A 40,662-nucleotide genomic window follows, 5' to 3' on the forward strand; every position below is an offset into this window, starting at 1 on the left:
GAGTGTCCCCACCCCGCGGTCGGGGGCATCCATCTACGCCACGGCGGCTTCCGCGACATCGGCGAATGGTGTCGGCGAGCGCAGGCAAGTCCCAGGGAAGTCCGAGGGACGCCCTGGGTGCATCCACCGCACCCAGGGACGCCCTTGTCGCACCCCAGACCAGCGCACCCCAGGCGTCCCACAGCACCTCCGGCAACCCACGGCCCCAGAATCCTTAGCGAGAAAGCCCCAATGTGGCATTGGGTGCGCTCAACGCACCGAACGCCACATTGGGGCGCTCGAACGCGGGACTACCGACCGGCCACTCGGGCGTCGAACTCGGCCAGCCAGGCCCGGAAATCCTCTGGCCCGTACAGAAATCCCTGATCAGGGGTGGCGGAGTCGGCGGCGCTCAGCGCGTCGATGGTGTCCCACACCGCCTCGTCCTGGACGTCTCCGGCCTCCTCGGCGAGCCAGGGACGGGCCCACTGGGCGGCTTCGTCGCGGGCGATTGTTCCTTCGGTCAGGCCGGTGAGGAGTTTCCTGATTTCGTCACGAATGGATTCGGACACCTGTGCGATCCTAGGGCAGGCGAGTCCGGTTGTCTCGCCTCTGGCCAGGGGCGAGCGACAAGGCCCGGTCTCGTGTAGACAGTCCACTTGCCTTCCGGCGTGCGCGAGGTGAGCAGCTGAGAGCCTGGGTGTCACATGTCCTGGCACATCCGGCTCGGCGGCCTAGGCTGGATTCGTGACCGACAGCCCGTTAGCCGGATTCCTGCGCGCTCGTCGTGCGCAGGTGCGCCCCGCCGAACTCGGCCTGGCCTCTTCCGGGGCCCGCCGGGTTCCGGGCTTGCGGCGCGAGGAAGTCGCGGCGGCCGCCGGGATCAACGTGGACTATTTCGCGCGGCTCGAACAGGGCCGTGAGCGCAACCCCTCGGTCCAGGTCGTCGAAGCCCTGGCACGCGCGCTTCTCCTCGACGAGGAGGCTCGTATCCACCTGCACCGCCTGGCGGGCACGGTGGCTCCGGGCGGCCCAGCCCGGACGAAGCCGCTCTCCCCGGAGTTGGTGGCCCTGCTGGAGCACGGGGTGTCCGGACCCGCTCTCGTACTCGATTCGCGGATGGACGTGCTGGCTTCCAATGTGCTCGCCCGCGCCTTGTACTCCTCCTTCGGCAGGCTGGACAACCTCGCGCTCATGGTCTTCCTCGACCCCGCGGCGCGCGAGTTCCACCAGCCGTGGGAGCGTGCCGCCCACGCCGCGGTGGCGAATCTGCGCCGGGCGTGCGTGGCCGAGGCCGGGCACGACCGGTTGGTGGAGCTGGTCGCGATCCTCACCCGGGACAGCCGGGAGTTCGCCGGCCTGTGGAGCAGCAGGCAGGTGCGAGGCACCACCGGTGGCGCGGAACGGTTCCGGCACCCGGAGGTCGGCGTCCTCAGCCTGTACCGCCACGGTTTCGACGTCCGCGACCACCCCGGCCTGCAGCTGATCGTCCACCACGCGGAGCCGGGAAGCTCCGACGCGGAAGCACTTTCGCTGCTGGGAGCTCTGCACGCCACCCAGGAGTCATCGGGTCACCATTCCGTCTGAAGACCGCGCACCCGCGACGGTCGCGTACTCGGTGTCCCAGCGGTGAATCGAAGAGACCACCTGTGTCCTCGCCGACAAGAAGGAGAAAAGTGATGTCCGTACCGGTGACGCCGTCGGCCCGAAACGTCTTCGTCCCGCATGCCTTCCCCGAAAAACAGGTCGACCTCGGCGAGGTCGTCCTCAACTACGCCGAGGCCGGCGAGCCCGGCAAGCCCGCGCTGCTTCTGCTGCCGGAGCAGACCGGGTCGTGGTGGAGCTACGAGGCCGCCATGGGCCTGCTCGCGGAGCACTTCCACGTGTTCGCGGTCGACCTGCGCGGTCAGGGGCGCAGCACCTGGACTCCCGGGCGCTACAGCCTCGACAACTTCGGCAACGACCTGGTGCGGTTCATCGCGCTCGCCATCCGGCGGCCGGTCGTCGTGGCGGGCTGCTCCTCGGGCGGGGTGCTCGCCGCCTGGCTCTCGGCCTACGCGCTGCCAGGGCAGATCCGGGGTGCGCTCTGCGAGGACGCGCCGTTGTTCGCCGCCGAACTCGCCCCCGCGCACGGGCCCGGTATCCGCCAGGGCGCGGGCCCGATTTTCCGGCTGTACCGCGACTATCTCGGTGACCAGTGGTCGGTGGGCGATTGGGCAGGCTTGGTCGCGGCCGCCCAGGCATCGACCGCCACGATGCTGAGCTCGGTGAAGCTGCCCGAGGAGCCGCCGCAGAACCTGAAGGAGTACGACCCGGAGTGGGCCCGCGTGTTCTTCGAGGGCACGGTCGGGCTCCACTGCCCCCACGACCGGATGCTGTCGCAGGTGAAGGCACCGGTGCTGCTCACCCAGCACGCGCACATGACCGATCCGGAGACAGGCGAAGCGATTGGTGCCCTATCGGACCTGCAGGCCGAACGGGCACAGGCGATCATCCGCGCGGCGGGCGTCCCCGTGGACTACCAGTCCTTCCCCGAAGCGGCGCACGTCATGCACGCCACCGAACCGGCTCGCTACGCCGCGGTCCTGACGGCATGGGCCACCAAACTGCCCGCGGCCTGAGGTCACAGGCAGGTCTTGAGTGCGGCGAGCAGAGTGGACGCGCGTTCGTCGACGTCTTCGGCCAGGAGTTCGTTGGTGGTGAAGGAAAAGCCGAGCCCGTCCGAGGGCCACGCGCCGTGGCGCCCGCCGCCCGCTCCGGAGTGGCCGAAGGCGACGTCGACGGGGCCGTACGTCCCGATCGGATCCGCCAGCTCGTAGCCGAGGCCGAATCGCAGCGGCCGGTCGTTGACCGCGTCCAGGCCTTCCGACCACGTCCGCGTCGCCGAGGCCAGCACCGGGGCGGGCACCAGGCCGGAGCCGAGCCGGTCGTACAGCCGCGCCATCGCGGCCGCGGTCCCGGTCGCGCCGCCCGCGGCCAGCTCCGCGCGCCGGTATTCCGCTGTGTTGAAGGATTCGCCGGAGTCGAGCAGGCCCCGGTACATCCGTTCGACGATCGCGCGGCGGGCCGGGTCGTGCAGGAACGTGCTGATCCGGTAGCCGGGCGCTCGCGCGACGACGGCCAGCCGGTGGTCTTCGGACTCCGGCGTGCCGAGGTGGACGTCGATGTCGCCGAGCAGTTCGGGAATGAGCGCGCCGACGTTCCGGCCGGTGACCCGGCGGATCAACTCGGTGGTGAGATAGCCGTAGGTCAGCGCGTGATAGGCGACGCGGGTGCCCGGTGTCCACAAAGGACGTTGCCGGGCGAGCGCGTCGGCGTTGCCCGCGTTGTCGAGCGTCGGCAGGTCCGCCTCGACGTAGGGGAGCCCGACGGTGTGGGAGAGCACGTGCGAGACGCGGACGTCGTCCTTGCCGTTCTGCGCGAACTCGGGCCAGTACGTCGCGACTCGCTCGTCCGGATCGAGCAGTCCGCGCGCGGCGAGTATCGCGGCCACGGTGGCCACGACGCCCTTGGTGCCGGAGAACAACACCACGAGCGTGTCCCGCGTCCAAGCCACGCCGGGGCGCGCCGAACCGCCCCACAGTTCGGCGAGCACCTCGCCGTCGCGGACGACGCTGAACGCCGCTCCGCCCGACGTCCCGGCCAGGATGTCGCCGAACGCCTCGCGCACCGCCTCGAAGCCTGGGCGGATCTCGCCCTGTACGGGGTTCACAGCCGCGGGGTGTTCGTCAGGAGTTCACGCGTGTATGGGTGCGATGGCCGCGTCAGCACCGTGTCGACGTCGCCCAGTTCGACGATCTCGCCGCCGCGCAGCACCGCGATCCGGTCGGCGACTTCGCGTGCCAACGCGATGTTGTGGGTCACGAACAGCATCGCCATCCCGAGTTCCCGCCGCAGTTCGCCCAGCAGCTCGACGATCGTCGCCTGCACGGACACGTCGAGCGCCGAGGTCACCTCGTCGCACACCAGCACGTCCGGGGTGGTCACCAGCGCCCGCGCGATGGCCGCGCGCTGGCGTTCGCCGCCGCTGAGCTGGTCCGGCAGCCGATTCGCGACCGCGTGGCCGAGCCGGACCCGGTCCAGCATCTCGGCGACGCGTTCACGGCGTTGCGCGCGGGACAACGTCGTCAGCCGGGTCAACGGGACTTCGATCGACTTCGCGACGCTGCGGCGTGGGTTGAGCGAGGAGAACGGGCTCTGGAACACGTACTGGATGCGGCGGCGCTCGTCGTCGCTGCGTTGCCGTGTCGAACCGGCGAGGGCGACGCCGTCGAGTGCCACCGTGCCGGTGAACTGCGGGATCAGCCCGGCAATGCATTGGGACAGCGTGGTTTTCCCCGACCCCGATTCGCCGAGCAGCATCAGGCACTCGCCGCGCGACACCGAGATGTCGACGCCGCGAAGTACCCGGTGCTGTCCATAAGAGACGGTCACGCCCTTCGCGGCGAGCGCCGCTTTTCCAGCGGGTGTCGCGTCGCCACCCGGCGCGTCGAGGTCCGGAACGGCGTCGATCAGCCGTCGGGTGTAGGGGTGTTCCGGTCGGCGGAGGATCTGCTCCGCCGAGCCGGTCTCGACGAGGTCGCCGCGGTACATCACCGCGACGCGGTCGGCGATTTCGGCGACCACGGCGAGGTCATGGGTGATGTAGAGCGCTGCGACGCCGTGCTGGGTGGTGAGTTCGCGGACGGTCGAGAGCACGAGGGTCTGCGTCATCACGTCGAGGCCGGTGGTCGGCTCGTCCAGCACCACGACGCTGGGGCGGCAGGCGAACGCCATCGCGATGCCGACCCGCTGTTGCTGTCCGCCGGAGAGCTGATGCGGATACCGGCGGCGGTAGTTCTGGTCCGAGGGGAGTCCGACCTCGGTGAGCACTTCGCCGATGCGGTCGTCGATCGAACCTGGGAATCCGTGTGTCTCCAGGACTTCGGCGATCTGCGTGCCGACGCGCAGCGCGGGGTTGAGGGACAGTGCCGGATCTTGCGGGATGTAGGCGACCGCGCTGCCACGCAGCTTCCGCTGTTCCTGAGGCGTCGACGCGAGGACGTCGATGGGCTCGTCGTCGCGATGGCGGAGCAGGACCTTGCCGCCGGTGGACACGAGTCCGCGCCGGAAGTGCCCCAGTGCGGCGAGCCCCGCCGTCGTCTTGCCCGAACCGGATTCGCCGACCAATGCCAGCACCTCGCCGGGGGCGATCGCGTACGAGACGTCGTCGAGAATTCCTTGTCCGGTATGGGTTTCCACCGAAAGCCCGGACACTTCCAGCGCGTGGGTCATGAGCGGGTCTCCCGGGTGCGTCCGGCCGCGGCCGAGGCGAGCGAATCGGCGAGCAGGTTGGTGCCGACGGCGAGCAGCGCGATCGCCAGCACCGGCAGGACCACGCCCCAGGGCTGGACGATCAGCGCGATGCGGTTCTCGTTGATCATCAGGCCCCAGTCCGCCGTCGGCGGCTGGATGCCGAGGCCGAGGAACGACAGCGACGCGATGTATCCGATCGAATATGTCAGCCGCAGCCCGACCTCCACCATCAGCGGGCCGGTGATGTTCGGCAGGATCTCGCGCAGCAGGATCCGCCCACGCGGCACCGCGTACATCTCGGCGGCGCGGATGTAGTCGTGGCCGCGCACGGCGACGGTGGCCTGGCGGGCGACCCGTGCGGTGCGTGGCGCGTGGGTCAGGCCGATGATCAGCACCAGGAGCCAGCCCTTCGGGCCGATCACCGCGATCGCGAGCAGGGCGATGACCAGTTGCGGGAACGACAGCAGGACGTCGTTGCCGCGCATGAGCAGGCTGTCGGGCAGCCCGCCGCGATAGCCCGCGACCATACCGAGTAGCGCGCCCAGCACGATCCCGAGTGCTGTCGCCAGTACGGCGTAGAGCAGCAACGTCGTGCCACCGGCGAGGAAACGGCTGAGGACGTCGCGGCCGAGCCCGTCCGTTCCGGCGATTCCGACGGGCTTGAACGGCTTACCCGCGAACTCGGTCGGTTCGTGCCCGGTGACGAGCGGGCCGAGCCATGGCCCGAGGACGGCGACGAGCACCACCAGCGCGGTGAGGATCGCGCCGATCTTGGCCTGGGGGAACGTCCATGCCGTCCGGAACAGCCCCGAGGGCCGTGTCGGCGGATCCTCTTCGGTGACGGCGCGGGGGATTTCGACGGCGGTCATCGGCCTGCCTCCGTGCGCAGCTTGGGGTTGGCGAGGATGCCGACGACGTCGGCGAGCAGGTTCACCACGATGTACACCGCGGCGATGAGGAGGGTGACCGCCTGCACGACGGCGACGTCCCGTTTGGCCACCGCGTCGATCAGCGCCTGGCCGATTCCCGGGTAGCGGAACAGGAATTCGACCACGACGACGCCACCGGCCAGCCAGGCCAGCTGGATCGCGACGACCTGGGCGACCGGTCCGATGGCGTGCGGGAAGGCGTGCCGCAGCAGCACGACTCGCTCCGGGACGCCCTTGAGCCGTGCCATCTCGACGTAACCGCTGTCGAGCACTTCGTTCATCGTCGCCCGCATCATGCGGGTGATGTAGGGCGTCACCACGAGCACCAGCGTCGCCACCGGCAGGACGAGTTGCTCCGGATGCCGCCAGACGGCTTCGCCGGGTGTGGCGAGGGTGACGGAGGGGAAGAGCTTGAACACCGTGGTGGAGAACAACAGGATCAACGCGACGCCGATGACGAACTCGGGCAGTGCGGCGATCACCAGGCTGACCCCGGAGATCGTCTGGTCGGTCGCACGGCCGCGGCGCACCGAACTCCACGTGCCGAGCGCGAGCCCGATCGGGACGGCCAGAACCGCTGCGAGAATCAGCAGTACCAGCGTGGCCGAAATCCGGTCACCGAGCAGCGCGGTCACCGGGCCCTGCGTGGACGTCGAGGTGCCGAGGTCGCCGGTGAAAAGACCGCCGAGCCAATCGAGATAGCGCTTCCAGACCGGGTCGTCGAGATGCAGCTGGTGTTGCAGAGCGGCGATCCGCTCGGGTGTGGCCTGCTGGCCGAGAATCGCGCGGGCGGGGTCGCCGGGTAGCAGCAGTGTCGCGACGAACACCAGCAGCGAGACGAGCCACAACACGACGACGCTCACCAGGAGCCTGCGGAGGATCAGCTTGCTCACGCTGTTTCCTTCCCGATCCAGGCCTGCCGGAACTGGTAGCCACCCAGCGAAATCCCGGTCCGATCCGGGACGATGCCGGAGACGTAGAACTGATGCGCGTCGACGCGGTTTTCGAAGGCCCACACGATCAGGCCACCGCGTTCGTATTCGATCTTCTGTGCCTGTTTGAGTAGCCTCGTCCGTTCCGCGGTGTCCATGGTCTTGCTCGCCTGGCTGATCAGCTCGGCGAATTCGGGGTCGTGCCAGTGCGTTTCGTTGTACGGCGACTTCGGCAGCGAGCCGTTGGCGACCTGCGGGAGGTAGTTCCGCGTGTACCAGAAGTCCTGCGCGAAATCCCAGGACAGGTAGTTGTCGCCGTAGAACGTGGTGGTGTCGATTTTCCGGATCCGGACGGTGATCCCGGCCTGCTTCGCCTGCTGCTGGAACACCTGTGCGGCCTCGACGGCACCGGCCTGGATCGGTGCCGTGACGAGTTCGATGTCGAGATTCCGGTGTCCTGCCTCGGCGAGCAGTTTTCGCGCGGTCTCGATGTCCTGCTTGCGTTGCGGAAGTTCGCCGGCGTATCCGGGATCGAACGGCGCGTAGAGGTCGTTGCCGAGCTTTCCTTGTCCACTGAGGACTTGATTGATCATCTGTTCGCGGTCGACCACGAGACGCAGCGCCTGGCGTACGCGGACGTCGTCGAACGGCGGCCGGTCGACTCGCATGGTGAACGGGAGCCAGCTGCCGGTTTCCGCGGTGAGCACGCGGATTCGCGGATCGCTGCGCAGGACGTCGACGAGTGCCACCGGTACCTGGTCGATCGCGTCCACTTGGGACGAAAGCAGCGCGTTGATCCGTGCGTCGTCGTCGGTGAAGTTGATGAGCACCAGTTCGTCCACATAGGGCTCGCCCGGACGCCAGTAGTGTTCGTTGCGGGTGAAGGTACTTTGCAGGCCGGGCGTGAACTGGGCCAGTTTGAACGGGCCGGTGCCGATCGGTCTTTTCAGGTCGAAATCCGCCGGGACGATCCCGAGCGAGTACTGGCCGAGCAGGTCGTCGAAGCCCGCATTCGGTGCGCTGAGCCGGAATTCGACGGTCCTGTCGCCGGTCGGGACCACTTCGGCGAGCATCGACAACGACGTCGCGCCGCTCTTCGGCGCCTTGGGGTCGGTGATCCGCTTGAACGTCGCGACGACGTCGGCCGGAGTGACCGGGCGGCCGTCATGGAAACGGACGCCGTCGCGCAGCACCGCCGTCCAGATCCGGCCGTCCGCTGACGCGGTGACGGACTCGGCGATGACCGGCTGGAGCCGGTAATCGTGGTCGCGGATCAGCAGCGGGTCGTAGAGGTTGATGACCCGCGCGATGTCCGGGTTGGTCGCCGGGCTGTGCGGATCGAGGGTGTCGGCGGCACCGCCGCCGGTGACGCCGACGCGCAGCGTGCCGCCTCGGCGGGGCGGCCCGGTGGGGGCCGACGCGGCGAAGGTGGTGCCGCAGCCGGCCAGCAGGAGCGCGGCTCCGCCGAGAGCGGCTCCGCCGAGGGTGGCGGACAGGAACCGGCGCCGGGACAGGGGATTCGGCCTACATCGCTCTTCCATGGTGGGGACTTCCGGTGGCGGGGGCGGTGTGTTCGGGATCAGGCGATGGCGCGCCCCGCGTAGTCCGGGACCTTCGTAGCGCGGTACTGCTCGAGCCGTTCGACGACCGGGTCGGGGAACGGCGAGGCTCTGCTGCCGGTGACGTGCACGGCGAGGATCTCCTCGGTGGCGACCAGCGCGCCGCCGACCCGCATCTCGTGGCAGATCCGTGTCTTGCGGGCGCCGATGTCGAGGACGGACGTGGTGACGTCCAATTCGGACTCCGGCCCGACCTCGGCGAGATAGCGGATGTGGGCTTCCACTGTGTACAGCGAGGAGTCCGTCTCGGCGCGGTATCTCTCGTCGATCCCGACGACGTCCATCAGGTTGGTGGTCGCGTCGCCGAACACCAGCACGTAATACGGCTCGGACAAGTGTCCGTTGTAGTCGATCCACTCCGGACGGACAGTGTCGCGATAGGACAGTTCAGCCATCGCGGCTCTCCTTGACGGCACGCTGGACGGCGATGATCGCGCGGTCGCGCTCGGCGACGAGATCGGCGATCGACCGCCCGTCGGCTTCGTCGAGACAGCCGTCGACCATCGCGTCGCGCAGTTCGGGCGTCAGTTCGGGTGCGTCGAGACGGGTCCACGGCGATTTCAGCGACGGTCCGAAGTGGTCGAGCATGTGGGCCATCCCGCCCTCGCCACCGGCGAGGTGGAACGTCAGACACGGTCCCTGCGCGGGCCAGCGAAGCCCGGGGCCGTCGGTGATGGCGGTGTCGATCTGCTCGACCGTCGCCTCGCCGTTCGCGACCATGTGCAGCGCCTCGCGCCACAGCGCCTCCTGGAGGCGGTTGGCGATGAACCCCGGCACCTCGCGGTCCATGGTGATCACGGTTTTCCCGACCCGGCGGTAGAACTCGGACGCCTGCTCGACGGCCCAGGAAGCTGTCAGCGACCCACCCACGACCTCGACGAGCGGGATGAGATAGGGCGGGTTGAACGGATGCCCGACCACCAGGCGTTCCGGTGTCGCGGCGGCGACCTGCATTTCCGTCATCCCGTAGCCCGAGGTCGAGGAGGCGATGACGACGTCGGCCGGGGTCACGGCGTCGATGTCGGCGAGGAGTTTCTGTTTGAGCGCAAGGTCTTCCGGCGCGCTCTCCTGGACGAAGCCCGCTCCGTCGACGGCTTCGGCCAGGGTGGGTGTCACCGTGAGGTTGTCGCGGCTCGCGCCGTCGGCGAGGCCGAGCTGGGTGAGGGCGGGCCAGGCGGCGTCGACCAGCCGGGTGAGCTTGGCCGCCGCGTCCGGTGCCGGATCCCAGGCGCGGACCCGGAATCCCCGGGCGAGGAAGTGCGCGACCCAGCCGCCGCCGATGACCCCTGCGCCGACGCACGCGACAGTGTCCACAGTAGACGTATCAGACACGGGCGCGCTCCTTGAGTCCGAGGATTTCCCTGGCCCGCGCGGGGCTCACGACTGTCGCGCCGAGGTCCTGCACGATCCCGACGGCCCGTTCGACGAGCTGCCCGTTGGACGCCTTGACGCCCTTGGCGAGGTACAGATTGTCCTCCAGTCCGACGCGGACGTGCCCGCCGAGCAGGACCGACTGCGCCACCCATGGCATCTGGTCGCGGCCGATCGCGAACGACGCCCATTGCGCGCCGTCGGGCAGCATCCGCACCATCGCCTGCAACAGACCGGGGTCGGCGGGAGCGCCATACGGGATTCCCATGCACAGCTGGAACAACGGCGGCGCGTCGATCAGGCCCTCTTCGACCATTTTGGACGCAAACCACAGATGTCCGGTGTCGAAGATCTCCAGTTCGGGTTTCACGCCGAGTTCCTGGATGCGTTTCGCCCCGGCGCGGAGCATGTCCGGAGTGGACACATACAGCTGGCTGCCCTCGCCGAAATTGAGCGATCCGCAGTCGAGCGTGCAGATGTCCGGCAGCAGTTCCTCGACGTGCGGCAGGCGATCCATCGCGTTGACCAGATCGGTGCCGTCGACCGGTTTGAGCGGGTCCTCCTGGTCGATGACCAGGTCGCCGCCCATGCCCGCGGTCAGGTTGACCACGACGTCCACATCGGACTCTTTGACCAGCCGCACCGCTTCCCGGTACAGCGCGACGTCGCGCGAGGGCGCCCCGGTGTCGACGTCGCGGACGTGGATGTGCACCACCGCGGCACCGGCGTTGGCCGCTTCGACGGCGCTCGCGGCGATCTGCGCGGGCGTGACCGGGACATGCGGGCTCCGGCCGACGGTGTCTCCCGCGCCGGTCAGGGCGCAGGTGACGATCACCTCGTGGTTCACGGTCAAGCTCCTCCGACGATCGTGGCGGCGATGAAGTCGTTGAGATGACGGCGCATGGTGGCGACGGTGCTGCCGGGGCGTCCGGTCAGCACTTGTATGCCGAGGCCGTCGATCAGGGCGGTGAGCCGGGTCGTCGCGTCGTCCGGGTCGACGTCGCGGAACACGCCCTGCTCCTGGCCGGTCCGGATGGTCATCGCGATCGTCCGGAGCCAGCGGTCGTAGGAATCGGTGTAGAGGGAACGGAGTGCGGGGTCGAGCGAGACCTCGTTCCACACCTGCAGCCACACCGACCATTCGGCGCGCAGGACGCCGTCGGCGGGCAGTTGCAGTTCGACGAGCCGGAGCAGCCGCTCGTGGGCGTCGTCGATGGTGTGCAGCTCGGCGACCTGGCGGTCGAAGGCGAGCTTGACGTTGCGCCGGAGCGCCTCGTTGAGGACCTCGGTCTTGCTGGGGAAGTGGTAGTGGATGGTGGCGGTGCTGGTGCCGCAGGCCTTGGCGATGTCGGCGATCCGGACGCGGTGGTAGCCGCGTTCGGCGATCAGCTGCCAGGCGGTTTCGAGGATGCGGCGGCGGGGTTCGGACCGGGTGAGGTGTTCGGGGTCGCTCGCGGAGCCGGCGGCGGGCGAGGGGACCGCGGTGACGGTCTTCGCGTCGTCGCTGCCGTTGAGCAGCCAGTTGACCGTGACGCCGCAGTACTCGGCGACGCGGACCAGTTCGTGCGGCGAGAACCGGCGGGTGCCGGTCAGCGCCTTGGACAGCTTCGTCTCGTCGAGCCCGATGGCGGCGGCGAACTCCCGCTGGGCTCCCGGCATGGACCTGACCAGCTCGCGAACCCTGGCTCGCAACTCGTCCGTCTCGTCCATGCCAGGAGACGGTAACCTGGGGTTGCGATAATCGCAAGGAATCGCCCGAAAGGAGACGTCTGAACACGGATTTTGTTGAGAGACAACGATCTTGCGGCTGAAAACTGACTGACAGATCAGTCGACTCGCAAGACAGGGCGGACCGCCGGCCTTCGCGGTCCGTCGCGCTGATCGTCGCGGTCCGTGTCCTGGCATGCTGGGTCGGTCACGCTCGATCTTTGGCCAGGATGGTGGATGTTCGTGGAGAATCGCCGGATCGGTGATCGGTACCGGTTGCTCGAGCCGATCGGTGGCGGAGCCATGGGCACCGTCTGGCGGGCGAAGGACGAGACGCTCGGCCGGACCGTTGCGATCAAGGAGCTGGTGCTCCCCGACGACCACGACGAGAAGCGCACCGACGAGGCGAAGCAGCGGGCCATGCGGGAGGCGCGGATCGCCGCGCGGCTGACGCACCCGCACGCCATCACCGTGTTCGCCGTCCTCGACGAGGAAGATCGGCCCTGGCTGATCATGGAGCACCTGACGTCGACCAGCCTCGCGCAGAAGCTCGAGGACGGACCGCTCTCCGTGGACGACGCTGTCAACGTCGGCGCGCAGGTCAGCTCGGCGCTGGCCGCGGCGCACCGCGCCGGGATCGTGCACCGGGACGTGAAGCCGGGCAACATCCTGGTCGGCCCGGACGGCACCGCGAAGATCAGCGACTTCGGCATCTCGCGCGCGGCGGGCGACGTCAAGCTCACCGCGACCGGGGACATCCTCGGCACGCCGGCGTTCCTCTCGCCCGAGGTCGCGCGGGGCGAGGACGCGAGCTTCGCCTCCGACGTCTTCTCGTTCGGCGCCACGCTCTACGCGGCCGTCGAGGGCACCCCGCCCTACGGCGAATCGGACAACCAGATCGCGCTGCTCTACCGCGCGTCCAGCGGCGACATCGTGCCGCCCACGAAGACCGAACGGCTCACCCCGCTGCTGCTGCGGATGCTGGCGACCGATCCGGCCGAGCGGCCGTCGATGGGCGAGGTCGAGCGCGAGCTGAAGGCGCTGGTCGCGGTCCCCGCCGCGACGCTGCCCGCCGGTCCTCCCGTGGCCGACGCCGCCGAGCCCACCGTCCCCGTGGCTCCCGCGCCCCCGTCGCGGAACCGCCGTGGGCTGATTGCCGTCGGCGCCGGAGCGTTGCTGCTCATTGTCGCCGTCATCGTCGTGATCCTCGTGACTCGGCACAAATCAGCCCCGGAGACCACCGCCGCGCCGCCGCCCCTCACGTCGCAGTCGCCGACCCCGGCCACGACGCCTTCGGCGGCTCCGCCGCCGCCCACGACACCGTCGTCCTCCACACCGACGCCATCGACGTCGTCGTCCTCCTCCGCGCCGCCGCCAGCCGCGGAGACTCCGGCTCAGGCGGTCGCGGCCTACTACGGGCTGCTGCCCGGGAACCTCGAAGCGGGGTACGCGCGGCTGACCCAGAGATTCAAGGACGCGCGAAGTAAAACCTTCGCCGCGTACGCACAGTGGTGGAGCCAGTTCCAATCCGTCACCGCGTCCAACATCACGGTGAACGGCTCGACCGTGACCGTCGACGTCAGCTACGTCTACAAGTCGGGCGGGAACACACAGGAACGCGACACGCTCACGCTCGTTCAGAAGGACGGGATGTGGATGCTGGACTCGCAGGGCTGATTCCTCACCGCCGTTGAACCGGCGGGCCCGCCGAGCCGTATCCCCCAGTGGCAGCGGCAGGAGGAGGCAGTGGTGCTCAACTCCGTATCGACGGCTGGGAGATCGCCGGACCCGGTGGTCTTCGTGCTGCCCGGCGCCGAGGGGGACCCCGGTCGCTACAACCGGCGGCTGTGCCAGTACCTGCCCGCCGCGGGCCTGCCGGTGCTGGAACTGCCGATAGCCTCGGCGACCCGGCTGTCCCGCTCGTTGTCCGCCCTGCCCGATGGCACGGTCGTGCTGCTGGACGGCCAGATCGCCAGCGCCGTCCCCGAGGTCGTCGTCCCGCATTCGCGCCGTCTGCGGCTGGTCGTCCTGGTGCACTCGCCGCTGGCCGACGGTGCTGGTCCGGACCACTCGCGGGCGCTGGAACTCGACGCGTCCGAACGGGAAACCCTGCGCATGGTCAGCACCGTGGTGGCCACCGGTCCCGGCCTGGCGCACCATCTGATCGACCGCCACGACCTCGACCCGGCCCGTGTCCACGTCGCCCGCCCCGGCACCGATCGCGCGCCGCTCGCGGTCGGCACCGACGGCGTGTCGCACCTGGTGTGCGTGTCGCCATTGGTGGAGGGCAATGGTCAGGACGTGCTGGCGCGGGCGCTCAATTCCGTGCGTGACCTGCGTCTGACCTGTGACTTCGTCGGTTCGCCGGGGGACGATCCGGCGTTCGTGTCCGCGCTCCGGCGGTCCCTCGACCACCGCTCCCGGCTGCTCTCCCCGCCCGGCCTCGCGGCGGTCTACGACGCCGCCGACCTCGTCGTCCTGCCGACGCAGGCGACCGTCGTCACCGACGCCCTGGTTCGCGGCATTCCCGTGCTGGCCACCGACACCTCACCCGCGGCCGATGTCGCGGACTTCCCCGGGCTGCTGATCCCGCCCGACGACGTCGCCGCGCTCGCCATGGCCCTCCGTCGCTGGGCGCTGGATCCCGAACTCCGCCGGTCCCTCCGGACCGACGCCCTCGCACGCGGCTGCTCGCTACCGACGTGGCCCGCCACGGCTGGTCGGCTCGCCGACGTCCTGGCCCGCCTCCAGACCGCGCCGCCCGAAGTCGTCGTTCCCCTGTCCCGCCGCCCCGCGCGCCCCACGGCGTTGACCACATAACTGTGAAACCGCCGCCGGACCGTACCTCTCCCTCCCTGCGAGGCGGTCCGGCGACAGGCTTCCCCCAGGCCGCGGGAATCCCTTCCCGCGGACACTGCGGGCGCAGTGTCGCCCACCCCGTCCTCATTTCGTCCTCGAAGACGCCTTGCTGTGCGTGATAACGTCGCTACCGGCGGAAACGCGGGGGAGGGTGCGTGAGATTCGGGGTCCTTGGCCCACTTGAAGTGCGTGATGGGGAACGGGTACTGCCGTTGGGCGGGCCGAAGCAGCAAAAGGTGCTCGCCGCTCTGTTGCTGGGATACGGCCGCGCGGTTCCGCTCGATGAACTGGTGAACGCGGTGTGGGAGACGGATCCTCCCGCGACCGCCGAGAAACAGGTGCGCAACGCGGTTTCGGATTTGCGGCGTTCCCTGCCGTTCGACGATACGACGATCGTTTCGGCGGTGTCGGGTTATCGGCTGGACGCCGGCGCGCATTTGGACGCCGCCGCATTCCAGCAAATGGTCGAACGAGCGCGAAAGGACGCGGCGGAATCCCGGCCATCGGACGCGGTAGCCGGATTCCGGCGCGCTCTCGAGCTGTGGCGCGGTCCGGCGCTCGCGGGCTTGGGATGTCCCGCATTGGAACCCCAGCTCGCAGGACTGGGCGAAGAGCGGCTGGCGGCGTTCGAGCACTGCGTCGAGCTGGAACTCGGCTTGGGCAGGCACCGCGGGCTCACCGGCGAGCTGGCCGAATGGGCGAACGAGAACCCGCTCCGGGAAAGGCTCACCGAACAGCTGATGCTCGCCCTGCACCGGGCGGGAGCGCCGGCGCAGGCGATCCTCGCGTACGAACGCGCTCAAGGCGCCCTGCGCGAGGAACTCGGCGTCGAGCCGGGCCCCGGCCTCCGCCGCCTTCGCGCGCGGATCCTGGCCGACGACCCGGCCCTCGTGGCCCCGGAGAGCTGGGTACCGCGGTGCGATTTGCCGCGCGACGCCAGCTACTTCACCGGACGGGACGCCGAACTCGGCAGGATCCTCGAAGCGGCCGGGGACCGGACGGGCACCACCATGGTGATCTCCGCGCTCGACGGCATGGCAGGCGTCGGGAAAACCACCCTGGCCGTGCACGCCGCGCGTCGGCTCATCGAGCGTTTCCCGGACGCGCAGCTGTTCATCGACCTGCACGCCCACACGCCAGGACAGCAACCGCTCACGCCGTCCGCCGCGCTCGAGAAGCTGCTTCGCGCCTTGGGGGTCGCGAACGAACGCATCCCGATCGAGCTGGAGGACCGGGCCGCGTTGTGGCGGGCGCAGCTGGCGAAGCGGCGCGCGCTGATCGTGCTGGACAACGCGGTGGACGCCGCCCAGCTGCGGCCCCTGCTGCCGGGCGCGCCGGAGTGCCTGACCATCGTCACCAGCCGGCGGCGTCTCACCGACCTGGACGCGGATCCGATCACCGTCGATATCCTGCCTGCCGCGGACGCGCGGGAGCTGTTCCTGCGAGTCGTCGGGGACGACCGGCCGCTGGCCGAACCGGCGGCGACCGACGACGTGCTCCAGCTCTGCGGCTTCCTCCCCCTCGCGTTGCGGATCGCCGCCGCGCGTCTCCGGCACCGTCCATCGTGGACAGTCGAACACCTCGCTTCCCGGCTGCGCGATCAACGCCACCGCCTCACCGAACTGCGGACCGACAACCGCAGCGTCGCGACGGCCTTCACGTTGTCGTATGCCCAGCTCAAGCCCGATCACCAGGGCTTCTTCCGGGCACTGGGACTGACTCCGGGCACGGACATCGATCCGACCGCCGCGGGCGCGTTGACCGAGCAACGTCCGATGGCCAGTGAAGACATCCTCGAGGATCTCGTCGACGCGCATCTGCTGGAGCAGCCGGGCCCCGGCCGGTACCGCTTCCACGATCTGCTGCGCACCTACGCGGCGCGGCTCGCGGCGGACACCGACGGTGAAACCGATCGGCGCGCGGCCCTGACCCGGCTGTTCGACCACTACCTGCTCACCGCCGCGACGGCCATGGACGTCGTGGCGCCTACCGAGCGAGCGCATCGTCCGCGCCTGAAACCGCCGGTGTCCCAGGACAACCACCTCTTCACCTACGATCGCGCGCTGAGCTGGCTGAAGGCCGAACGCGCGAATCTGCTTTCGGTCGCCGGGCACGCCGCCGTCCACGGCTGGCCTTCGCACACCTTCCACCTGTCCGCGACGTTGTGGCGGTTCTTCCACATCATCGGCAACCACAACGACGCGCTGATCCTGCACACGCAGGGTCTCGCTGCGGCACGCAGGGCGAACGATCTTGGTTACCAGGCGGATTCGCTCGCCAGCCGGGGTTACATCAACTGGTGGCTCGGCCGGTACCAGGAGGCGCTCGCCGACTGCGACGAGGGCGTGCGTCTCGCGGTCGACCTGCGCGACCGCCGTGTCGAAGGACGCGCCCTGCACGCACTCGGCCTGGTCTGTACTCGGCTGGGTTCGCTGGAGGAGGCGCGCACCGTGCTCTGGCGGACCCTCGAGGCGGGCAAGGACACTGACGACCCGGTATTGGAGGGTTACGCGCTGCGGGGAATCGGCGAGGTGTACCACCACATGGGCCGGATCGCCGAATCCGTCGACGCCTACGAACAGGCGATCTCGGTGGCTCGTTCCATCGGGAACACCACCATCGAAGGCTATTCCTTGCGTGGGCTCGCCGAAGTCGATTCGCTGCGGGGCGACCACGACGAAGCCCTCACGAAATGCCTGCGGGCGCTCGAACTGGCCAGGGCGAACCGAAACCGCAATATCGAAAACCGCGCCTTGCGCACTCTCGCCGAGATTCGCCGGCGGCGGGGTGAGTACGACCATGCCTTCGCGGCGTACTCGGAGGCGTTGACCGTCGCCGAAGAGACCGCGAACCGCTACGAGGAAGCGCACGCGTACAACGGCCTCGCGCACACGCACCACGACCGCGGCGACTTTGCCGAGGCCAGGCGACGCTGGGGGCAGGCTTTCACGCTGTTCGGCAAACTCGGGGTGCCTGAGCAGCACGGGGTCGGCGTGCAACTGGAAGCGCTCGACGGGAAGAGGAGCTGAGCCGGTGAGTTCGACCGCGGAGACCGCGGCGTTGTTGCGAGCGGCGGGCGCGGTGGTCACCGAGCCGGAACTCCGGGGGCCCGACGTCCTGGCGGCGCGGCTGATTCCGTGGTGGCCTCTCGGTCCCGCGATGATCAAAGTGCCCGGCCTGCGTGGCATGGTCCTCCGGGCGCTCCGGCGTTCCTGGCCGGGGGCGCTGTGGTTCGAGGTCATTCGCACCAAGTACATGGACGACGTTGTCCGCGCGGAGGTCGCGGCGGGCGCCACCCAGCTCGTCCTGCTGGGCGCCGGCTTCGATTCCCGGGCGCATCGCCTGCGGGAAATACTCGCCGGGACAACAGTGTTCGAGGTGGACCAGCCGGACATCTCGGCCCGCAAACGCGCTCGCGTCCGGGCGCTGCCACGAGTGTCCAATGTGCACTATCTGACGATCGACTTCAACCACGACGATCTCGCCGCGACGCTGGCACGCGGTGGCTACGACCCCACGGCGCGCACGGTGGTCGTGTGGTCGGGCGTGACGCAGTATCTGGAGGAAACCGGTGTCGAGGCGACGCTCCGGTGGTTGTCCGCGCAGGCGCCGGAGAGTTCGGTCGTCTTCGACTACTGCTGGCGCGAAGTCATCGAGGGAACGGGCCTGACACCCGACGCGCTCGCCGCCGCTCAAGAGGTGGCGTCAAGGGGTGAACCGTGGCTGTGGGGAATCCGGCGCGGTAAGGCGGCGGAATTCCTGACCGCGCAAGGACTTCGTCTCGTGGAAGACCTGGACATCCCCACCGCGCAAAGCCGGTATCTGCAGCGAGCGGACGGCACGGTCCAAGGTCCAGTGTGGACATTCGGCGGCTTCGTGCACGCGAAGACGAGCTAACCGAGCAGATGGGAGCGTCGCCACAAGGCCGTCGTGAAGTGTCCCTTGATGAACCCGTTTTCCCGGCAGAAGCCGACCAGTTGGCGCGACATCCACCGCAATGACTCGTGATAGTGCGGATTCGTCAACGCCGCTTGGTATGCCTCCTTCGGGTTCAACCCCACTCGCCGGTACGTCTCCGGCCGGATGAACGCCCGGCTCATCGACCACGCGAGCAACGCGACGCCGAACCGGTTCAGCTTCCGCGACAGCCACCCGGCTTCGGTCATCGTGCGCACCATCGCCTCGCGCGCGTAGGCGACGTGCCGTGCCTCCTCCAGGACGTGGATCCGGTTCATCATCCGCAGCAACGGCTGGACCCGTTCGTCGTCCATGGTTTCGCGCTGCAGCCGGTCCACGGGCTCCTCGAAGAACAGCGCGCTCGCCCAGAAGACCGGCCCCAACGGCACCAGCGCGGACACGACGTTCAACAGCCGCGTCGTCAGTTTCGACTGGGGCACCACCTTGCCACCGAACCGCGAAATCCCCTTCGCGAACATGGTCGAATGACGACATTCGTCGGCGACCTCGGTCAGCGCGTACAACGCGGGGTCCGTCGCGGGTTCGCCTTCTTGGACCGTGCGGAGAATGGTGCGCATCAGGCTCAACTCGGCGTGAATGACCACGGACAGGAACGTGATCATCTCCTGTTTGGCCAGCTCCGCTCGCTGCACCGCGGACATCCGGTCCCACAGTGCCGTGCCGTACAACGAGATCCGGTGCTCCAGGTGGTACAGCTTGCCCTCGACCAAGGGCGCGTCCCAGTCGATGTCCACCGCGGGGTCGTAACTCCGCGCTGCCGACGACTTCAACAACCGCCGCGCTGTCGCATCCCGATCCATACGCTCCACGCTAGCGCGCCGCGCTCCCGGCTCCGGGCGGCCCGGGTAAACGTCACCCGCTGTTCGACCGCGGCTCACTCAGTCCGGTTCCGCGGGCAGGAGATCGTGGCCGTCCCAGGTGAAGCGGGCGGTGGTCACGGCGTCGTCGCCGTCGGCGCCGGTGATGAGCTGGTGGATGCCGATCCCGCTCAGCTCCGAGTAGACGCACCACTCGTGGTCGGAGGTGAGCATCAGGTCGAGGTCGAGTGCCGACAGCAAGGCGAACACCTGGCCCCGGTTCGTGCTGTCGACGCCGACGAACACCTCGTCGAGCAGGATGACGCGCGGTGCTTCCGGCGCGGCCTGGTAGTGCGCCGCGACCGCGGCGAAGAGCGGCAGGTGCAGTGCGATGGCCTTCTCACCACCGGAAAGCGCGCCGTGCAGTTTGCGGGTCAGCAGTTGCCAGCCGTCGCCGTTCGCGCGGTCGACCTTCACCACGAAGCGATGCCATGCCGTGTAGTCGAAGACCTGGGCGAGCTGTTGTTCCCAGCTGGTCGCGGTGTCGTCGGCCTTGGCCTGTTCGATCCGGTCGCGGAAGAACCGGTGCAGGGACTCGCGATCGGCGTCGGTCAGGCGCACCGGATCCTTGAGCAGCAGATCCCGGGCGGCTTTCGTCCCCGGTGGCAGATCCGGCGCGACCTGCCAGACCAGCCGTACCGCGACTTTCGAGGCGGTGCGGACCTTTTCCAAGCGTGCGTTCATGCCGTCGACCAGCTCGTTGGCCTGGCGGATCCGCGCGGCGAGATGCCGGCGGGTGTCCCCGGTCAACGTCTGGTCGAACAGTTCTCGTTCCCGCTCGGTGATCTCGTCGCGGCTTTGGTCGGCTTCGGTGCGGAGGATGTTCAGCAGTTCCGCGGCGCCGACCCGGAGACCGTCCACCACCGCGGTGAAAACCTGGACGTCCTCGTCGGTTTCGAGGTCGAGGTCGGCGCGGGAACTCAGCGCGTCCCGGCAGGTGTGCACGGACTCGGACAGCCGGTGCAGCGCGTCCCCGATGTTGCTGGCGCTGTGGGGCACCGACGGCCAGGCGGCCGCGACCAGCCGCGCCGCGTCCAGCGCGGCACGGACACCGTCGCCCGACCCCAGGGTGGCCTCGAACTTCGTGAGGTCGGCGATTCCGCTGTCCGCCGGGAAAGTTCCGGCGGCCAAGCGGCGGAACCGCTGGGCTGTATTGTCTCGATGGGCCGACGCCTCTTCGTGGACCTTCGCGTCGTTTGCCCGCTGAGTTTCCAGCCTGCCGAGCTGCGTCGCGAGTTCGGTCACCTTGCCCGTGGTTCGTTTTTGTTCGTCGCCGAGTTCCGTGATCTTGGTGCGAAGTCCTTCGATTTCGGCAAGAACTTCTCGGTAGTCGACGCCGAACGTGCTGTCGATCGCCTCGAGCATGGCGACCAGTTTCCGGTGCTCTTCTTCGGCTTCCCGCGCTTCGCCCTCGCGTTGAACCGCGTGGTCCACCGACCGTTGTGCCTGGGCTGTCAACGAAGCCAGTGTTTGCCGGGCGGTGAGGAGTTTGTCGTGCTGCTCCAACCAGTTCTCGGCCTGATCGGCGAACGTGCTGACGGATGTCGCCAGTGTCGCCAAGGCTGCCCGCTCGGTGGGCACACCATGTTCGGCCGCCAGGCCGATCAAACCGAGCAGCGTCCGAGCCACGTCCTTTTCCCGCGCCGACACGATTTCGACGCGCTGACGCACGATCCGGTCGGCCGTCCCCAGTTCGAGTTCCGCCCTGGTCATCTGCTGGGTGGCAGCGTCGAGTACCGCGTAGCTGGGCCTTGCCGCCCGCTCGGCCTTGATCACCTGCCGACGCGTGGCGAGGGCGGCGAGTTCGGTTTCGAGCCGCGCCATGTCCGCCTCGCGTTCGGAGATCTGGGCCCTCAGCTCGTGGATGCGGCGTTCGCGGGCGCGTCGGCGCGCGAGCGCGCCGATGTAGGCCGGATGGTCCTTCTGCCAGCTCCCAGCGAGATTGCCGAGACGCCACGTGCCATCCGCGCCGATGGCCGCGGATTCTTCCGGCGGCAACCGGTCGCCGAAGGCCACCGCTTCCAATAGTCTGCGTACGACCGGAGCCTGGACTTCCGCATCGGCTTCGGCCACGAGGACGTCAGCGAGTGATCGACCGGCCACCGGGCCCAACGCCTCGGGCTCTGCGAAGATGTCGTGGCCCGGGACGTCTCCGCGCGGCCCCACCCAGGCGTCCAACAGACCGGATGCTTCGAGTGCGGCTTCGATCCCCGCGTACGCGCTCTCGGGCGTTGCCGCCGCGAAGTCGACCAAACGCCACAACGGTGCGCCCGTCATCGCTTCCCGGTCGGTCGTGCGGGTCGGCGGCGCGGCTGGCGGGAGATCTTCCTCGGTGCGCAGCCGATCCACCTCGGCGATGAGGTGATCCCGCTGTTCGCGAGCCGCGGCCAATGCCGTCGTCCGGGTCGTTTCCTGGCGGGTGATCTCTTCCAGGATCGGCGATGCGACCGCATCCACCGCGGTGAGCAGCGCGGTTTCGGATTCGAGGTGGTCGAGCAGGACCGTGGGCTCGGGGAACACCAGCTCAGCGCAGGCCTCCGCCCACTCCACCAGCCGGATGCTCAGGTCGTTCAGCGCGGCGTCCCGATCGCGTGCTGCGGCGTCGAGCTGTTCCTGCGCCGCGGAGTACGCCGACCTCGCGCTGTCGAGGTCCTCCTCCGCCTCCTGACGTCGCTCGATCGCGCGCTCGTGGTTGTCGAGGGCTTCGCCGACCGTGTGCAGCTGCTCCTCCTTGCCACGCACCGCCGCGCGCAGCAAGGGCCGCGCGGAACCCGGCTCGGTGTCCAGGTGCGCCGTGATTTCGCCGTGCACGCTTGTCAGACCGGCGCGGGCAGCGGCTTGGCGTGTCTCGATTTCCTGCGTCCGGACGATCTCGGCTTGCCGGTGTGCGGTCCGTTCGGCGTCGTGGCGATCCTGCTCGTCACGGTCGGCATAGGTTCGTTTCTTGCCCGCGTCGTCCCGGATCTTCCCGGCCTGCGCTCGCGCTTCGGCCGTACGCTGCCGCAGCCGATCCAGCTCCTGACCTTGTTTGTAGGCCTCACTTTCGGTCAGCCCGGTCTTCCTGGCCTCGGCCGTGCTGATTTCTTGCGCGAGGGTTTCGATGCGATGCTCGGCGTCTTCCTTTTGCCGGGCAACGATTTCGTACTGCTCGGCGGACTGTCGCGCGGCTTTGGACAGTTTCTCCAGTTCGTTGGTTGCCGAGGTCACTTCGGCCGCGCTCGCTCGCAGCACGCGTTGGGCATAGGTCCGTTGCCGCGACGCCAATGTCCGGGTGGCCGTGACCTCTTCTTCCAGTGTTGCAAGTCGTTCGCGTTGCTTGTCCAGCCGTTCGAACCCCTCGGCGAGTTCGGCGATTTCCTGCTGTCCCAAGGGAGGAAGTGCGCGTGAGAGCAACGTCGACAACAACGCGGGGTCGAGCCGCTGCGACAGCTTGGGCGTTCGCAGCTGGAGCAACGCGGTGATCAAGGCGTCGAAACGTTGCTCGGTCAAGGTGGGGAAGAGCGTCGACCGGACTTCCGCGCGGTAGTCACTGGCGTTCGCGTGCCCTGTCCCGTGGGAGCCGAGCTGTTCCTCCAGTGCCTTCTTCGTCAGCGGTTGACCGGCGTCGTTGACCAGACTGAGCCCATCCGGCATGCCGATGCGCTGCTCGGTGGTGAAGTAATCCGGATGCACTGTCGTGGTGTGCGAACTCGCCTGCAGCCGCGCCCCGCAGCTGAACCAGCGCCCGGGAAACCGGAACTCCAGCCACACGTAGCCGACGCGTGTCGTACCGGAAGCGCCTTCGCCCATGAGGTTCCAGTGCATGGTGCGTTCACCGGTGCCGAACGTCGACAGGCGGTTGGCCCGCAGGTTCGCGTCGAAGAGGAACGGCAACAACAGTTCGAGCGCCTTCGATTTGCCGCTCCCGTTGGGACCGCGGAGCAGCAGACGTCCTTGGTGGAACTCGAAGACCTCGTCGTAGTAGCGCCAGACATTGAGAATTCCGGCGCGGGTGGGTACCCAGCGAGGCGCCGGTGGGGCGGTCTCGCCGTCGTGCGCGGGGCGAGGAAGTTCGGTCACTGTCATGACGGATTCTCCTCGGCGTCGGAGGTTCTGGCGTCGCGCACGGCGTAGCGCGCCGCGGCCGGAAGGGGGCGAACAAGACCGGAAGACAGCTGCGCCAGGCCGAACGCCGTCAGCACTGCCAGCGCGTCGGTAGTGAGCTGCCGTACGCCGTCCTCGCCGCGGTAACTCTTGGCCCAGCGCGGAAAGCGTTCGAGTAGCTCCGCAGCGGCCGCCTGCAGTTGTTCGAACGTCATCGGCCCGGTCAACGCATCGAGCAGCAGAAGGGCGGCGACCTTGGCGTTGCTCGCGTCGTCCGGGAATCGCGTGTCGGTCGCGATGCCGTCGACGTCGACGAGCAGTACGCCCTCTGCGCGCTCTTCCAGTGCGAAGCCACCTTGTTCGGCGGCGCGGCGAAGAAGCTGGCGTCCGGTAGGGGAGGAGAGGTAGGCGCACTCGTCGGCGGAGAGGTCGTCGAAGTAGAGAACCGGGTCGTCGACCAGGCGCCGGAACACCGAGTGTCTGAGCCACAGATTCCGCTGGACCTCGGAGCGCTTCGCCGTATCGTCATGCGCACCCGAAGCGAGGCCGTAGCGACGCTCGCGCGACACCGCGGCGACGAGTTCTTCGAAGCGCAGCGCCACTTCGTCGGTCGGCACCGCCAGGCGGGACGGTCCGACCGGGGCGGCGAGCAGACGGAGCAGCAACGTCGCGTCGATCTGGTACAGCACCTTGGCGTCCGCCGATTCCACGAACGCCTCGGTCGTGCCGTCGACCACCTCGATCACACCGTAGGACTCCAGCAGCCGAAGGACATCGACGAACGCCATCCGCTCACCGCGGCTCGACGTGTCGAAGGCCGCGACGACCTCATCGGAGCCGGCGGCCAGGCTGACCCGCTTGGCCAGCAGACCGATGGTGGTCACCGGCGTCGCGAGCAACTCGGCCGCTACCACACACAACAGCACGTACCGCCGCCGATCGAACGGCGCTCGACCCGACCGGAGCCGGCGAGCGGGACGACCGGGATCGGTGGCGACACGAACCTTGACCAGCCGGGCGTAGCCGAGGCGCGGTTCGACGGTCAGCGTCCAGCCGCAGTAGTAGTCGAACCACTGCCGGATCGGCTCGCGCCGGCGCCGGACCAGCTCGAACGCCTCGGGCTGGCCTCGCTCGGTGACCAACGGCGTGGCGAGCAACTGCCGGATGCCGCGGGCGACCTCCTCCTTCTCAGCGATCACCAGCTGGTTGGCGAGCTGGCTCATGACCGGCCCCCACTCGCGCGCTGTATTCGACGCCCACCGTCGGCCCGGATCTCGAGTTCGTAATCAGGACCGTGAAACTGCCCCCGTGGCGTCGTCAGCCTGGCCACCGCGCCGTCCTGAGGCGGCCACAACAGAATCTCGATCCGCCCGTCGGACGTCGTGCCCCGCCGCACGCCATTGCGCTCCGGCGCGTTGCCGAGCGCCCTGCCCAGCAGATCGAGCAACCGCTCGAACACCGCGTGATCGAGCCGGGCGAACGCGGAGAGCCGGACCGCGCCGCCGGTGTCGAGCATGTCCCACGCGGCTTCCAGTTCCGCCCGCTCAGCACGCGCCTGCTCCGCCCTGGCCGCGCGGACCGCGGCGACGTCACGCACCCGCCCCGTGCGGGCGAACCGCTCGGTTTTCCCCGCTGTGCGCAGCAAAGGCGACACCTCGACCGGCGGCGCGTCCCGCCACGACGACGTCGAGCTGACCAGCTCGGGATCGGGATGGGCGAGATGCGCGTGCCGCGCCGAACTCAGCCCGAACATGGTCGACCACAACCGATGCAGGTCGTCCTGGGCAGGCACGACGGTGAACCACCTTGCCAGCTCACGGAAATCGGCGACCGCACTGCTCGCCCGCCGCCGGGATTCGGTGATCCGGTCGAGCACCTGGAGCAGCGTGATGATCGCCCGCCGCGCCACGAGATGCAGCTGCTCGGCCCGCGGTTGCGCGCCGTCCGACGGCAGGAACCAGGCCCGCAGCCCCTCCCAGCGGGCCCGGCGATGCGCCAGCCACTCCGGCCCCGGATCCGTGCCGGACAGCTGAGGAAGATCGGCACCGAGCAGCGCACGCTGATGCATCAGCCCGACCCCGTGTTCCTCGACCTGCCGGATCCGGACCGCGATCCCGTGCGTGCGGTGTTCGAGGTTGGTCAGGAACTCCTGGAGATAGGTGACCGTCGAGGCCTTGACCTCGTGGAAGGTGGCCAGATTCGCACCGTCCGCACGCAGGAGCCGCTGCAATTCGCCGTTGAACTGCTTGGTGTTCCCGCGTAACGCTTCGAGATGCCCCTCCAACTCGGTCAGCGTGCTGAAAACACGCCGATCCGACCCGCCGTCCAACTCGCGCACGAGATCGCCGAGCCGATCGGAGATCGCGTCGAGCACCGCCGTCTGCAACGCACCCGTCGAGGCCAGCACACTCAGCGCGTGAACCACCCCGGCGAACGCCGCTTCACCTTGCCGCGTAAGGGAATACTGAAGGTTACGCCGCTCGTACTCGGTCGCCGTACGGTAGTTCTCGGAGTGATTCTGGATGACGTCGACGAGGTTCCAGTCGCGGAGCTGGTCGAGCGCCCTGGCGAGGTCGTCGTCCTCCAACGCGTCGAGCCAGCCCACCGACCTCAACCGCGCGCGGACGTCGTCGAGCCCCAGCGCGGTTTCGAGCCGCTCGTTGGCCTCGCCGAAGGCATGCAGCACCGACACGTACAGCTCGGCCCGGTCGCCGCTGGTGAAGCGGAACATCTCGGGCGGAACACGGATCGGGTCCATCCTGCCTCCCACAGTCTGGTCGCCGACCACGGTACGGGTCGGCACCGACAGTTTCAGGCTTGGGCCATTTCGTCGAGCAACGCCGACGCGACACGCTCCTCCGGAACCGTCTTACCCACCCTGACCAGGTGCCCAGCCAACTCGGCGTCCCATGGCGCCGGCGTGACCCGCCCGACCGGCGGACCGTCCCCGACCGCGGCGAGGTAGTCGGCGCTGGCCATCCGCCACGGTACCGCCCCGGTCCTGGCCACGACGTTTGCCGCGATCCGCAGCCCCTCCCCGTCGAAGTCGCCGTGGTAAAGCAGCTGGGCACCGGCCTCTCCGAGGCGCCTGAGCAGCAGAATCCCCGTGCTACTGGGCCAGCCTGAGGTGCAGATCATCGGCGGACACCCGGTACTGAACCTGTCGAGCGCGAGCGCCAGCACACTCGGATTCTCGAACACCCACACTTGTTCGGGCGCTTCTATGCTCTTGGCAGCCCTGAGCTGCTGCAATGTCAGCACAGCGGCCGTCCCGGATTCCGCGCACGCCCGTAGAATCCGGCTCGCTGTGTCGTCGCCAGGCAGGCGGAGCCCAGCGGCGAGCACCGTCGAGGACAACTCGTCATCCGCGATCCCGGCCCGCTCCCACAACGCCCGTCGCTCGGGCGCGTCCACCGGCGGCGTGACGTCGTAAATCGCGGCCAACGCCCTGGTGACGAGGCCCGCGCACCTCGTGCCCTCATCCAGCGCGTGCGTCTCACCCAGCACCGCGTCGGCGAACACCGGCAGCGGCACCCCAGCCGCAGGCAACTCACCCAACACCCGCAACGCCGTGCTCAGCTCCTCACGCGTCCGCACTATCGACTTATCGACAAGTCCGGCTCGACGTACTGCAGCTACCCAATCCATCAGTGCCGGTTGCGCCACCACCACCGGATGCTCTGCCAGCCACGCCCACAGCTCTTCCCGCTCCGCCGCAGCCCGCCGCCTCTCCCCAGCGCGATTGCCGACCGGGCCTACGAGCTTTGCGACGACGTCCCGGGTCTCCAGCCCGGTCACCTCACGAAGCGCCTGGTCAAGCTTGTCCAGCGCGATGCTGGCGTACTCACCGGGCAGCCGCTCCAACCCGAGCAGATCCGCGACCGCAGCCCGCTGGTCGTCGTCGAGCGGCCCGATCTTGACCCTGCTCACCGGCAGCCCGGACGACAACCTGCCATGCACGGCCCGCCACAACGGCATCAAACCACGCGAGAGTCGATCAACAGGTTCCACAATGGGTCACATCATAGGAGTGCTCCCCGGATCAGGAGTGAAATCCGGCGTCGAACGGCAAGCCCTCCTACAGGGCGTAAAGGCAGGCAAATTCGACTGTATGGGGGCCTCCTGCGCCCATGGCTGATCGCGCTGTCGTCAAGATGGTCCGGGATATCCGGGTGTGGCTCGCCGATGACCAAGGCACGGACGACGTCATCACCTGTTTGGAGCTGTTGCTCGACGCCCGGGACACTTGGCTGAACTGTGCTGACCCGACGTTGTGGCGGACCGGTGACGCGCATCGGCTGCTGATCGACACCGCCGCGCCACGGCTGACGGACCGGTACGGCCTGAGCGCGCACGGTCCGGCAGCGTTGCAAGTGCTGATCGACTTCCTCGACGCGACCGATCGGTTCCATCCGGCCAGCACGCGCATCATGACGCTGCGCAAGGAACTGGATCGGGCCACCGCGAGGTTCCCCGCAGCGATGGCGGACGAATCGAGGTGGCGACTGGCCAAACGGATCTACACCGCGATGCTCGCAGCCGGGGTCGATATCGATGACGACGACGCGGCCGATGCTTGGCTCGAGAAGTTCAACCGGTCGGTCCGGCCGCGGCGCCGTGCCGTCCTCGGCTCGTTACTCGATCAGACGCCGGAACTCGCGACGGCTCGATTCGTCGCCAGGGACTCCGTCGTCGCCGCACTCCCGCCGGACGCCCCTATCCCGCCCGAGTTCCGCCGCGACGAGCCGGCGGCGGAACCATGCCCGGCCAACCCACCGGTCTCGCTGCCACCGACCAACCAGCTCGCTGTTTCTGCTCGCGAATCGGCGTTGCTGCGCAGGTTGGTCTCTTGTGGACAGTGGGCAGTCGAGGGCCGCAAGGTGACGAAGCAGGGCTTCCCGTCCCCTGCCGACACTCGGTCGTTCGCCGAGACGCTGGGCATCAACCCCCGTGAGCGCCTTCGTGACCCTCGCGACCAGGTGCCGCTGACCCGCGCTTGGCGGCTGGCCCTGGACGTGGAAGTCCTGCGCTTGCACCGCACCCAGGTAGTCCCCGGACCGGCGTTCACCGCGCTGGAACGGGTTGTGGCGGGCACGGCCGACGCTGAGGAAACCTTGCGCCTCTGGCAGGAAGTCGTCGACGTCGCGGTTGCCGGCCCGGCCCAGCTGGACGAACGTGACGAGGGTACCCGCGAACTCGAAGCGTTCCTCCGCCCATGGGGTCCCCGCGCTCTGGGGGAGATGTACCGCGCCGAAGCACCGATCGGCCTCGAAGATCTGATCGATGATCTCATCGACGAGCACCACGACCCCGACGTCTCCGAAACCCTCATCGCCCTGACCGGCGCGGCCGTCCGCACCGGTCTGCTGGCCGCGGTCGAAGCGGGCGCCGCAACAGTTGCCTTGCCTCCTGACACCGACCACGAACGGACGACCGTCCAGATGGCTGCACTGCTCGGCGAGCCGTCGTGGGCTGTCCTCCCCATCCTGGACGCCCGTGCCGAACTGACCTCACTCGGCCGCTACTTCGTCCGCCGGAACCTCCTGGCCGAGGAAGTGACGCGCCTCTACTTGAACCGGCTTGAGAAGGAGCCTGCCGATGTACTGCGAATTCCTCGCGGTGGATCAGGAACTCGGTGATCGTCGGCAGAACTCCGCGAGTTGCCGCCCCAGGCCGACATCACCGCGACAAGGTTCGTCAGCGAGTACCACTGGGGCGATTTTCGCGGTAACCCTCCGACCGTAATGGAGCGCTACTTCGATGCCTTTCTATATGTTATTGAGCTGTGGGAGTTGGCTTCGAAGCGGCGGGCTGAACGAGAAGGACGGGAAGTCCGCAAAGTCGCGGCTCAGTATGCTCGCCTTGAGAAAAGCAGGTCCGAGGCGTGTGAACAGGGTGAATGCCCTGATCGGGACCAAGTGTCCCGAGGGCTACGACAGCGCGGTCACCCTGCTCGTCGACCTCAAGGCGGTCAATGCTCGAAATAGTGGCGTGGCGGCTTTCGTCAAACGCTACGAGCGTCTGAAAGAAGAGCGTCGACGTAAGCCGATGCCTGCTGCGCTTTACCCAAGTAGGGCTGTGAAGAGGAAGTTCCGGCCAGTCACGCATCGCTGTCACTGCCCGGTGTCGTAGAGTGGCAGGCGTGGTGGAAGCTGCGGCAGACGAGGCGCGGAAGTTCGAGGACCTGGCCGAGCAGGTGCCGGACGAGCGGGCACAGTTACTGGTCGAAGCGGCGTATCAATGGTCGCGCGCCGGCGATGTCCAGCGTGCCGAGCGGTTGTACCTGACGGCGATCTCGGACGGTGGTTCTGTACACGGTGACGCGCGGACAGCTTATGCCGATTTTCTGTTCGAGCACGAGGACGCTGATCGTGCGCGCGAGGTACTGGCCGGGTTGTGGGCCAGCCATCCAAAGGACCCCGATGTGTATCAGAGCGTCGGCGATTTGCTGATAGACCAGGGCGATTCGCCCGGCGCCCTCCGCTGGTTCACCGCCGGGGTGATTCGCTGTTACGGCGCGGTCGTGGGTTCCCGGCAGCTCGAGGGCGATCCGTCATTGGAACAGTTGCTGAAATCGCGTTCCAGGGTGCGCAAGGTCAGTGGCGAAACACCGGATGACTGGGATCGGGTCTGGTTCGAACGGTACGAGCGAACCCATCCCGGCAAGAAGGCCGACCAGCTGTGGACCTACGAGCACCTTGCCGAGATGCAGCAGGAAACCGCGCGGTTGCAAGATGAGAACGCGATCCTGCGCACATTTCGGCCAGGCTCACTCCCGGAGACGTTTCCCTACTGGCCGCGCGCGGAGTTCGACCGTGCGTTGGCCGCTTTTCCTGAGGTATTCGCCGAGTGGAGGGACTCCGAGGACCCCCACCTCGTCCATCGCCGCATGGTCGAGACCGCGCTGCGAGCTGCCGACGCCGCCTTCGACCTCGCCGTCGTGCCGCTCAACGTTGATGATGTGTACGCTCACGCCGAGCGCACGGGGGTTGAGCCGGACAGCGCGGAGACGCACCAGCGGCTCGCGATGGTGTCCCGCGTCAACGGTGAAGGTATCGCCTGGCCGCCGGGGAGAAATGACCCGTGCTGGTGCGGATCGGCGCGCAAGTACAAGAAATGCTGTGGCACCCCCGGTTTCACTGCGGACTCGGCATGACGTAGCCAGGTTCGGCACGCTTTGTGGAGCTTCGTCCCTGCCCGGACAGCACGGCGAGGGATGGACAAATCCGCGACCGGACAGTCGAATATGAGTCGGAGGAAGAAGCAAAACCGCTGCTTTGGCCGATCACCGGGCGCTGTGCTCCCGCCCACGTCAGAGCCGTTTGGTTCGAGTGTTGGTACGAATAGCTGTCGGCCGACGGCACCGTGACCCGCTTGGCGCGCCGTGACGATGCGGAGTTGATGGGCTGTGCCCTGGCAAGCGAGGCAGGCGAGTACTCCGCCCCGAATCCGCGCCAAGAGCCGGTTGCCAGCAGCCTGCCACCGGCTTATCTCGACACGCCGCGGCAGGGGCTCGTTGGCGTGGCGACTTCGGCTGGAGCGGCTTGTGCACGACGGACTTCTGGGATCACCCGTCACTAGGCCCTTCCCTGGCGGGTGTCTATTCAGGACTATGTGACTGAACTGGAAAGCACTCCGGCGTCAAGTCCGTGGATCCGGCGCTGGTAGCCTCGACGCCCAGCACGGGCTGGGTGATCAGGGAAGAACGCCTGCCCCTCGTCCTGCTCGAAGATCTCCAGGAGAAATTCCTAGTGGTTGCAGTGCTGAACGAATACTCCGTTCGGGTCGCGACGGATTCGCGGTCGTACCAACGTGGCCAGGCCTACTTCGCCGGCGGGCATGTGCAGAAGATCAAAGCCGACGGGAAAACCGTGACGGCCACGGTGGCTGGCAGCCGTCTCTACCGGGTCCGCCTCGCCGTCGGCCGTGGCCGCCTTGGCGGCTCGTGCACCTGCCCGTACGGGGAGAAGGGGATGTTCTGCAAGCATTGTGTCGCGACGGCTCTGGCCTGGCTCGACGGCGGTGCCGAGTCCGTCAGGCCGAGCCCGGAGCTTATGCCGCAGCAGCAGCTCGAGAGGTTTCTGCATACCCAGGAAACGTCCTGGCTGGTAGCGGAGCTGTTGAAGGCCGCCGATACCAACCCCTTGCTTCGTGCTCGGCTCGAGAGCGCGGCAGGTGCGCAAGGAGCGTTCGACGATCAGCCACTTCGTGAGCGTCTCGAAGAAGCTATCGAAGTTCCGGATTACCTCGATGAACGCGAGGAGCAAGCCTACTTCCATGAAGTCGTGAAGGTCCTGGACGAGATCGCGGACCTGGTCGGGTACGGCTTCGCGGATACTGCTCGTGGCCTCGTCGAATTCGCCTTCGAACTGCTTGACGACGTGGCTGACGAACTCGAGGAAGTCGGCGGCGACGCGAGCGAATTGCTGGGCCGTGCGGCGGAGATTCACCTCGCCGCATGCGAGGCGGGCGAGCCCGACCAGGAACAACTCGCGCAATATCTGGTGGACACGGCACTGGCCAGCGACCACGGAGCCTTCCTCGATGCTCTCCCCGCCTATGCCGGCGTGCTGGGCGCGACAGGCCTCGCCCGCTATGGCGTGCTGGTACGGGAGGCTTATGCGGTCGAGGCCGGGTACGTCGAGCGTGTTCTCCTGGAACACGTCGCCGAGTCGGAGGGTGGCACGGACGCCCTCATCGATGTCCTGGCGCAAGACGTGTCCAGTGCCCATGATGTCTTCCGGATCGCGCTACGTCTGTGCCACGACGACCGCGACGACGAAGCTCTGGAGTGGCTGACCCGCGGCGTCGCGGACTTCCCAGCGGATCCGGACCTACGGTCTCTGGCGGCGGAGTGCCACGTCCGCGCCGGTCGACCCGCCGAGGCCGCGAAGCTGCTGTGGGGCAACTTCCGTAACCATCCCAGCCTGGACAACTACATCGCGCTCGCCACGGCGGCTGCTGATGAATTCGCCGCCTGGCGTCGGAAAGCGCTTGATCGCTTGGCCAAGGACGCGCCGCTCCAGGCCCGTTTCACGAAGTCCCGGCTTAGCCTGCCCGGCCGCTCGCGACTGGTGGAAGTCCTGCTGTGGGAACAGGACCTCGACGGGGCATGGCAGGCCGCGAACGCGGGCGGCTGCTCCGACGAACTCTGGCTCCGTCTGGCCCGTAAGCGCGCCGCCAAGCATCCCTCGGATGCCATTCCCGTTCTGCTCGCGGCGGCCAATCAAGCCATCGGCTGGCAGGACCGTGCCTGGTATGCCCGCGCAGCCGAGTACTTGACGGAGGCCCGTCCCCTGTTCAAACGTGTCGGCCGCACGGCGGACTTCAAGGCTCATATGACCGCACTTCGCGCCACGCACAAGCCCAAACGAGCCCTCCGAGAGGAGCTCGACCGTGCGGGACTGCCGTGACTCGACAGCCCATCGCGGTGTACGGCTTCTCCGGAATAAGGTGATCTGAGCCTGCTGGCCGCCCGATACGGACGGGTTTGGCGGTCTGTCATCTCGCATCGCCGCACGCGTGGCCGTCCGGCAAAGTGGACCATTCGTGGACCACGCCCCGACCAGGAACGTTGACCGTTTGATCGAAATGTGCGCTGTGCTGCTGTTGGGTGCCCCCGGCAGGATTCGAACCTGCGACACCCGCTTTAGGAGAGCGGTGCTCTATCCCCTGAGCTACGAGGGCATGTGCTGCCGACCTCACTCTAGCGGGCCCGGGGCGGACGTGGTGCAGGGGGCGGGTGAAGGGTGGCCATACGTAGGTTGTCACCCGTGTGGGTGGTGGGGGCGTCTGAGCTGGTTGGCGCAGTCTGTCACTCGGTCGTGTCTGGTGTCGGGTTGCTGAACAACAGTAGGTAACCTTCGTTAACGGGATGCGGAAATCGCTCCACCGGCTGCCGGAGGGCTTCGTTGATCAAGCTCATGTTCGCCGACGACGAGGAACTAGTTCGTTCGGGGCTGCGCGCCATGATGTCGGGCGCGCAGGACATCGAGATCGTGGGCGAGGCGAGCGACGGTAGATCGGCGGTCGAGGTAGCGCGGCGGTATCACCCGGACGTGGCATTGCTGGACATCAAGATGCGCGCGCCGGACGACGGGATCCGGGCGTTGCGGGCGATCCTGGCGCTGCCGGATCCGCCGACCGTGGCGATGCTGACCACGTTCGACATCGACGAGTACGTGAGCCTCGCGCTGCGGCTCGGCGCCAACGGCTTCCTGCTCAAGGACATCGACCCGGCGGCGTTGCTGCGGGCCGTGCGTGACCTGGCCAAGGGCGGCGCGGTGCTCGACCCGGGGGTCGCGGCGCGGATGGTCCAGTCGCATCGCGACGAGCAGCGAGCGGCCCAGCCGGCGCGTAAGCTGCTGGCCTCGTTGTCCGAACGGGAGCGTGAGGTGGTCGCGTTGATCGGGCAAGGGCTTTCCAACGCCGAGATCGGTGGCCGGTTGCACCTCTCCGAGGCGACGGTCAAGGGGTACGTCTCGGCCGTGTTGTCCAAGATCGGCGCGGCCAACCGGGTCCAGGCCGCGTTGCTGGCCTACCGGGGCGGCCTGCTCGACCAGTAGCGTGCTCACCGCGCTCGAGTTCCTGGGGCTCGTCGCGTTCGCGGCGTCCGGAGCGCTCGCCGCGGTGCGGGCGCGGCTGGACGTCTTCGGCGTGGTCGTGGTGGGGCTGACGACGGCGCTCGGCGGTGGGATCATCCGGGACGTCCTGCTGGGGATCCATCCGCCGACGACGTTGCGCAAGTGGCCCTACCTCGCGGTGTGCGCGGCGACGGCGTTGATCGTGTTCGCGTTCCATCCACAGGTCGCGAGGCTGCGGCGCGCCGTACTGCTCGCCGACGCGATCGGGCTCGGGGTGTTCGCGACGGCGGGGACGACGATCGCGTTGGCGGGCGGGGCGACCGTGTACGCGGCGTGTCTGATCGGGATGACGACGGGAATCGGTGGCGGCGCGTTGCGGGATCTGCTGCTCCGGGAAATCCCTCTCGTGCTGCGTAAGGAGATCTACGCCGTGGCCGCGCTGGCCGGTGCGGCGCTCGTCGGGGTCGGTCACGCTTTGTTACTGCCGCCCGGGCCGGTGACCGTCGTGGCGGCCGCGGTGGTGGTCGCGATCCGGATGCTGGCGTTGTGGCGGCGGTGGAACGCCCCGGTAGCACGCGGGTCCGGAGAGGGCTGAGACGATCCGGAGCGGGAAAATCCTTTGTGGGTTCTGTGTGTGTTCTTAGGCGAGTCTCAGCACGCTGAGTAAGACTGTCGCCATGCGCATCCTTGTGGTGGACGACGACCGCGCCGTCCGTGAATCCCTCCGGCGGTCCTTGGAGTTCAACGGCTACCAGGTCGAACTCGCCAGCGACGGTGCGCAGGCCCTCGAGACGATCGTCGCCAACCGGCCGGACGCGATGGTGCTGGACGTGATGATGCCCCGCCTCGACGGGCTCGAGGTGGCACGCCGGCTGCGAAGCACCGGGGACGACCTGCCGATCCTGGTGCTGACCGCGCGCGACACAGTGTCCGACCGGGTGTCCGGTCTCGACGCCGGCGCCGACGACTACCTCCCCAAGCCGTTCGCCCTCGAGGAGCTGCTCGCCAGGCTGCGCGCGCTGCTGCGCCGCGCCCTCCCGGAAGGTCAGGGCGACCAGGCCTCCGAAGTGCTTTCGTTCGCCGATCTCACGCTCGATCCGGGCACCCGCGAGGTCCGCCGCGGCGACCGCGAGATCAGTCTTACCCGCACCGAGTTCGCGCTGCTGGAGCTCTTCCTCTCCTATCCGAAGCACGTCCTCACCCGCGGCCGGATCCTGGAGGAAGTATGGGGATACGACTTCCCGACCTCGGGCAACGCTCTCGAGGTCTACGTCGGTTATTTGCGCCGCAAGACGGAGGCGGAGAACGAGCCGAGGCTGATCCACACGGTTCGGGGAGTGGGCTACGTGCTGAGGGAAACCCCGCCGTGACCGGTGCCGTCCCGACCATCGACGTGATGGAGGACGATCCGCGCGGTACGCGCTGGGGGACCCGCCGGTTTTCGCTGCGCGGACGAGTGACGTTGCTGGCCGCCGCCTGTGTGGCGGGCGCCGTGGCGCTGGTGTCACTCGGCGCCTATTTGGTCGTGCAGAGCAACCTCTACCAGCAGCTCGACGACAACCTGGTCGCCCGCGCCAGTGCGGCGGTCCAGTCGCCGCAGGTGCAGACGCAGCTCAAGCAGGTTCCCGGCGCCTTCCTGGCGAGCGCGGACCTGCAGATCGGGCAGCTGAACATCGGCAAGGAAATCACCCTGACCTACCCGCAGGCGGGCGTCGCGCCGCCGTACGGGAGCACCGAGATCGAGGTCGCCGCCGGCGATCGGGCGAGTTCGATCCGGACCGACGTCGCCACCGACAGCCGGGTCGTCGCGCTGCCGTCGGGACACGGCCAGGCGATGGTGCTGGCGCAGTCGATGGCGCCGACGAAACGCGCGCTCAACGAGCTCGCGGTCGTGCTGTTCCTCATCGGCGGCGCCGGGATCCTGGTGGCCGCGGCCGCCGGGACCGCGGTGGCCCGTGCGGGGCTGCGGCCGGTGGATCGGCTGACGACGGCCACCGAACGCGTCGCGCGCACCGGGGATCTGCGGCCGATCCCGGTCAGCGGTGACGACGAGCTGGCCCGGCTCACGCAGAGCTTCAACACCATGCTCGGCACGGTCGCGGAGTCGCAGGAACGGCAACGCCAGCTGGTCGCCGACGCGGGGCACGAGCTGCGGACACCGCTTACTTCCTTGCGCACCAACCTGGAGCTGCTGCTGGCGGCGAGCCGGTCCGGGGCACGGGCGCTGTCGGACGAGGACCGCGCGGACATCGAAGCCGACATTCGCGGGCAGATCGACGAGCTGACCCAGCTCATCGGGGACCTGGTCGAACTGGCCCGGCAGGACGTCCCGCAGGAGCAGTTCGAACGGGTCGAGATGGTGGATGTCATCGAACGCGCCCTCGACCGGGCGCGGCGCCGTGCGGGCGAGATCGAGTTCGACGTCGCGCTGCAGCCGTGGGTGCTCACCGGGGACAACAGCGCGCTCGAGCGGGCAGTGCTCAACCTGCTGGACAACGCGGTCAAGTTCTCGCCGTCCGGGTCGACCGTGCGAGTCCGGCTCTATCCGCTCGGCGACGGCACCGCGGTCGTCGAGGTGGCCGACTCCGGTCCTGGGATCGCCGACGAGGACCTGCCCAAGGTGTTCGACCGGTTCTACCGTTCGTCGGAGGCGCGGACGCTGCCCGGTTCGGGCCTCGGCCTGGCGATTGTCAAGCATTCCGCCGAACGCCACGGCGGTACCGTCTACGCGTCGCGAGCGCCGGAGGGTGGCGCGCTGCTGACGATCCGCCTGCCCGGAGCGCCGGGCTGACCCTGTCACCGTTACGGACGGCAGCCATTCGTGGCTCAACGCGTTGGCAACCCCTGCGAATCCTGTGTTGAATCGTGTAGGATTTTGTGTGGTTGGGGCGTTCATGCGGGGAACGCAGTCGATTCAGGACAGTGCGTTGAGGACGGAGTTGCAGTGCTGGCGCGGCAGCGACAGGCGGTGATCCTCGAGGAGGCTCGCCGGACCGGCGCGGTCCGGGTGAGTGACCTCGTGACGAGGCTGGGCGTATCCGATATGACGGTGCGCCGCGATCTCGACGTGCTCGCCGGGCGTGGCCTGGTCGAGAAGGTCTACGGCGGCGCGACGTCGGTGATGGGCAAGAGCACGGACGAGCCCGGGTTCGAGGCCAAGTCCGTGCGGCAGCGCACACAGAAGGAAGCGATCGCCGAACTCGCGGCGAGCCTCGTCCGGCCGGGGACCGCGATCGGGATCTCGGCGGGCACCACGACGTGGACGCTGGCGCGGGCACTCGATCACGTCCCAGGGCTCACCATCGTCACCAACTCCATCCAGGTCGCGGACGTGCTGCGCGGGGCCAGCCAGCAGGACCGCACCGTGGTGCTCACCGGCGGCGTGCGGACGCCGTCGGACGCGCTGGTCGGCCCGGTCGCCGTGCACAGCCTGCGGTCGCTGCACCTCGACGTCGTCTTCCTCGGCGTGCACGGGATGGCCGACGGCCCCGGCTTCACCACGCCCAACCTCACCGAGAGCGAGACCGACCGGGCGCTCGTCGAGGCGGGGCGCAAGCTGGTGGTGCTCGCCGACCACACCAAGTGGGGCATCGTCGGGATCTCCACCATCGCCGGGCTCGACGAAGCCGACGTCGTCGTCAGCGACGACGATCTTCCCGACCAGGCAAGGGAAATTCTCGCCGAACGCGCGGGAGAACTCATGATCGCCGAGACGGCGGGGACGGCCGAGGCAGAAGAAGCGTGAAACGCACCGTGAGGCACCTGGCCGACGGCCGGGAAATCATTTACTTCGACCGGCCGGGCGCGCCCGAGCGGGTCGCCGAGGACACCCGCGACCTCGCCCCGGTGGCCGCCGCGTCGGAGATCCGGCGCGATCCGCTGACCGGCGAATGGGTCGCCATGGCCGCGCACCGGCAGACGCGCACCTACAAGCCGCCCGCGGATCTGTGCCCGCTGTGCCCGAGCAAGCCGGGGAAACCGAGCGAGATCCCCGAAGCCGACTACGACGTCGTGGTGTTCGAGAACCGCTTTCCGTCGTTCGCGCAGAACGTCCTCGGCGAAGCGTCCACTGTGGATGGTGCGGGGCTGGTGCCGGTGGCGCCCGGCCGCGGCCGCTGCGAGGTCGTCTGCTTCACCAGCGACCACGACGGCTCGTTCGCGCGCCTGACCGCCAAGCAGGTCCGCGCGGTGGTCGACACCTGGGCGGACCGCACCGCCGAGCTGTCCGGGCTCCCCGGCGTCGAGCAGGTCTTCCCGTTCGAGAACCGCGGCGAGGAAATCGGCGTCACGCTGCATCACCCGCACGGGCAGATCTACGGCTACCCGTTCGTCACGCCCCGCACGTCGCGGATGCTCGACGTCGCCCGCGCCTACCAGGCCGAACACGGCCGTCCGGTGCTCGGCGACGTCCTTGCCGCGGAACGGGACTCCGGCGCGCGGATCGTCGCGCGGGGGGAGCACTGGACGGCGTTCGTGCCACCGGCCGCGCGGTGGCCGGTGCAGGTCCAGCTGGTGCCGCACCGGCAGGTGCCGGACATTCCCGCGCTCAGCGAGGCGGAGCGGGACGATTTCGCCTTGGTGTACCTGGACGTCCTGCGTCGCTGCGACGCGCTCTACGACCGGCCGCTGCCCTACATCGCCGCGTGGCACCAGGCGCCCGTGCACCGCGACCGCGACCTGAGCTGGCTGCACCTGGAGCTGTTCTCGGTGCTGCGGGCCAAGGACAAGCTGAAGTACCTCGCCGGCTCGGAATCCGGGATGGCCGTGTGGGTGAACGACGCGACACCGGAGCAGATCGCCCAAAGGCTTCGCGAGGCCGGGTAGCCCGGGGCATACTCACCAGCGATGCACAGGTTCGACTCAGGAACCTCTCAGGACCGTCGCGCAAGGTGAGGACATGACCGAGAAAGACCCCAGTGCGCACGACCCCGCTGCTCAGAGTCATGCCGCTGGTGGTCAGCCGCAGCCGGAAACCGGTCAGAGCGGTTGGTCCGGGGCCACAGCCCAGCCAGGCGCGGCCGCCGACCCCGGTCCCGCGGCGCAGTACCCGGCCCCTGCGGAGTACACCCAGCCCAGCGAGCCGCAGTACCACACGGTGACTGGTGCCGACCCCGCGTACGGCGCGCCGAGCCCGTGGTCGGCCCAGGGAGCCCAGACGCCCCAGGGCACGTACGCGCAGCCAGGTACCACTCCACCGCCCAACCCTTACGCTCCGCCCAGTGCCCACGGGCTGCCGGGGGACACCTCCATCTACAACGTCCCGGCCGCGCCGCGGCGCGCGAAGTCCGGTTCGGGCAAGCTGCTTGCCGGAGTCGCGGCCATCGCGTTGCTGGTGGGCGGCGTCGCGGGCGGCACCGTCGGCTACCTGACCTCGGGCACCAACAAGGGGCCCGCCGTCAACGCGCTCGACGCGCCGAAGCCCGCGCAGCAGACCGCGGCCGCCCCCGCCGGCTCGGTCGAGTCCGTCGCGAAGAAGCTCTCGCCGAGCGTGGTCGAACTCCAGGTCGCCGGCCGCACCGCGCAGGGCGAGGGCTCCGGATTCGTCCTGAGCACCGACGGCTACATCCTGACCAACAACCACGTCGTCGAGGTCGCCGCGAACGGCGGCCAGATCCAGGCCGTCTTCCCGGACGGCAAGAAGGCACCCGCCAAGGTCATCGGCCGGGATCCGACGACCGACATCGCCGTGGTCAAGGTCGACAACGTGAGCGGGCTGACCCCTGTGGAGCTCGGCCGCTCCGACGACCTGCGCGTCGGGCAGTCGGTGGTGGCCATCGGCTCGCCGTTCGAGCTGACCGGCACCGTCACCTCCGGCATCGTCAGCTCGCTGCACCGGCCGGTGCGTGCCGGCGGCAACAACGGCGACCAGGCCACGGTGATGGACGCGGTGCAGACCGACGCGGCCATCAACCCCGGCAACTCCGGCGGCCCGCTGGCCAACATGTCCGGGCAGGTCATCGGGATCAACTCGGCCATCTACAGCCCGCAGTCCTCCTCGAACCGGGGCAGCAGCTCCGAGGGGGCGAACGTCGGGATCGGGTTCGCCATCCCGATCGACCAGGCCCGGCGGACGGCCGACGACATCATCAAGACCGGTAAGGCCACGCAGACCTTCATCGGCGCCAAGGTGCAGGACGCGCAGGGCGGTGGCGCCCAGCTCGGGGACATTACCCCGGGCAGCCCGGCGGAGAAGGCGGGGCTCAAGCCCGGCGACGTGGTCACCAAGATCGACGACCGGACCATCGACTCGGCGGACACGCTGATCGCCGCGATCCGTACCCGGGCACCGGACGAGAAGGTCACCTTCACGCTGAACAACTCCCGCACCGTCGACGTGACCCTCGGCGGCCAGCCCGTGCCCAACTGATCCCAGACGCGGGGGGGGGGGGGGGCGGGCGAGGGCACCACCGCCCGCGGGGGGGGGGGGGGCGGCGAGGGCCCCCCCGCCCCCCCCCCCCCACCCCGCGGCG

The 40,662-nt window shown here is 68.6% G+C and carries 31 protein-coding genes and 1 tRNA gene; 16 read left to right on the forward strand and 16 right to left on the reverse strand.

Features of this window, described 5'->3' with window-relative positions; genetic code table 11:
* Nucleotides 1–290: 290 nt before the first annotated feature.
* The gene (locus tag ACFWY9_RS37860) at nucleotides 291–551 is read right to left on the reverse strand and encodes a hypothetical protein (RefSeq protein ID WP_378341155.1); all 261 of its coding nucleotides are present in this window, start codon (nucleotides 549–551) and stop codon (nucleotides 291–293) included.
* Between the two features lie 175 nt (nucleotides 552–726).
* On the opposite strand from ACFWY9_RS37860, the gene ACFWY9_RS37865 reads away from it, so the two are divergent.
* Both ACFWY9_RS37865 and ACFWY9_RS37870 read left to right on the forward strand, forming a co-directional pair.
* The gene (locus ACFWY9_RS37865) at nucleotides 727–1,566 is read left to right on the forward strand and encodes a helix-turn-helix domain-containing protein (protein ID WP_378341156.1); all 840 of its coding nucleotides are present in this window, start codon (nucleotides 727–729) and stop codon (nucleotides 1,564–1,566) included.
* 92 nt (nucleotides 1,567–1,658) lie between these two features.
* Nucleotides 1,659–2,600 carry an alpha/beta fold hydrolase gene (locus ACFWY9_RS37870; protein ID WP_378341157.1) on the forward strand — a complete coding sequence of 314 codons (942 nt, stop codon included), beginning with the start codon at nucleotides 1,659–1,661 and terminating at the stop codon, nucleotides 2,598–2,600.
* Between the two features lie 2 nt (nucleotides 2,601–2,602).
* Here ACFWY9_RS37870 and ACFWY9_RS37875 read toward each other — a convergent pair whose 3' ends face one another.
* From ACFWY9_RS37875 to ACFWY9_RS37915, 9 genes are read right to left on the reverse strand one after another with little or no spacing between them, the layout of a single operon-like run.
* The gene (locus tag ACFWY9_RS37875; RefSeq protein WP_378324304.1) at nucleotides 2,603–3,691 is read right to left on the reverse strand and encodes a serine hydrolase domain-containing protein; all 1,089 of its coding nucleotides are present in this window, start codon (nucleotides 3,689–3,691) and stop codon (nucleotides 2,603–2,605) included.
* A complete protein-coding gene (locus tag ACFWY9_RS37880; RefSeq protein ID WP_378324306.1) occupies nucleotides 3,688–5,253 on the reverse strand; it encodes an ABC transporter ATP-binding protein in 1,566 nt (521 codons plus the stop codon). The genes ACFWY9_RS37875 and ACFWY9_RS37880 overlap by 4 nt, the downstream gene beginning before the upstream one ends.
* Nucleotides 5,250–6,143 carry an ABC transporter permease gene (locus ACFWY9_RS37885; RefSeq protein ID WP_378341158.1) on the reverse strand — a complete coding sequence of 298 codons (894 nt, stop codon included), beginning with the start codon at nucleotides 6,141–6,143 and terminating at the stop codon, nucleotides 5,250–5,252. Before ACFWY9_RS37885 ends, ACFWY9_RS37880 begins: the two co-directional genes overlap by 4 nt.
* Nucleotides 6,140–7,096, reverse strand: coding sequence for an ABC transporter permease (locus ACFWY9_RS37890; RefSeq protein WP_378324308.1), 957 nt, complete (start codon nucleotides 7,094–7,096; stop codon nucleotides 6,140–6,142). The genes ACFWY9_RS37885 and ACFWY9_RS37890 overlap by 4 nt, the downstream gene beginning before the upstream one ends.
* Nucleotides 7,093–8,676, reverse strand: a complete 1,584-nt coding sequence (locus ACFWY9_RS37895; protein WP_378341159.1) for an ABC transporter substrate-binding protein — start codon at nucleotides 8,674–8,676, stop codon at nucleotides 7,093–7,095. Before ACFWY9_RS37895 ends, ACFWY9_RS37890 begins: the two co-directional genes overlap by 4 nt.
* 38 nt (nucleotides 8,677–8,714) lie before the next feature.
* Nucleotides 8,715–9,149 (reverse strand): thioesterase family protein, encoded by a 435-nt coding sequence (locus ACFWY9_RS37900; protein WP_378324310.1) that lies wholly within the window; start codon nucleotides 9,147–9,149, stop codon nucleotides 8,715–8,717.
* A complete protein-coding gene (locus ACFWY9_RS37905; protein ID WP_378324311.1) occupies nucleotides 9,142–10,086 on the reverse strand; it encodes a 3-hydroxyacyl-CoA dehydrogenase NAD-binding domain-containing protein in 945 nt (314 codons plus the stop codon). The genes ACFWY9_RS37900 and ACFWY9_RS37905 overlap by 8 nt, the downstream gene beginning before the upstream one ends.
* Entirely contained in the window at nucleotides 10,079–10,972 is an 894-nt protein-coding gene (locus ACFWY9_RS37910) for a 3-keto-5-aminohexanoate cleavage protein (RefSeq protein WP_378341160.1), read from the reverse strand. The genes ACFWY9_RS37905 and ACFWY9_RS37910 overlap by 8 nt, the downstream gene beginning before the upstream one ends.
* A 2-nt stretch (nucleotides 10,973–10,974) precedes the next feature.
* On the reverse strand, nucleotides 10,975–11,835 hold the full coding sequence (locus ACFWY9_RS37915; protein WP_378341161.1) for a TetR family transcriptional regulator C-terminal domain-containing protein: 861 nt from the start codon (nucleotides 11,833–11,835) through the stop codon (nucleotides 10,975–10,977).
* 234 nt (nucleotides 11,836–12,069) lie between these two features.
* On the opposite strand from ACFWY9_RS37915, the gene ACFWY9_RS37920 reads away from it, so the two are divergent.
* The 4 genes from ACFWY9_RS37920 (at nucleotide 12,070) to ACFWY9_RS37935 (ending at nucleotide 18,588) form a co-directional block, all read left to right on the forward strand.
* Nucleotides 12,070–13,509: a serine/threonine-protein kinase gene (locus tag ACFWY9_RS37920; RefSeq protein WP_378324314.1), complete on the forward strand. Its 1,440-nt coding sequence runs from the start codon at nucleotides 12,070–12,072 to the stop codon at nucleotides 13,507–13,509.
* 72 nt (nucleotides 13,510–13,581) lie between these two features.
* The gene (locus ACFWY9_RS37925; RefSeq protein ID WP_378324315.1) at nucleotides 13,582–14,652 is read left to right on the forward strand and encodes a glycosyltransferase family 4 protein; all 1,071 of its coding nucleotides are present in this window, start codon (nucleotides 13,582–13,584) and stop codon (nucleotides 14,650–14,652) included.
* Nucleotides 14,653–14,927: 275 nt separating this feature from the next.
* A complete protein-coding gene (locus ACFWY9_RS37930) occupies nucleotides 14,928–17,720 on the forward strand; it encodes a BTAD domain-containing putative transcriptional regulator (RefSeq protein WP_378341162.1) in 2,793 nt (930 codons plus the stop codon).
* Nucleotides 17,721–17,724: 4 nt separating this feature from the next.
* Nucleotides 17,725–18,588 (forward strand): class I SAM-dependent methyltransferase, encoded by an 864-nt coding sequence (locus ACFWY9_RS37935; RefSeq protein ID WP_378324317.1) that lies wholly within the window; start codon nucleotides 17,725–17,727, stop codon nucleotides 18,586–18,588.
* Here ACFWY9_RS37935 and ACFWY9_RS37940 read toward each other — a convergent pair.
* From ACFWY9_RS37940 to ACFWY9_RS37960, 5 genes are all read right to left on the reverse strand, one after another.
* Complete coding sequence (locus ACFWY9_RS37940) at nucleotides 18,585–19,469, reverse strand: diiron oxygenase (RefSeq protein ID WP_378324318.1); 885 nt, start codon at nucleotides 19,467–19,469, stop codon at nucleotides 18,585–18,587. The genes ACFWY9_RS37935 and ACFWY9_RS37940 overlap by 4 nt on opposite strands.
* 78 nt (nucleotides 19,470–19,547) lie before the next feature.
* Nucleotides 19,548–23,591: a TIGR02680 family protein gene (locus ACFWY9_RS37945; RefSeq protein WP_378324319.1), complete on the reverse strand. Its 4,044-nt coding sequence runs from the start codon at nucleotides 23,589–23,591 to the stop codon at nucleotides 19,548–19,550.
* Nucleotides 23,588–24,832 carry a TIGR02678 family protein gene (locus ACFWY9_RS37950; protein ID WP_378324320.1) on the reverse strand — a complete coding sequence of 415 codons (1,245 nt, stop codon included), beginning with the start codon at nucleotides 24,830–24,832 and terminating at the stop codon, nucleotides 23,588–23,590. Before ACFWY9_RS37950 ends, ACFWY9_RS37945 begins: the two co-directional genes overlap by 4 nt.
* Nucleotides 24,829–26,367, reverse strand: coding sequence for a TIGR02677 family protein (locus ACFWY9_RS37955; RefSeq protein ID WP_378324321.1), 1,539 nt, complete (start codon nucleotides 26,365–26,367; stop codon nucleotides 24,829–24,831). The genes ACFWY9_RS37950 and ACFWY9_RS37955 overlap by 4 nt, the downstream gene beginning before the upstream one ends.
* Before the next feature lie 53 nt (nucleotides 26,368–26,420).
* Nucleotides 26,421–27,587, reverse strand: a complete 1,167-nt coding sequence (locus tag ACFWY9_RS37960) for a TIGR02679 family protein (RefSeq protein ID WP_378324322.1) — start codon at nucleotides 27,585–27,587, stop codon at nucleotides 26,421–26,423.
* Between the two features lie 152 nt (nucleotides 27,588–27,739).
* Between ACFWY9_RS37960 and ACFWY9_RS37965 the strand changes: the two genes are divergently transcribed.
* The 3 genes from ACFWY9_RS37965 (at nucleotide 27,740) to ACFWY9_RS37975 (ending at nucleotide 33,022) form a co-directional block, all read left to right on the forward strand.
* Nucleotides 27,740–29,248, forward strand: a complete 1,509-nt coding sequence (locus tag ACFWY9_RS37965; RefSeq protein WP_378324324.1) for a hypothetical protein — start codon at nucleotides 27,740–27,742, stop codon at nucleotides 29,246–29,248.
* A 503-nt stretch (nucleotides 29,249–29,751) separates the two neighbouring features.
* Nucleotides 29,752–30,765, forward strand: coding sequence for an SEC-C metal-binding domain-containing protein (locus ACFWY9_RS37970; protein ID WP_378324326.1), 1,014 nt, complete (start codon nucleotides 29,752–29,754; stop codon nucleotides 30,763–30,765).
* Nucleotides 30,766–31,258: 493 nt separating this feature from the next.
* A complete protein-coding gene (locus ACFWY9_RS37975) occupies nucleotides 31,259–33,022 on the forward strand; it encodes an SWIM zinc finger domain-containing protein (RefSeq protein WP_378324327.1) in 1,764 nt (587 codons plus the stop codon).
* A 201-nt stretch (nucleotides 33,023–33,223) separates the two neighbouring features.
* Here the strand turns inward: ACFWY9_RS37975 and ACFWY9_RS37980 are convergent.
* A tRNA-Arg gene (locus ACFWY9_RS37980) sits at nucleotides 33,224–33,296 on the reverse strand.
* 224 nt (nucleotides 33,297–33,520) lie between these two features.
* On the opposite strand from ACFWY9_RS37980, the gene ACFWY9_RS37985 reads away from it, so the two are divergent.
* From ACFWY9_RS37985 to ACFWY9_RS38015, 7 genes are all read left to right on the forward strand, one after another.
* Nucleotides 33,521–34,174, forward strand: a complete 654-nt coding sequence (locus ACFWY9_RS37985; protein ID WP_247058120.1) for a response regulator transcription factor — start codon at nucleotides 33,521–33,523, stop codon at nucleotides 34,172–34,174.
* Nucleotide 34,175: 1 nt separating this feature from the next.
* Nucleotides 34,176–34,787 (forward strand): trimeric intracellular cation channel family protein, encoded by a 612-nt coding sequence (locus ACFWY9_RS37990; RefSeq protein ID WP_378324329.1) that lies wholly within the window; start codon nucleotides 34,176–34,178, stop codon nucleotides 34,785–34,787.
* Nucleotides 34,788–34,869: 82 nt separating this feature from the next.
* Nucleotides 34,870–35,562, forward strand: a complete 693-nt coding sequence (locus tag ACFWY9_RS37995; RefSeq protein WP_378324331.1) for a response regulator transcription factor — start codon at nucleotides 34,870–34,872, stop codon at nucleotides 35,560–35,562.
* Between the two features lie 26 nt (nucleotides 35,563–35,588).
* The gene (locus tag ACFWY9_RS38000; RefSeq protein WP_378324509.1) at nucleotides 35,589–36,983 is read left to right on the forward strand and encodes a sensor histidine kinase; all 1,395 of its coding nucleotides are present in this window, start codon (nucleotides 35,589–35,591) and stop codon (nucleotides 36,981–36,983) included.
* Nucleotides 36,984–37,136: 153 nt separating this feature from the next.
* Nucleotides 37,137–37,937, forward strand: coding sequence for a DeoR/GlpR family DNA-binding transcription regulator (locus ACFWY9_RS38005; protein WP_378324333.1), 801 nt, complete (start codon nucleotides 37,137–37,139; stop codon nucleotides 37,935–37,937).
* Complete coding sequence (gene galT / locus ACFWY9_RS38010; protein ID WP_378324334.1) at nucleotides 37,934–39,016, forward strand: galactose-1-phosphate uridylyltransferase; 1,083 nt, start codon at nucleotides 37,934–37,936, stop codon at nucleotides 39,014–39,016. Before ACFWY9_RS38005 ends, galT begins: the two co-directional genes overlap by 4 nt.
* A 73-nt stretch (nucleotides 39,017–39,089) precedes the next feature.
* Nucleotides 39,090–40,559 carry a S1C family serine protease gene (locus ACFWY9_RS38015; protein WP_378324335.1) on the forward strand — a complete coding sequence of 490 codons (1,470 nt, stop codon included), beginning with the start codon at nucleotides 39,090–39,092 and terminating at the stop codon, nucleotides 40,557–40,559.
* Nucleotides 40,560–40,662 lie beyond the last annotated feature (103 nt).

Origin of the sequence: Amycolatopsis sp. NPDC059027, from assembly GCF_042739735.1 — a bacterium.
In the GTDB taxonomy this organism is placed as follows: domain Bacteria; phylum Actinomycetota; class Actinomycetes; order Mycobacteriales; family Pseudonocardiaceae; genus Amycolatopsis.

What these genes read in the sequence shown, in the direction of transcription:
- ACFWY9_RS37870 (WP_378341157.1), top strand. Translation starts at nt 1,659, where the DNA reads ATGTCCGTACCGGTGACGCCGTCGGCCCGAAACGTCTTCGTCCCGCAT.
- ACFWY9_RS37880 (WP_378324306.1), bottom strand. Translation starts at nt 5,253, where the DNA reads ATGACCCACGCGCTGGAAGTGTCCGGGCTTTCGGTGGAAACCCATACC.
- ACFWY9_RS37885 (WP_378341158.1), bottom strand. Translation starts at nt 6,143, where the DNA reads ATGACCGCCGTCGAAATCCCCCGCGCCGTCACCGAAGAGGATCCGCCG.
- ACFWY9_RS37895 (WP_378341159.1), bottom strand. Translation starts at nt 8,676, where the DNA reads ATGGAAGAGCGATGTAGGCCGAATCCCCTGTCCCGGCGCCGGTTCCTG.
- ACFWY9_RS37900 (WP_378324310.1), bottom strand. Translation starts at nt 9,149, where the DNA reads ATGGCTGAACTGTCCTATCGCGACACTGTCCGTCCGGAGTGGATCGAC.
- ACFWY9_RS37915 (WP_378341161.1), bottom strand. Translation starts at nt 11,835, where the DNA reads ATGGACGAGACGGACGAGTTGCGAGCCAGGGTTCGCGAGCTGGTCAGG.
- ACFWY9_RS37920 (WP_378324314.1), top strand. Translation starts at nt 12,070, where the DNA reads ATGTTCGTGGAGAATCGCCGGATCGGTGATCGGTACCGGTTGCTCGAG.
- ACFWY9_RS37940 (WP_378324318.1), bottom strand. Translation starts at nt 19,469, where the DNA reads ATGGATCGGGATGCGACAGCGCGGCGGTTGTTGAAGTCGTCGGCAGCG.
- ACFWY9_RS37945 (WP_378324319.1), bottom strand. Translation starts at nt 23,591, where the DNA reads ATGACAGTGACCGAACTTCCTCGCCCCGCGCACGACGGCGAGACCGCC.
- ACFWY9_RS37950 (WP_378324320.1), bottom strand. Translation starts at nt 24,832, where the DNA reads ATGAGCCAGCTCGCCAACCAGCTGGTGATCGCTGAGAAGGAGGAGGTC.
- ACFWY9_RS37955 (WP_378324321.1), bottom strand. Translation starts at nt 26,367, where the DNA reads ATGGACCCGATCCGTGTTCCGCCCGAGATGTTCCGCTTCACCAGCGGC.
- ACFWY9_RS37960 (WP_378324322.1), bottom strand. Translation starts at nt 27,587, where the DNA reads ATGCCGTTGTGGCGGGCCGTGCATGGCAGGTTGTCGTCCGGGCTGCCG.
- ACFWY9_RS37965 (WP_378324324.1), top strand. Translation starts at nt 27,740, where the DNA reads ATGGCTGATCGCGCTGTCGTCAAGATGGTCCGGGATATCCGGGTGTGG.
- ACFWY9_RS37995 (WP_378324331.1), top strand. Translation starts at nt 34,870, where the DNA reads ATGCGCATCCTTGTGGTGGACGACGACCGCGCCGTCCGTGAATCCCTC.
- ACFWY9_RS38000 (WP_378324509.1), top strand. Translation starts at nt 35,589, where the DNA reads ATGGAGGACGATCCGCGCGGTACGCGCTGGGGGACCCGCCGGTTTTCG.
- ACFWY9_RS38015 (WP_378324335.1), top strand. Translation starts at nt 39,090, where the DNA reads ATGACCGAGAAAGACCCCAGTGCGCACGACCCCGCTGCTCAGAGTCAT.